37 protein-coding genes and 5 pseudogenes are annotated in these 43,836 nt (G+C 56.8%); 19 read left to right on the top strand and 23 right to left on the bottom strand.

The annotated features are described in order from the left end of the window. The first annotated feature begins 242 nt into the window (after positions 1-242). From ACOZK9_RS25530 to ACOZK9_RS25540, 3 genes and pseudogenes are all read left to right on the top strand, one after another. Positions 243-782 carry a sigma-70 family RNA polymerase sigma factor gene (locus tag ACOZK9_RS25530; RefSeq protein WP_152746066.1) on the top strand — a complete coding sequence of 180 codons (540 nt, stop codon included), beginning with the start codon at positions 243-245 and terminating at the stop codon, positions 780-782. After that, a complete protein-coding gene (locus ACOZK9_RS25535) occupies positions 782-1,726 on the top strand; it encodes a FecR family protein (protein WP_421556845.1) in 945 nt (314 codons plus the stop codon). Before ACOZK9_RS25530 ends, ACOZK9_RS25535 begins: the two co-directional genes overlap by 1 nt. A 28-nt stretch (positions 1,727-1,754) precedes the next feature. Beyond that, positions 1,755-1,958 (top strand): annotated as a pseudogene (locus ACOZK9_RS25540) (carbohydrate ABC transporter substrate-binding protein); the annotation flags it as partial. Here ACOZK9_RS25540 and ACOZK9_RS25545 read toward each other — a convergent pair. Further along, the gene (locus ACOZK9_RS25545) at positions 1,955-2,836 is read right to left on the bottom strand and encodes an AraC family transcriptional regulator (protein ID WP_172979766.1); all 882 of its coding nucleotides are present in this window, start codon (positions 2,834-2,836) and stop codon (positions 1,955-1,957) included. The pseudogene ACOZK9_RS25540 and the gene ACOZK9_RS25545 overlap by 4 nt on opposite strands. A 138-nt stretch (positions 2,837-2,974) precedes the next feature. Between ACOZK9_RS25545 and ACOZK9_RS25550 the strand changes: the two are divergent. From ACOZK9_RS25550 to ACOZK9_RS25560, 3 pseudogenes are all read left to right on the top strand, one after another. After that, positions 2,975-3,717, top strand: a pseudogene (locus ACOZK9_RS25550) (SDR family NAD(P)-dependent oxidoreductase). A gap of 64 nt (positions 3,718-3,781) precedes the next feature. Next, positions 3,782-3,862: pseudogene (locus tag ACOZK9_RS25555) on the top strand (VOC family protein); the annotation flags it as partial. After that, positions 3,859-4,783: pseudogene (locus ACOZK9_RS25560) on the top strand (saccharopine dehydrogenase family protein). The pseudogenes ACOZK9_RS25555 and ACOZK9_RS25560, both read left to right, overlap by 4 nt. Here the strand turns inward: ACOZK9_RS25560 and ACOZK9_RS25565 are convergent. Next, a complete protein-coding gene (locus ACOZK9_RS25565) occupies positions 4,770-5,672 on the bottom strand; it encodes an AraC family transcriptional regulator (RefSeq protein WP_152749700.1) in 903 nt (300 codons plus the stop codon). The pseudogene ACOZK9_RS25560 and the gene ACOZK9_RS25565 sit on opposite strands and share 14 nt — an antisense overlap. 145 nt (positions 5,673-5,817) lie before the next feature. Here ACOZK9_RS25565 and ACOZK9_RS25570 point away from each other — a divergent pair, with 145 nt between their 5' ends. Continuing rightward, complete coding sequence (locus ACOZK9_RS25570) at positions 5,818-6,567, top strand: glucose 1-dehydrogenase (protein ID WP_152749698.1); 750 nt, start codon at positions 5,818-5,820, stop codon at positions 6,565-6,567. A 109-nt stretch (positions 6,568-6,676) separates the two neighbouring features. Here ACOZK9_RS25570 and ACOZK9_RS25575 read toward each other — a convergent pair whose 3' ends face one another. Next, positions 6,677-7,105 (bottom strand): hypothetical protein, encoded by a 429-nt coding sequence (locus tag ACOZK9_RS25575; protein WP_058413471.1) that lies wholly within the window; start codon positions 7,103-7,105, stop codon positions 6,677-6,679. Positions 7,106-7,271: 166 nt separating this feature from the next. On the opposite strand from ACOZK9_RS25575, the pseudogene ACOZK9_RS25580 reads away from it, so the two are divergent. Next, positions 7,272-8,285: pseudogene (locus ACOZK9_RS25580) on the top strand (ABC transporter substrate-binding protein). Positions 8,286-8,512: 227 nt separating this feature from the next. Here ACOZK9_RS25580 and ACOZK9_RS25585 read toward each other — a convergent pair. Beyond that, complete coding sequence (locus tag ACOZK9_RS25585) at positions 8,513-9,301, bottom strand: AraC family transcriptional regulator (RefSeq protein WP_058413446.1); 789 nt, start codon at positions 9,299-9,301, stop codon at positions 8,513-8,515. Between the two features lie 85 nt (positions 9,302-9,386). Here ACOZK9_RS25585 and ACOZK9_RS25590 point away from each other — a divergent pair, with 85 nt between their 5' ends. From ACOZK9_RS25590 to ACOZK9_RS25600, 3 genes are all read left to right on the top strand, one after another. Further along, positions 9,387-10,385, top strand: coding sequence for a bile acid:sodium symporter family protein (locus ACOZK9_RS25590; protein WP_152751868.1), 999 nt, complete (start codon positions 9,387-9,389; stop codon positions 10,383-10,385). Between the two features lie 86 nt (positions 10,386-10,471). Next, complete coding sequence (locus tag ACOZK9_RS25595) at positions 10,472-10,834, top strand: type 1 fimbrial protein (RefSeq protein ID WP_152751866.1); 363 nt, start codon at positions 10,472-10,474, stop codon at positions 10,832-10,834. A gap of 111 nt (positions 10,835-10,945) precedes the next feature. Then, positions 10,946-12,133, top strand: coding sequence for a sugar transporter (locus ACOZK9_RS25600; RefSeq protein WP_058413443.1), 1,188 nt, complete (start codon positions 10,946-10,948; stop codon positions 12,131-12,133). Positions 12,134-13,091: 958 nt separating this feature from the next. On the opposite strand, the gene ACOZK9_RS25605 is transcribed toward ACOZK9_RS25600, so the two are convergent. Beyond that, on the bottom strand, positions 13,092-14,036 hold the full coding sequence (locus ACOZK9_RS25605) for an aliphatic sulfonate ABC transporter substrate-binding protein (protein ID WP_421556846.1): 945 nt from the start codon (positions 14,034-14,036) through the stop codon (positions 13,092-13,094). Between the two features lie 277 nt (positions 14,037-14,313). On the opposite strand from ACOZK9_RS25605, the gene ACOZK9_RS25610 reads away from it, so the two are divergent. Next, positions 14,314-15,666 carry a Fic family protein gene (locus tag ACOZK9_RS25610; RefSeq protein ID WP_122249897.1) on the top strand — a complete coding sequence of 451 codons (1,353 nt, stop codon included), beginning with the start codon at positions 14,314-14,316 and terminating at the stop codon, positions 15,664-15,666. A gap of 62 nt (positions 15,667-15,728) precedes the next feature. On the opposite strand, the gene ACOZK9_RS25615 is transcribed toward ACOZK9_RS25610, so the two are convergent. The 6 genes from ACOZK9_RS25615 to ACOZK9_RS25640 form a co-directional block, all read right to left on the bottom strand. Continuing rightward, a complete protein-coding gene (locus ACOZK9_RS25615) occupies positions 15,729-16,676 on the bottom strand; it encodes a D-isomer specific 2-hydroxyacid dehydrogenase family protein (protein WP_421556847.1) in 948 nt (315 codons plus the stop codon). Beyond that, positions 16,673-17,851 carry an acyl-CoA dehydrogenase family protein gene (locus ACOZK9_RS25620; RefSeq protein ID WP_122249899.1) on the bottom strand — a complete coding sequence of 393 codons (1,179 nt, stop codon included), beginning with the start codon at positions 17,849-17,851 and terminating at the stop codon, positions 16,673-16,675. The genes ACOZK9_RS25615 and ACOZK9_RS25620 overlap by 4 nt, the downstream gene beginning before the upstream one ends. Continuing rightward, positions 17,848-19,197: an LLM class flavin-dependent oxidoreductase gene (locus ACOZK9_RS25625; RefSeq protein ID WP_421556848.1), complete on the bottom strand. Its 1,350-nt coding sequence runs from the start codon at positions 19,195-19,197 to the stop codon at positions 17,848-17,850. The genes ACOZK9_RS25620 and ACOZK9_RS25625 overlap by 4 nt, the downstream gene beginning before the upstream one ends. Before the next feature lie 30 nt (positions 19,198-19,227). After that, positions 19,228-20,202: an ABC transporter substrate-binding protein gene (locus ACOZK9_RS25630; protein ID WP_421556849.1), complete on the bottom strand. Its 975-nt coding sequence runs from the start codon at positions 20,200-20,202 to the stop codon at positions 19,228-19,230. Positions 20,203-20,602: 400 nt separating this feature from the next. Then, entirely contained in the window at positions 20,603-22,186 is a 1,584-nt protein-coding gene (locus tag ACOZK9_RS25635; protein WP_421556850.1) for a rhodanese-related sulfurtransferase, read from the bottom strand. Beyond that, entirely contained in the window at positions 22,183-22,794 is a 612-nt protein-coding gene (locus tag ACOZK9_RS25640) for a cysteine dioxygenase family protein (RefSeq protein ID WP_152746428.1), read from the bottom strand. Before ACOZK9_RS25640 ends, ACOZK9_RS25635 begins: the two co-directional genes overlap by 4 nt. A gap of 226 nt (positions 22,795-23,020) precedes the next feature. Here ACOZK9_RS25640 and ACOZK9_RS25645 point away from each other — a divergent pair, with 226 nt between their 5' ends. Then, entirely contained in the window at positions 23,021-23,926 is a 906-nt protein-coding gene (locus tag ACOZK9_RS25645) for a LysR family transcriptional regulator (RefSeq protein WP_152746429.1), read from the top strand. Positions 23,927-24,047: 121 nt separating this feature from the next. Next, positions 24,048-24,842, top strand: a complete 795-nt coding sequence (locus tag ACOZK9_RS25650) for a class II aldolase/adducin family protein (protein WP_122249904.1) — start codon at positions 24,048-24,050, stop codon at positions 24,840-24,842. 205 nt (positions 24,843-25,047) lie between these two features. Here the strand turns inward: ACOZK9_RS25650 and ACOZK9_RS25655 are convergent, their stop codons facing one another. The 8 genes from ACOZK9_RS25655 to ACOZK9_RS25690 all read right to left on the bottom strand — a co-directional run bounded on the left by ACOZK9_RS25655 (position 25,048) and on the right by ACOZK9_RS25690 (position 35,171). Beyond that, positions 25,048-26,130, bottom strand: coding sequence for an LLM class flavin-dependent oxidoreductase (locus ACOZK9_RS25655; protein WP_421556851.1), 1,083 nt, complete (start codon positions 26,128-26,130; stop codon positions 25,048-25,050). Between the two features lie 309 nt (positions 26,131-26,439). Further along, complete coding sequence (locus ACOZK9_RS25660) at positions 26,440-27,342, bottom strand: DMT family transporter (protein ID WP_421556852.1); 903 nt, start codon at positions 27,340-27,342, stop codon at positions 26,440-26,442. Positions 27,343-27,369: 27 nt separating this feature from the next. Continuing rightward, positions 27,370-28,278 carry a D-alanine--D-alanine ligase family protein gene (locus ACOZK9_RS25665; RefSeq protein ID WP_421556853.1) on the bottom strand — a complete coding sequence of 303 codons (909 nt, stop codon included), beginning with the start codon at positions 28,276-28,278 and terminating at the stop codon, positions 27,370-27,372. A gap of 27 nt (positions 28,279-28,305) precedes the next feature. Next, on the bottom strand, positions 28,306-29,439 hold the full coding sequence (locus ACOZK9_RS25670; protein ID WP_421556854.1) for a cysteine desulfurase family protein: 1,134 nt from the start codon (positions 29,437-29,439) through the stop codon (positions 28,306-28,308). 48 nt (positions 29,440-29,487) lie between these two features. Beyond that, positions 29,488-30,360 (bottom strand): hypothetical protein, encoded by an 873-nt coding sequence (locus tag ACOZK9_RS25675; protein ID WP_421556855.1) that lies wholly within the window; start codon positions 30,358-30,360, stop codon positions 29,488-29,490. Positions 30,361-30,440: 80 nt separating this feature from the next. Beyond that, entirely contained in the window at positions 30,441-32,003 is a 1,563-nt protein-coding gene (locus tag ACOZK9_RS25680) for a B12-binding domain/radical SAM domain-containing protein (protein ID WP_421556856.1), read from the bottom strand. Continuing rightward, positions 32,000-33,244, bottom strand: coding sequence for a PLP-dependent transferase (locus ACOZK9_RS25685; protein WP_421556857.1), 1,245 nt, complete (start codon positions 33,242-33,244; stop codon positions 32,000-32,002). The genes ACOZK9_RS25680 and ACOZK9_RS25685 overlap by 4 nt, the downstream gene beginning before the upstream one ends. A 514-nt stretch (positions 33,245-33,758) precedes the next feature. Further along, on the bottom strand, positions 33,759-35,171 hold the full coding sequence (locus ACOZK9_RS25690) for an aminotransferase-like domain-containing protein (RefSeq protein WP_058413432.1): 1,413 nt from the start codon (positions 35,169-35,171) through the stop codon (positions 33,759-33,761). A gap of 157 nt (positions 35,172-35,328) precedes the next feature. Here ACOZK9_RS25690 and ACOZK9_RS25695 point away from each other — a divergent pair, with 157 nt between their 5' ends. The 5 genes from ACOZK9_RS25695 (at position 35,329) to ACOZK9_RS25715 (ending at position 39,504) form a co-directional block, all read left to right on the top strand. Next, positions 35,329-35,493: a rubredoxin gene (locus tag ACOZK9_RS25695; RefSeq protein ID WP_421556858.1), complete on the top strand. Its 165-nt coding sequence runs from the start codon at positions 35,329-35,331 to the stop codon at positions 35,491-35,493. 27 nt (positions 35,494-35,520) lie between these two features. Next, on the top strand, positions 35,521-36,390 hold the full coding sequence (locus ACOZK9_RS25700) for a sugar phosphate isomerase/epimerase family protein (RefSeq protein ID WP_058413431.1): 870 nt from the start codon (positions 35,521-35,523) through the stop codon (positions 36,388-36,390). Between the two features lie 68 nt (positions 36,391-36,458). Beyond that, positions 36,459-37,091 (top strand): LysE family translocator, encoded by a 633-nt coding sequence (locus ACOZK9_RS25705; RefSeq protein WP_058413430.1) that lies wholly within the window; start codon positions 36,459-36,461, stop codon positions 37,089-37,091. Between the two features lie 77 nt (positions 37,092-37,168). Further along, positions 37,169-38,227 carry a diguanylate cyclase gene (locus ACOZK9_RS25710; RefSeq protein ID WP_122249907.1) on the top strand — a complete coding sequence of 353 codons (1,059 nt, stop codon included), beginning with the start codon at positions 37,169-37,171 and terminating at the stop codon, positions 38,225-38,227. Positions 38,228-38,274: 47 nt separating this feature from the next. Next, positions 38,275-39,504: a M20/M25/M40 family metallo-hydrolase gene (locus ACOZK9_RS25715; protein ID WP_421556859.1), complete on the top strand. Its 1,230-nt coding sequence runs from the start codon at positions 38,275-38,277 to the stop codon at positions 39,502-39,504. A 90-nt stretch (positions 39,505-39,594) separates the two neighbouring features. Here ACOZK9_RS25715 and ACOZK9_RS25720 read toward each other — a convergent pair whose 3' ends face one another. The 4 genes from ACOZK9_RS25720 to ACOZK9_RS25735 all read right to left on the bottom strand — a co-directional run. After that, a complete protein-coding gene (locus ACOZK9_RS25720) occupies positions 39,595-40,014 on the bottom strand; it encodes a hypothetical protein (RefSeq protein ID WP_152746438.1) in 420 nt (139 codons plus the stop codon). A 750-nt stretch (positions 40,015-40,764) separates the two neighbouring features. Next, on the bottom strand, positions 40,765-41,121 hold the full coding sequence (locus ACOZK9_RS25725) for a hypothetical protein (protein WP_421556860.1): 357 nt from the start codon (positions 41,119-41,121) through the stop codon (positions 40,765-40,767). Between the two features lie 239 nt (positions 41,122-41,360). Then, positions 41,361-41,708, bottom strand: a complete 348-nt coding sequence (locus ACOZK9_RS25730; protein WP_421556861.1) for a hypothetical protein — start codon at positions 41,706-41,708, stop codon at positions 41,361-41,363. A gap of 2 nt (positions 41,709-41,710) precedes the next feature. Beyond that, positions 41,711-43,836: RHS repeat-associated core domain-containing protein (locus ACOZK9_RS25735; RefSeq protein ID WP_421556862.1), on the bottom strand; the 2,126-nt coding region annotated here is incomplete at its 5' end.

Raw genomic sequence — 43,836 nt, forward strand, 5'->3', positions numbered from 1 at the left:
TCAGGCCCTGGTCATCATCGCCCGCAAGCTGGCTCGCATCGCGTTTTCTCTCATGAAAAACCTGAGCGAATACCAGTCGAAAGCGGTTTTGGAGGCTTCCCCAAAACCATAGAATCTCCCACAGTTGGCCGGGAGCGGCCAGTGGTAAGGGCGCAAGCCATCCTGGCCCCCTTGCTCCGGCATCATTTTACTGGCATTGTTTGCGCAATTGGTAACTCTTCCCATTTGAGAATTTTTTGCGCATGCATGACATTCCGGCCGCGCTGGGCGATGGCGCCCGTCAGCAGACCCTTACGGCAATGTACAGCGAGCACCACGGCTGGTTGTACGGCTGGCTGCGCAAAAAACTCGGTTGTTCGCAGCACGCCGCCGACCTCGCGCATGACGCGTTTATCCGCGTGTTGATGCTCGCCGAGCCGCACAATATCAAGGAACCCCGCGCCTTTCTCGCCACCACCGCCGGGCGTTTGCTGATTGATGGGGCGCGGCGGCGGCGCATCGAAAAAGCCTACATGCAAGCCCTGGTGATCCAGTGCGAAGACGCCGGCATGCCCGACCCGGCGGCGATTCATGTGGCGCTGCAAGCCTTGGAGCGCATCGCCGAGATGCTCGCCGGCCTGCCCGCAAAAAACCGTGAAGCGTTCTTGTTGAGTCGGCTCGATGGGCTGACCTACAGCGAAATCGCCCTGCGCCTGGACGTGTCGGCCAGCACCGTCAAAAACTACATCTCCACGGCGCTGGTGCATTGCTACCACAGCCTGCATGCGGCGGACCCGCTGTGATGAACTCGGAACACATCATCCAGCAAGCGGCGAATTGGCTGACGCAACTGCAAGACGAAAACGTCAGCGACGCCGACCGCCAGGCCTACACCACGTGGTACCACGCCGACCCGCGCCATGCCGTGGCGATCGAACGCATGCGTTGCCTGTGGGGCGACTTCGAGACCTTGCCCGCGCAACCGGCGCGTATCGCGTTGAATCACGCGTTCGCCGCGCCGCGCACTCGGGGTGCTCAGGTACTCGGTGTGCTTGGCGGTGTGCTTGGCGTCGTGCTGTGTGGTTGGTTGGGTGTGCAACAGTTGCCGGTGTGGATGGCCGACCAGCGCACTGGCGTCGGTGAGCGCCGGCACATCGCCCTCGAAGACGGCAGCCAGTTGCAGCTCAACAGCAACTCGGCCGTCGACGTGAAGTTCGACGGCCACCAACGTGTGATCGAACTGCTGCAAGGCGAGTTGTGGGTCGACGTGGCCAAGGACGCGCAACGGCCCTTCGTGGTGCGCACCGACCAAGGCACGGCCACCGCGCTGGGCACGCGTTATCTGGTAAAGCGGGCGGCGGACGGCAGCACCGTGGTCACGGTCATCGAATCCACTGTGGCGGTTAAAGGCCAGGCCGCGCAGGGCGTCAATGTCGTCGCGGGCCGGCGTTCTGTCCTCGACCATGGCCGCGCCCAAGCGCCGCAAGCGATTGGCAACGCCGACCCGGACGCGTGGACGCGCGGCCTGCTCAAGGTCAACGACCAGCCATTGAGCGAGGTGCTGCAAACCCTGGCCAGCTACCGCCACGGGCTGCTGCGTTTCGATGCGCAGGCCTTGCAAAACCTGCGGGTGTCCGGCGTGTTCAAGCTCGACGACACGGCGGCAGCGCTCTCGGCACTCGCCGATAACCTGCCGATTCAAGTCGAGTACTTCACCGATTTGCTGGTGGTGGTCAAGCCGCGCTAGCTCAACGTGGGGGCTGGCGCAGGCGTTCACCGAGCTGATGGCCAATGAAGGCAACCACTTCACCTCGCCGACGTTGGACATCAAGGACTTTATCGGTATTTCCTTTACCACTGCGCCCGACGGCAAGGTTTACCAATTGCCCGACCAGCAGTTCGCCAACCTCTACGGGTGGCGCGCCGACTGGTTTGAGCGCCCGGAGCTGAAAGCCAGGTTCAAGGAAAAATACGGTTATTTGTTTGCCCTCAAAATCCGTGCCGTGTCCCGTGCCGGCGGCAACCCGAACACCCGCGCATAATCGCGGCTGAACTGGGTCGCGCTTTCATACCCCACCTCAAACGCCGCACTGGTCACGCTGCTCGCACTGGCCAGCATCAACGTGCGCGCCTTGAGCAAGCGCACGCGTTTCTGGTATTGCAGCGGGCTCAACGTGGTCACGGCCTTAAAATGCCGATGAAACGCCGACACACTCATCGCCGCTTCCTGCGCCAGTGCATCCACCCGAATCGACTCGGCAAAATCCCGGCGAATCCACTGGATGGCCCGGCTGACCCGCGCCATGGCGGTGTCCGGCGCAGCGATGTCGCGCAGCATCCAGCCGTGTGGGCCTTGCAGCACGTGGTAAAGAATTTCGCGTTCATAGGCAGGGGCCAGGGCGGCAATCGCCATTGGGTCGCCCATCAGGCGCAGCATGCGCACCCACGCATCCATCAGCGCGGGCGTGACGGCAGCGACTGAAAACCCGGCCTCCTGCGCGCAATGGCCGCCCGGCGTCGGCAGGTCATTGAGCAAGGTGGTCAGCACCGTCGGGTCCAGCGTCAGGCTCACGGCCAGGTACGGTTCACCCGTACTCGCCGGGTTCACCACGCCCACGGCAGGCAGCTCGATAGACATCACAAAATACGTCGCCGGGTCGTAATGCAGGGTGCGGTCACCCACGGTCATGCACTTGCTGCCTTGCAGGATCAGGTTGATCATCGGCTCGTACACGGCCGCCAGCATGTGTTCCGGGATCGCGCCCTGGACCATCGCCACACGAGGGATGCCGGTCTCGGTGCGGCGGTTTTCGGCCTTGGCGGCCAAGGTACGCAGTTCGATCAATTGATTATTCATGGCGGCCATGCTGTTCCTTCCCGACAGCGGCGCGCAAGTAAAAAGCACAAACAGGCAGGATTGCGGCAGGAACGGCTGCGTCGGCGGGGAGGGCGCTGGTTACTCTGGTCACTCAACTTTTCGACAGTGGAGCAGGCCATGAGCGTTATCGTGATTACCGGAGGCAGCCGAGGCATCGGCGCCAGTACCGCCGAGTTGTGTGCTCGCCAGGGCCACGGCGTGATCCTCACCTACAATCACCACCCTGAGGCCGCGCAGGCCGTGGTACAGCGCATCGAGTCAGCCGGCGGAAAGCTGTCGCCGTGGCGTTGGACGTGGCGAATGTCAGCACGTTCGCGGCATTTCGTGAGACGGTGCTGCTCACGCTGCAGGCTACCTGGGGCGTGAAGACCCTGAGCGGGCTGGTCAACAACGCCGGCTACGGGCTGTTCAACCCACTCGAATCGGTGACCGAAGCGCAGTTCGACGGCCTGTTCAACGTGCACCTCAAAGGCCCGTTTTTCCTCACTCAAACCCTGCTGCCGCTGCTGGAAGAACACGCCGGCATCGTCAACCTCACCAGCGCCACAACGCGTGTGGCAACCGCGGGCGTCGCGCCTTACGCCGCGTTCAAGGGTGGCCTGGACGTGCTCACGCGCTACATGGCCAAGGAATTCGGTGAACGGCGTATCCGCGCCAATGCAGTGTCGCCGGGTGCCATTCGCACTGAACTGGGCGGCGGCTTGAACGACGAGTTTGAAGCGCTGCTTGCAGGGCAAACCGCCCTCGGCCGTGTAGGCGAACCGCAAGACGTAGCGCGGGTAATCGCGCTGCTGCTGTCGGAACAAGGCCGCTGGATCAACGCCCAAACCGTTGAAGTCGCCGGCGGCTACTCCATCTGAATCGCGAGGCCACAGCATGCTGGATCACCTGTTTATCTCGGTCAGCAACATCGAGCGTTCCATTCACTACTACGCGGCCAACGTCCTCGACCCCGACGGCTACAGCCTTGAATTTGTGTACAAGAACTGGCAGCACAGCGCATGAAAACACTGATGATTTACGGCGCAACCGGCTACACCGGGCGCATGGCGGCTGAACATGCCAAACAGCTCGGCCTGGAGGTGGTGATTGCCGGGCGCAACGAAGCGCGCCTGGCCTCCCTTGCCGCCACGTTGAACGTGCCTTACCGCGTGTTTGCCGCCGACGCCAGCCAGTTGCAAGGTATCGATGTGTTACTCAACTTCGCCGGCCCATTTGCTCACACCGCCGAGGCGTTGATGCGCGCCTGCATCGCCAGCGGCACCGACTACCTGGACATTACTGCTGAAATCAACGTGTACCGCCTGGCCGAACAGCTCGGCGCCATGGCCAGCGAAAAGGGTGTGATGCTGCTGCCGGGCGTCGGTTGGGACGTGGTGCCCACCGACTGCCTGGCGATGCACGTCATCAGCCGCGTGCAACAGCCGCACGCGCTGACAATTGCCTTGCAGGTGCCCGGCGCGATGTCGCGGGGTTCGGCGATGAGTGTCGGCGAGATCATCGGCGCGGGCGTCATGGCACGCATTGACGGCGAGCTGGTCGCCACCCCGGACGCGCCGTTGCACTCCATGGATTTCGGCGACGGCCTGGCACTCCAGCGGCGTGCCGAATATTGCCATGTACGTGCACATCACCGGCGAAGCTTTCCCCGAGGGCGACTTGTCACTGCTGCCCGACGGCCCCAGCCAAGCCCAGCGTGACGCCCATCGCGCCCGCGCCGTGGCCGAAGTCACCGGCAGCGACGGCACGGTTGCGCGCTCGGTGATCGAAACCGTCAACGGCTACAACTACACCCCGCTGGCAGCCGTGGCAGCGGCGCGGCGTGTGCTCGGCGGCGAACGCCGGTCGGGTTTTGAAACCCCGGCCAAACTGTTCGGTGTGGGGTTTGCGCAGACCATTGCCGGCACGCGGATCATCGACTACTAGCCGCAAAAGTGCTCACGTGGTCGGCGGCCGGGAGCTTGAACCGCGCCGCATCCTTCGCCGGTGGCAAGCCGAACAGCCGTGCGTATTCACGGCTGAATTGCGAGGCGCTTTCATACCCCACGTTGAAGGCGACGGAGGCGGCATCGAGGGTGTCGAACAGCAGCAGCCAGCGCGCCCTGAGCAGGCGCAAGCGTTTCTGGTACTGAATCGGCGTCATCGCTGTGACGGCTTTGAAATGCCGGTAAAACGCCGCCACGCTCATGTCGGTCATGGCCGCCAACGGTTCCACACGAAAGGGTTGGGTGTAGTGCTGGCGAATCCATTCGGTGGCGCGACGTATCTGTATCAGGCGCCCGTCGGGACGCGCCATGTCCACCAGGGTTTCGCGCAGCGGGCCTTGTAATGCCCGAAACAGGATTTCCCGCTCGATCATCGGAGCCAGTACGGCGGCTTCGCTTGGCCGGTCCATTAGCCGCAGCATGCGCAGCCAGGCATCAAGCAATTCTGCGGGTGCCTGCACCGCCGTGAAGCGTTGGGCGCATGGCCGCTCAGCGGGTGCGACTTCGTCCGCCAGCACGGCAGCAATCACTGAAGCATCCAGCGTCAGGCTGACCGCCAAGTAGGGTAGGCCCGCTGCGCAGGGATGAACCTGGCCGGTGGCGGGCACCTCAACCGGCACCACGAAGTAGCTGGACGGGCCGTACGTCGACACCTGATCGCCAATCGACAATGTCTTCGAGCCTTGCAGCACCAAGTGCAGCATCGGCTGATACACCTGAGCTGCGCAGGCCTCGGCGCGCACCATCGCCACGCGCGGCAGGCCGGTGTCGGTCCACGTGTTGTCTGCGCGCATTACCAGCAGGCGCAGTTCATTCAGGTCGTTGTTCATGCGCCGACCTTGAGCCAGGCCAGCCCGTATAGCAAGCGCGCCGAGAAGAATAGGCAAGAATGCGAGAAGAACCGGCAAGCGCTATCCCGGTGCTGGCGCCAATACTGCAAACACGCGGTATTACTCAACCTCAGGAATCACACTTATGAAGCTCGACGGAAAAATTGCAGTGGTCACCGGTGCATCAAAAGGCATCGGTGCCGGCATCGCCAAAGCGCTGGCGGCGGCAGGCGCGACGGTGGTGGTCAACTACGTATCGAGTAAAACCGAGGCTGACGCGGTGGTCGCGCATATTCAGGCGCAGGGCGGAAAAGCCATCAGCGTACACGCCAACATGAGTTCGGGGAGCGACGTCACACGCTTGTTCGACACGGTCAAACAGACGTTCGGCCGCCTGGATATTCTCGTCAATAATGCCGGGCTGGCGGTGTTCCAGACCCTTGAGAACCTGACCGAGGAAGCCTTCCACATCCAGTTCAACCTCAACGTGCTGGGGTATCTGCTGGCCGCGCGCGAAGCGCTGAAGTTGTTGAAGCCGGGCGGCAGTATCATCAATATCAGCTCAATCCTCAGCACCGACCCGTACCTGGCTTCCAGCGTTTATTCCGCCACCAAGGGCGCGGTGGATACGCTGACCCTGGCCTTGGCGCGCGAGCTTGGGCCAAAAGGCATCCGGGTCAATTCCATTCTGCCGGGCCATACCAACACGCCGGCAACCGAGGGCAACTTCGCCGGTGAGTTTGGCCAATCGCTGATCGCCGGCACGCCGTTGGGGCGCTTGGGTGAGCCCGAAGACATAGCGCCGCTGGCGGTATTTTTGGCCAGCGAGGATGCCCATTGGGTCACCGGGGAGTCCATCCGGGCCTCCGGCGGCGTGCGCGGGGTGGGTTACTGAGGGGTGGAGGTGTCATTCACGGCCACGATGTGGTGACCTTCAATCGAGACTTTTTCATCCCCACCCGTCTGACAACTCGCACAGCGTGTGTTCAGCGCTGCTTCGCAGATCAGGCGGCCTGAGGCTGAAGCTGCAACTCGCCGTCAACGTCCTTGACCACCTCACTGGCCAGCAACAACGGCGCCAAACGCCGGTGCAGTGGCGGCTCGACAAACTCTTTGACGGTGTCGAGCGCCAGCACGCCGCTGAGCGGCAGTTCAGCTTTGGTGTACGACAACCAGGCTTTTTTCAAGGCCATCAACACATCGCTGCCCGCCGTGGTGGCGAAGCGGCGGTGCACCGGTTTGGCGTCGAAGTGGAAGGTGTGCTGGAACGCGTAGCCGGTTTCATCAGCGTGACTGGCGGTGCAGCGTACGCAGGTGCACGCGCCGTCGCCGAACGCGCTGCGCAGGTAGGTATTGAAGTCCACCACGGGTTTGAGTGACAGGCGCTTATCGACCTCGAACAGGTCCCCAGTCATTTTTTCGTCAGTGTTCAACGTCCATTTCCTCGCAGTCGGCGGCAATATTTCAACGCGCGGCACAATACCAGCCGAGCGCCCGTTTGGGGTGATGATTTGCATAACAATAGATCTATATATTCTTTTCCAGTCTTAAAAATCGCCGCTAGGCTCCAGCACCTTCTCGAACACGCGGCAGACCCTCATGACCTTCAAGCGTTCCTCTTTGACACTACTGGCCGCGTCGCTGGCCGCTGCGAGCGCGGTGTTCAGCGCCGGCGCGCACGCCGAAGGCAAAATCAGCATCGCCCAGCAATTCGGGATCGGCTATCTGATTCTCGACATTGTGCGCGACCAACACCTGATCGAGAAACACGGCAAAGCGCAAGGCCTGGACATCGAGGTGGAATGGAACAGCATTTAGGGCGCCACCGCGATGAACGAATCGCTGCTGGCCGGCGCCCTCGACGTAGTTTCGGCCGGTGTGCCGCCGATGCTGACGGTGTGGGACCGCACCAAAGGCAAACAGAACGTCAAGGCTATCGCCTCGCTGGGCTCGATGCCCAACTACTTGCTGACCAATAACCCGGACGTGAAGACCCTCAAGGACTTCACCGAGAAAGACCGTATTGCCGTGCCTGCCGCCGGCGTGGGCTTTCAGTCGCGCACCTTGCAGATTGAAACCGCCAAGCAGTTCGGCGACGCCAACTACAAGAAGTTCGACGACATCTCCATCAGCCTGGCCCATCCCGATGCCACGGCGGCGCTGATTGCCGGGGGTTCGGAGATCAATTCGCACTTCTCCAGCCCGCCATTCCAGTATCAGGAACTGTTGAACCCCAAGGTGCACAAGGTGCTCAGTTCCTACGACATCCTCGGCGGGCAGGCCACGTTCAACGTGCTCTACACCACGCAAAAATTCCACGACGAAAACCCCAAGACCTACAAGGCGTTTTATGACGCGCTGGCCGAGGCCGAGACGATCATCAAGGCCGACAAACCTGCGGCCGCCAAGGCGTATATCCGTGTAGAAGCGTCCAAATTGCCGTTGGACCTGGTGGAAAAAATTGTCCAAGACCCGGAAATCGACTTCACCATCGTGCCGCAGCGCACCTATATCTACGCCGATAAACTCCACGAATTGGGCGTGCTGAAAAACCAGGCCGCGAGCTGGAAGGACTACTTTTTCGAAGAGGCCCACGGCGGCAATGGTAGCTGAACCTCCGATACTGCTCTGAAAACGCACTCAGAAATGTGGGAGGGGCGTGTTCCCACAGTGACCGCATTCTCGGTTTGGAACTCGGTTTAATGTGGGAGGTGGCTTGCTGCCGATGGCTGAGTGTCAGTCACTGAATGCGCTGGCTAAATAACCGCTATCGCGAGCAAGCCCGCTCCCACAGTTGATGGCATTCTCATGATGGAACTCGGCTCAATGTGGCTATCAGGTCAGCGGAAAAACTCGCCGGGGGTGGCGTCGAACTGCTGGCGAAATGCGTTGATAAAGGCTGATGTCGACTCATAACCGCAGGCCAACGCCACATCCGTCACGCGCTCGCCTTGCTCCAGCGCGGGCAGGGCGCTGAGCAGTCGCAGGCGTTGGCGCCAGGCGCGAAAGGTCAGCCCGGTATCACTCAAAAACAATCGGCTGAGGGTTTTCTCGCTGACGGCCAGCCTGGCGCTCCACTCTGCCAACGTCGTCTGCTGCTCCGGGCGCAGGCTCAGGCTGCGATAGACCTGCCGCAGTCGCGGGTCATGCGGCAAAGGCAGCATCAAATCCACCTGCGGCGCGGCGGCGAGTTGGTCCAGTACCACCTGAGCCAAGCGCCCATCCGGGCCGTCCTCGGCGTATTCAACCGGCAGTTCACTGAAACGGCGGATCAGCTCGCGCAACAAACTGCTCACCGCCAGCACCTGGCAGCGCTCGGCCGCCCAGGCGGTGACGCTGCAATCCAGGTAAAGGCTGCGCATCTCCGTGTGCGGCGAGCTAAACACACGGTGCGGCATGCCCGCCGGAATCCACACCGCACGCTGCGGCGGGGCGACGAAGCGGCCGGCGCGGGTCTGGATTTCGAGCACCCCGGAAATCGCGTAAGACAATTGCACCCACGGGTGGCTGTGCTTGCGGGTCAGCGCGCGGTTGGGCAGCGATTCGGTGCGCCCATACACCGGCCGTGGCAGGCTGGAAAGCCCGGGCACGCTGCGGCGCACGGCTTTTTCATGTCCTTTAGGCGGCATTTACTGGCTCATTGGCGTTAGTCGGTAACTTGCGGTTACGTTAGAGTCGCGACGATGCTCTTGGCAACCCCTGGAAGATTTGTTTATGACCCGCCTGCGTTTTCTGCCTGACAACTTCACCCTGACCCTGATCGCCACGGTGATTCTCGCTTCATTGCTGCCCGCCAGCGGCCAAACCGCCGTGGCCTTCGGTTGGGTGACTAACCTTGCCATCGCGCTGCTGTTTTTTTTGCACGGCGCGAAGCTGTCGCGCCAGGCCATCGTCGCCGGTGCCGGCCACTGGCGCCTGCACCTGTTGGTGTTCAGCCTGACCTTTGTGCTGTTCCCGTTGCTCGGACTGGCGCTCAAACCGCTGCTGTCGCCGCTGATCGGCAACGACCTGTACATGGGCATGCTCTACCTGTGTGCGTTGCCCGCCACCGTGCAGTCGGCGATTGCCTTTACCTCGCTGGCGCGCGGCAATATTCCGGCGGCGATCTGCAGCGCGGCGGCTTCCAGCTTGTTCGGGATATTCCTCACGCCGTTGCTGGTGACCTTGCTGCTCAACGTGCACGGTGATGGCGGTTCCACCGTCGACGCGATCCTGAAAATCAGCGTGCAGTTGCTGCTGCCTTTTGTGGCCGGGCAAATCGCCCGCCGCTGGATCGGCGAGTGGGTAGGGCGCAATAAATCCTGGCTCAAGTTCGTCGACCAAGGCTCGATTTTGCTGGTGGTTTACGGCGCGTTCAGCGAAGCGGTCAACGAGGGCATTTGGCACCAGATTCCGCTGTGGGAGCTGGGCGGGCTGGTCGTGGCGTGCTGCGTATTGCTGGCGTTGGTGCTGGTGGCGTCTGCGCTGTTGGGCAAGGCTTTCGGCTTTAGTCAGGAAGACCGCATCACGATTTTGTTCTGCGGCTCGAAAAAAAGCCTGGCCACCGGCGTGCCCATGGCTCAGGTGTTGTTTGCCGGGGCGAGCATGGGCGTGCTGATCCTGCCGTTGATGCTGTTTCACCAGATTCAGTTGATGGTCTGCGCGGCGTTGGCGCAGCGTTATGCCAAGCGGCCCGAAAGCATTCCCGAGCTGATGGGGCAGGTTGATCCTTGATCTAGCTCAACCCTTTGCACGAATCGCCTCAAGTTAACCTGCCGCCAGACGACTTACTTATTGAGAGCCCAATAAGGAGTGGCGGCATGAACGTTAAATGTATTTCGGTATTTGCAGGTCTGTTTTGCCTATGGGCGGGCGCCTGCGCTGCGGCGCAGACAGTGGGTGGGGGCACGCTTGAGTTTCGCGGCGCCATCAATGAGCCTGGGTGTGCGACAAATGCGCGCAGTGGTGCGGTGATGGAACTGACCGGGTGTGCCGAATTCAGCCGTGGCAGCCGCTTTGATGTGCGCAACCTGGCGCCTCTGGCCAGCGTCAATGCGGCCCACGTGTTGCTGGTGGCAGACAGCGGCAGCGGGCGTTATTACGATCAGCGGTATCTGTTGGTGGACGGCGCCGGCAAGCCGATTCAGTCGGGAAACTACGTCATCACCCTGACCTCGCCCTAACCGGCGCGGCGACGATGCGGGTCAACAGCGGGCCGAGAAACCTATAGAATGCTCGGCGGCGGCGTTGTTCTGCGTGGCCATCGGATCATCGTCAGAGTACCTCGCCCGCCAATGAGCATTTCAGCTGCAACGCCTCAAGCCAACTGGCAACCGGTCATCGCCCTCGCGCTGGCCGCGTTTGTGTTCAATACCACCGAATTTGTGCCCGTCGGCCTGCTCAGCGCCATCGGCGCCAGCTTTGACATGCCCATCGCCAGCGTCGGGCTGATGCTCACCATCTATGCGTGGATCGTCTCGGTGACCTCGCTGCCGGTGATGCTGCTGACGCGTAACGTGGAGCGGCGCAAGCTATTGATCGTGCTGTTTTGCATGTTTATCGCCAGCCATATCCTCTCCAGCGTGGCCACCAGCTTTGGCATTTTGATGCTCAGCCGCATCGGCATTGCGCTGTCCCATGCGCTGTTCTGGTCGATCACTGCCTCCCTCGCCGTGCGCTTGGCGCCGGAGGGCAAACAGGTGCAGGCGCTGGGTTTGTTGGCCACCGGCACCTCGCTGGCGATGGTCTTGGGCATTCCGCTTGGCCGCCTGCTGGGTGAAGCCATGGGCTGGCGCACCACCTTCCTGGTGATTGGCGCCTTCGCTGCGGCGCTGGTGTTCTGGCTGGCGCGCACCTTGCCGCCGCTGCCAAGCCAGAACTCCGGCTCGCTGCGCAGCCTGCCGCTGCTGTTCAAACGCCCGGCGCTGGTGGCGCTTTACGTGCTCACCGCGCTGGTGGTCACCGCACAATTCACCGCCTACAGCTACATCGAACCCTTCGTCGAAGGCGTCGCCGGCATGAGCGGCGGCACGGTAACCCTGTTTCTGCTGGTGTTCGGCGGCGCAGGCATTATCGGCTCGCTGCTGTTCAGCCTGGTGCACCGCTTCAACCCGCACATCTTCGTGATCAGCGCAGTGGCCCTGCTCGCCGCCTGCCTGGCACTGATGCTGCCCTTGAGCGGCGCCGAGTCGTACCTGGTCGGACTGAGCGTGTTCTGGGGCATGGCGATCATGGGCTTCGGCCTGGCCATGCAGTCCAAAGTGCTGGTGCTGGCCCCGGACGCCACCGACGTGGCCATGGCCATGTTCTCCGGCATTTACAACATCGGCATCGGCGGCGGCGCCCTGATGGGCAGTTGGGTCGGCAGCCACTTCGGCTTCGCCTGGATCGGCGCAGCGGGTGGGTTGCTGGCGGCGGTCGCATTGATTGGCTATTGCCTGGCGATTCGCAAGTATGGGACGGGTGTGGCGTCGCACCCGTAGAGGCTCAGATCAAAATCACACGCCGAACGCGGTCAATTGTGGGAGGGGGCTTGCTCCCGATAGCTGAGTTTCAGCCGATGCATAAGCTGACTGACACACCGCCATCGGGAGCAAGCCCCCTCCCACAGTTTGAGGCTGGCAGCCTTCAGGGCTTCCAGGTGTCTACATCCTTGGCGTCCACCGCCTTGGGCAAAATAGCCCAGCCTTGAAGAATGCATCGGCAACGCCTGCACATCAAAACGGTGGGAGGGGGCTTGCTCCCGATAGCTGAGTTTCAGCCGATGCATAAGCTGACTGACTCACCGCCATCGGGAGCAAGCCCCCTCCCACAGTTTAAAGCTGGCAGGCATCAAGGCTTCCAGGTGTCTACATCCTTGGCGTCCACCGCCTTGGGCAAAATAGCCCAGCCTTGAAGAACGCATCGGCAACGCCTGCACATCAAAACGGTGGGAGGGGGCTTGCTCCCGATTGCGGTGTATCAGTTGAAAAATACTTATCTGACACACCGCCATCGGGAGCAAGCCCCCTCCCACAGTTTGAAGCTGGCAGCTTTCAGGGCTTCCAGGTGTCTACATCCTTGGCGTCCACCGCCTTGGGCAAAATAGCCCAGCCTTGAAGAACGCATCGGCAACGCCTGCACATCAAAACGGTGGGAGGGGGCTTGCTCCCGATGGCTGAGTTTCAGTCGATGCATAAGCTGACTGACACACCGCCATCGGGAGCAAGCCCCCTCCCACAGTTTGAGGCTGGCAGCCTTCAGGGCTTCCAGGTGTCTACATCCTTGGCGTCCACCGCCTTGGGCAATAGCCCGGCCTTGAAAAACGCATCGGCAACGCCTGCACATCAAAACTGTGGGAGGGGGCTTGCTCCCGATGGCTGAGTTTCAGTCGATGCATAAGCTGACTGACTCACCGCCATCGGGAGCAAGCTCCCTCCCACAGTTTGAGGCTGGCAGCCTTCAGGGCTTCCAGGTGTCTACATCCTTGGCGTCCACCGCCTTGGGCAACAGCCCAGCCTTGAAGAACGCATCGGCAATCTTCTGTTGTTCGCCCAACTGATCAATCGTCACTGGCTGCACCTGATAACTGCGGTGCGCGTTGGCGGCCTCAACCGTGGCCACGTCCAGGTTGCCCCACAGCGGGCCGAGCACTTTTGCCGCGTCCTGCGGGTGGGTTTTGACCCACTGGCCCGCCTTTTCCAGTTGCTCATATACGCGCTTCAATACGTCGGGATGCGCCTTGGCGTACGGCGTTCCGGTCAGGTAATAGCGTTTGTAACTGGCCAGCCCAACGCCATCGGCCAGTGTGCGCGTTGGCAGTTGCCGCTGCACGCTGGTGAGGAAGGGTTCCCAGGTGACCCAGGCGTCAACCTTGTTGTTCTCGAACGCCGCGCGACCGTCAGCCGGCGACAAGTAGGCGGGCTCGATGTCCGAGAACGCCAGGCCGGCTTTGGCCAGCGCAGCAATCAGCAAATAGTGAGTGCCGGCGGCCTTGGTCACGGCGATTTTCTTGCCTTTCAAATCCGCCAATTGCTGAATCGGTGAGTCCTTGCGCACCACAATGGCTTGGGCTGAAGGCGAGGGCGCCTCTTGGGCGAAGTAAGTCAGTTTGGCGTGCGCCGCCTGCGCGAAGATCGGCACGGTGTCGGCTACGTCGGCGCTGATATCCACATTGCCCACGTTCAGCGCTTCGAGCAGCGGCAGGCCACTGGGGAACTCGTGCCAGCTCACGTCGATATTGTCGGCCTTGAGGGCTTTTTCCAGGGTGCCTTGGGTTTTTAGCAGAGTGATCAGGGTTGAGGATTTCTGGTAACCGATACGCACGGTTTGCTGGGCCTCGGCACTCACGGCAACGGAAAAGGCCAGTAGCCCGATGAGCATGGCGAGGGGACGACGAATAGACATGGCGCGCTCGATCTTCAACGAAATATACCCAATCTTAAGGTTCTAAAAACCATTCAATAAATACTCTTTCGATCTGAGCTTAAGGCGCTTTTTAGCTCTCTGCCTCCGTTGCTCTGGCGCACCCGGTCGTGATTGGCGAGCTTCTCGCAAGCGCTATGCGTCAGCTGTGAGGGGCGGTTCAGGCGCCGCATCAGTGCGGTACCTGTTTTCTTGGGCCTTGACACTCTGAAGCTCACGCGTAAGGATCAACTCAATTTTTAAAAATTGAGTTTCAGCGATGGCTAAAATCCACAAGCCCACCGATTTCGGTGTGCTGCTAAAACAGCATGGCTTAAAGATTTTTGAGCTGGCAAGCACCTATAAAGCTGTTGATGACAAAGGCAGATATCTGCATTGGGATGAATTCAGAAGACACCCCGCGCCGGGTGTCAATAAAGAGGCCGCGTGGGCTGCGACCAAAATGTCTCGGTCCTATGGAAGTAAGACCCTTGAACTCCGAAGTGAGTGTGACAATCCGTTTTTATTGTACATGACCGATTTTTGTAGTGCGGTTATTCACGGCATTGAGTTAGTGGCGTCAAGATTGGGTGTAGAGGCCGAATCCTCTAACAAGCAGCGTGATGATAATAAGTATCTGGTCGACTCCTTGATGATGGAAGAGGCGATATCCAGTGCGCAGTTAGAAGGGGCTGCAACGACGCGTGAGATTGCAAAGGATATGTTAGCTAAGGAGCGCGCGCCTCAAAATGATGACGAGCGCATGATTCTTAATAATTATCAGCTTATGAAAAGCGCCAAGTACAATAAGGGTGAGCGTCTTTCTATCGATCTGATCTGTGAGTTTCATAGCATAGCGACGGCGGGGATAAACGAAGAAAATGTTCATCCGGGTCAGGTCAGAGACGCTGATGATATTTTTGTTGGCGGGGCAGGTGATGAAGTTATTCACCAGCCTCCCCAAGCCGCGTTGCTGCCGGCGCGACTGGAAGCGCTATGCCTTTTTGCCAATGACAGGCACGATGGGCAGGATGGGCGGGCCTTTATACATCCGGTGGTAAAGGCGATTATTTTGCATTTCATGATTGGCTACGAGCATCCTTTCAGGGATGGTAACGGTCGGACCGCGCGCTGCTTGTTTTATTGGTTTATGCTCAAAAGCGGTTATTGGTCTTTTGAATATATTTCAATAAGTACTCTACTAAAACAAGCCCCTGTGCAGTACGCGCGCTCGTATGTTTATACTGAGACTGATTCGTTTGATTTGACTTATTTCGTGATTTATCAGTTGCGGATTATCGAGCGCGCAATTAATGAGTTCATGGATTATTTCGAATATAAAAGAGAAGAAGCTGAGGCGTTGGTGGTGTGGCTGGACGCCTTGCGTCTAAAAGATAATTTTAATTATCGGCAAGCTCACTTCTTGAAAAAAGTGCTCGCCCATCCAGGGCGCATTTTCACGCCCAAGGAACTCACCCACGACTATGATATTTCGGAGAATACCGCGCGTAAGGACTTGGAGAAATTGGTCGGTATGAAGGCGTTAATCAAAGTCCAGGAAGGCAAAGGCTTCTTGTATTTGGCCAGAGACGATGCTGAGGCCAACTTGAAAAATTTGGCTTCTGCAGGTTAGACGGCGTTCAAACCGGTTTATCTGTGGCGAGCGGGCTGTTGCGGCAAGCCCGCTCTCCTCAGTTACCGGTTGGCAATGTTTTGCAGCTCCGAGCCGCTTACATAGCGCTGCAGATTCGCCACAAACGTATCGGCAATCTCTTGCCGGCTGTTGGTGGAAATCGCCGAGGTGTGCGGTGACAAGCGCACGCGTGGATGGCTGTACAACGGGTGCCCGTCCGGCAACGGTTCCGGTTCGGTCACGTCGAGCGACGCCAGGCCGACCTGGCCCCTGTCCAGCGCTTCCAGCAGCGCCGCCTGATCAAGCAAACCACCGCGCGCGATGTTAATCAGGTGCAGCCCCGGCTTGGCGCTGCCGAGCACGTCACGGTTGATGATATGCCGCGTGGCCTCGGTCAGCGGCGCCGCGAGTACCAGGTGGTCGGCGCGGGCAAACAGGTCGTGGATGTCCCGCGCGGCCTCCACGCCGGCCACCTCAACCGGCGTTTGGCTGTGGCGCAGCGCGACCACATGAATGCCCAGCGCCTGGGCCTTTTGCGCCAGGCGTTGGCCAATTGCGCCAAAGCCGAGAATCCCCAGCGTGGTGCCCTTGAGCGGCCTTAGCGCAGTGAAGTTCCACTCGGCGTTATTCACCCAGATGTCCGGCAGGTGCTTGGCTGCGGCAAAGATCGCCGCCAGCGCGAACTCGGCCAAGTTGTCGGCGGCGCTGCCACGCGAGGTGGTGACCGGCGGGCCGTTGAACAGCCATTGCGGGTAAAAGTCGATGCCCGAAGACACCAGGTGCACCCACTGCGCGCCATACGGCCAGCCGGGCGGTGGCGTGTGCGGTGCGCTGTAGCCACGCACATTGATCGGGCGCAGCAGCAGAATATTCGCCTGCGGCGGCAGGTCGCTCGGTACGCCAACCGGCACGCCGATCACCTGCGCTTCGGGATACAGCGGCGCCAGGCGTGCGCGAATGACCTGGTTGTAATCTTCGTCCAACTGGCTGGCGATAATCACCTGGCTCATGTGCGTTCCTTTTGACGTTGGGCGAACAGCGCTTTGCCGACGCCCTGCAACACCGCATCGTTCTGTGGGGTGTGCACGCGACTGCAGAGCACGTCGCGGTAATGCCGTTGCAGCGGGCTGTGGCGCGACAGGCCGGGGTTGCCCGAGGCCTCGATGGCCAACTCGACGGCGCGGATCGCATTGCCGGTCACCAGGTACTTCAACTGCGCGGCGTTGGCGACCGGTGTGTGGCCGTCGGCAGCCGCGTCGAGCAGGCTGCGGTTGGCAAACAGCAGCGTGTCGATATGGCCGACGATCTCCTGAAAGCGGGGCAAGGTCGACAGCGCGGCGCCGAGGTTCGAGGGCGTGCGTTCTTCCAGCCAGTTCACCAGCCAATCGCGCGCGGCCTGTGCCACGGCGTCATACACCGAGGACAACAACACCGACATCCACAGCAAACCATCGCCATCCAGCTCCGGTTGCGGTGCGCTCCACGGGCTGACGCTGACCGCGTGGTCCAGCGGCACCAGCACGTTGTCGAACACCACTTCATGGCTGCACGTGGCGCGCATGCCCAAGTGGTCCCAGGTGTCGATGATGCTCACGCCGGGGCTGTTTTTCGGCACCAGCCAGGCACCTACCAGCGGGTCCTCATCGTTGCTGCGCGCCCACACGCTGAACCAGCTCAGGCCATGGCTGCCAGTGGAATAAATTTTGCGCCCGCTGATGCGCCAGCCCTCGGCGGTGCGCACTGCGGTGGTCGCCGGCAAGCCGCCGCGGGCCGGTGTGCCGAGGTCGGGTTCGACGCGCAGGGCGTTGATCAGCGCGCCGTTGCGCACCGCGTCTTCGGCCACTTGCACGCGCAGGTGCTGCGGCCAGGTTTTGCTGTCTTGCAGACGCGTGTGTTGCAGGTACTGCATCACCAGAATCAGCGCAGTGGAAGGCTCGCCCTTGGCAATCGCGCTGATGGCCTTGCGCGCCCTTGGCAAGCTGGCACCGCCGCCGCCGAGGGCCTTGGGCACGGTGAGCGCGACCAGGCCGTGGTCATGCAGCCGCTTGAAGTTTTCGTGGGGGAAGGCGCCGCTCTCGTCATACACGTGAGCGGTGGCGGCCAGCTCACCACTGAGGCGTTCCAGCAACGCTTCGAAGTTGGCGACTTCGACCGAGCGCAAGGAGGGTTGCGAGGATAGGCTCATGCCAACGCCTCCACCTGTTCTTCGACCTCGGCGGCGACGCTGTAACGGTTGGCCGGCACTTGCAGTTCAAGGTTATCGCGCAGGGTGTGGCCGCTGTACTCGCTGCGAAACAGCCCGCGTTGCTGCAACACTGGCACCACCCATTCGGTGAAGTACTGCAAGCCGTCCGGCAACACCGAGTTGATGATGAAGCCATCGCTGGCGCCGGTCTCGAACCAGGCCTGCAGCGTATCGGCGACTTGCTCGGGAGTACCGACAAAATCACGCTTGGGCCGCGAAAAACGCAGCGCCACTTCGCGCAGCGTCAGGCCTTCGTCACGGGCCAATTGCTTGATGCGGTCAGAGCCGCCTTTTTGGCTGTTGGAGCCGAGGTCGCCGAGCTCCGGGAACGCCTCATCCAGCGGATATTGGCTGAAATCATGGTCATTGAAGGGCCGGCCGAGGGCGACAATCGCGTCTTCGATGGTCACCAGGTCCACGGCCTGCTGATAGCGGCTTTCCACTTCGGCGGCGTCACGCCCGACAATCGGGCGAATACCCGGCAGGATCGACAGGCTGTCGGCGTCACGGCCAAAGCCTTGGGCGCGGCGTTTCAGGTCTTGGGTGTAGGCCAGGCCTTCTTCAATGCTCTCGACGTGCACAAAGATTGCGTCGGCGTTTTGCGCGGCAAAGTTACGCCCGTCTTCGGAAGTGCCGGCCTGAAAAATCACCGGCTGGCCCTGGCGTGAGCGCGCGATATTCAAGGGGCCTTTTACCGAGAAAAACTCGCCTTTGTGGTTCAGCGCATGCAGCTTGCCCGGGGCGAAAAACTCGCCGCTGTGCTTGTTGTAGGTAAAGGCGTCGTCTTCCCAGGAGTCCCACAGGCCTTTAACGGTGTCGACGTGTTCCTTGGCGATGCGGTAGCGCACGACATGCGGTGGGTGCTCGGCCTTGCTGAAGTTATCGGCGGTGCCGCTCAGCCACGACGTGACCACGTTCCAGCCAGCGCGGCCGCCGCTGATATGGTCCAGCGACGCGAACTGGCGCGCCACCTGGTAGGGCTCGGTGTAGCTGACGGTCACGGTGGCGACCAAGCCGATATGGGTGGTCAACGCGGCCAGCGCCGAGAGGATAGTCAGCGGCTCGAACCGGTTGAGGTAGTGCGGGCTGGACTTGGCGTGGATATGCAGGCTGTCGGCAATGAAAACGAAGTCGAACTTGGCCGCCTCGGCCAGTTCAGTCTGCTGCTTGTAGAACGCAAAATCAGTACTGGCATTCGGCAGCGCCTGTGGGTGGCGCCATTCGCCCCAGCCGTGGCCGACTCCGTGGACCATGGCACCGAGTTTCAATTGACGTGGCTTGCTCATGTTCTGCTCCTTGTGGCGCGATGCTTTTTATCAGCGCGATGCTTGGGAAAGTGGCACACGCTTGGCGTTGAAACTCTTGTCGAAGCCCTGCGACACGTCGATGTGTTGGGTAATCAGGCCTTCTTTTTGATAAGTGTCGGCAGTGGCTTGCAGGCCGCTGATCACGCTGTCGTCGATCATCACCGGGGTCAGGTGTGTGGCCTTGGCCACCTCGACGTGCACCGCCAACGGCAGGCGGGTGATCTTCGCCTGAGCGGCGGCGTACTCATTGGGGTGGGTGTTGGCCCAGGCGTAAGCGCGGTCGACGCGGGCGACAAAGTCGTCCAGTTGCGGGCGCTTATCGGCGATGGCCTGGCGGGTGGCCGCGAGGTACAGGTGGTTGCTCAACAGTTGGTTGCCGCTGATCAGCACGCGGGCCTGGCTTTGCGAGGTGACCACGGTGGTGTAGGGGTCCCAGGTGGCCCACGCGTCGACGGTGCCGTTATCCAGTACCAGGCGTGATTCGCTGGGCAGCAGGAAAATGAACTGTACGTCCTGGGTGGTCAGGCCGGCGCTGGCCAGCGCCTTGATCGCCAGGTAATGGCCGATCGAGCCGCGCCCGGTGACAATTTTTTTGCCCTTGAGGTCGGCCACCGTCTGGATCGGCGAGCCTTTGGGCACCAGCAGCGCGGTGGTGTTGCGCCCCTCGGCGTGGATGATGCTGACCACCTTGAGCGCAGCGCCAGCACCGAGGGCGAACACGTACGGCGCATCGCCGAGCGCGCCGACATCCACGGCGCCGGCATTCAAAGCTTCGCCCAGTGGCGAGGCGGAGGGGAACTCCGACCACTGGATTTGATAGGGCAGGTTTTTGGTTTCGCCGGAGACTTCCAGCAGCGCCTTGATCGTGGATTTCTGGTTGGCCACCCGCAGCGGCTGCAGGTCGGCGGCATGGGCCGTGGTGATCAGGCTGAGGGCGAGCGTGGTGCCCAGGAGCAGGCGTTTGAAGGGAGTGGTAAAGACCATGAGATGCGGGCTCCAGGCAGATCAATAAAGGGGTTTGCTACCTCCGCCTGGAGAAGGGGTCGGTGAGGGGTTAACGTTATGCCTATAAAAACTGGCTGTGAAGTTCTTTTTGGTTATATGTTAATTATTAAAATAATTGATTATGTAAGGTTTGATTATTTGTTTTATGCATTTGGTGGGCGGTAGCTTTCTGTGGCGAACGGGATCTCTGTGGCGAGCGGGCTTGCTCGCGTTGGGCTGCGAAGCAGCCCCAAAACCAGGCGCTGAGGAGTGCCTGAAACACTGCAATCCTCATTAAAGGGGCTACTTCGCAGCCCAGCGCGAGCAAGCCCGCTCGCCACACAAGCCCGCTCGCCACACAAAACCGCTCATCCCAACAAGAGGGCTTGCCACTTAAGCCTCAAATCACATAGAAACCATGCGTGCCGTCGCGGGCCAATTGGGCGACCAGGCCATATTCCCAATCCAGGTAAGCCTGCATAGCCTCCTTGGGGCTGTCGGTGCCTTCGTAAGGTCGGCGGTAGCGATCAATACGCGGCGAAGCCAAATGCGTTTCGCCTTCTTCGAGCGGCAACTGCGCATTGATCCAGCCAGCCGTGCCGTCTTGCAGCAGAAAAACTTGCTTGCCGGTAATGGCTTCGACGTCGGCCACCGCCCAGCGCGCCAGTTGGCTGCTGCCGCAGGTGAGTACATAACGCTGGGCAGACGGCACGTTGGCCAACGCCTCGGGCAGTTGCGCGCGCAAGGCCCACCAGGCGCCGGGGATGTGGCGTTTGACGTAATTGGCGCTGGCGGTGAAATCCAGCACCACGGTGTCGCCATGTTCCAGCCATTCGGCGAGGGTCTGCGGGCTGATCAATTCGGCCTGCGGTGGCGCGGGAACAGGCGCCACCCAAGTGCCCTGTTGGCTGAAGTGCGCCGCGTCCAGGCCATCCAGTACCTGCACGTCCCAGCCCAGTTGGGCCAGCCAGGACGCCGACATGTTGGCGCGCACGCCGTCATCATCCACCAGCACCAACCGCGCGCCGCGCACGCTGGCGACGTGGTCGGTTTCCTGCACCAACTGGCCGCCCGGCGTTGAGCGCGCGCCCGGCACGTGGCCGGCTTCGAATTCTTCCGGGGTGCGCACGTCGAACAGGTAGGTGGTGCGGCCCGGTTCCGACTGCCAGCGTTGCAGGTCGGCGAGGCTGGCACGGCCGACGCCGGCGGTGTCGGCCACGCGGCGTGCAGCCTCAGCGGCGAGCTGGCGATGTTCTTCAGCGGTCGGCGCAAAGCGGCGCGATTGGCCATGCGCGAGCTTCTGCCCGGCCAGGGTCCAGCCGATGGTGCCGTTGCGCAAGGCCGACACCGGGTTGGCCACGCCCGCGTTGATCAGCGACTGGGTGCCGATAATGCTGCGGGTACGCCCTGCACAGTTGACGATGATTCGGGTGGCCGGGTCGGGCGCCAGTTCACGCGCGCGCAACACCAACTCGGCACCGGGCACGCTGATGCCGGTGGGAATGCTCATGGTCTGGTATTCGTCGAAGCGGCGGGCGTCGAGCACCACCACATCGGCTTGGCTGTCGAGCAACGCTTGCACGTCTTCGGCGGCCAGGGACGGCGTATGGCGCTCGCTCTCGACCAGTTCACCAAAGGCTTTGCTTGGCACGTTCACATCGATAAACAGCTCGCCACCGGCGCGGCGCCACCCTTCAAGGCCACCGTCGAGCAGGCCTACGTGGGTGTAGCCCAGCGCAACCAGGCGCTCGGCGGCGCGACTGGCCAGCCCTTCACCGTTGTCGTAAACGGTGATGTGGGTATCGCGGCGCGGAATGCGCGAATACACCTCCAGTTCGAGCTTGGACAGCGGGATATTCGCAGCGAACAGCGGGTGAGCCTCGGCAAACGGCGCTTCCTCACGCACGTCCACCAATGCGACTTCTTCATGGGCCAACAGGGCCTGGCGAATCTGGGCGAAGCTGCGGTTCGATACGCGGGTCATAGGGCAGGGCTCTTTTCTTTGGACAAATCCCAGATGTTCGGGAGGTAGGCGTTGGAATAACCGGAGATAAACAGTTTTTCGCTGCCGTCGGGCTGGTACACCGCGCGGCGCACGGCACCGATATTGGCGCCATACACATGAATGCTGATGGACACCTGGTCGCTGTGCGCATTGCTGACCTGATGGATGTCGCCGACCTTGGGCGACACCGCCTCGACTTGGCCGGGCACCAACTGAATCGGTTGGCCTTCGGCGACGAGGCTGCCGCCCGGTGCGCGTTCAAAACCTTGCGAAAGCTCCGCGCCGCGCAACATGCCAATCAGCCCCCACACCCGATGGTCATGAATCGGCGTGCGTTGCCCCGGCCCCCAGACAAAACTGACGACGCTGAAGCGCTGGCGCGAGTCGGCATGCAGCAAAAATTGCTGGTAGCGCTCGGGGTCGGGTTGCGCGTATTCGTCGGGCAGCCAGTCATCGTGGCTCACCAGTTGCGCCAATAGCTTGCCGCCACGGTGCAACAGGTCGCCTTCGCGTGGGTTGCCGTCGATCAATTCCGCCAGGGCGCCTATAAAGGCTCTGAGTCGTTCGGGGTGTCGGGCCTGAGTCATGGCAATTCCATCAGATAACGTAACGGGTGTGGATTGATCGGTTTATCTAAGCATAATGTTTATATTTAATATGCTATTTTTTAATGATTAGCTTATAGCCGAAGGTAATTTAGAACCGCGCTGAATAGCGTTAGACGTTATCGATCACAGCGCGGGCTATTCAGATAGCGTTGCGACAACTATGCTTGGCGCACATCTTAATGACTGTTCTCTATGCGCGGCCAAAATGAAAATTGATGATATCGATGCCTTTGTCGAAGTGATTCGTTGCCAGTCCATCAGCCATGCCGCTGAGTCGTTGCAACTGACCCAGCCGGCCATTACCCGCCGCGTGCAGAACTTTGAGCAGGCATTGGGTGTGGAGCTGTTCGACCGCAACACCAAGCCGCTCAAGCCCACGCTGATCGGCACCCGGGTTTATGAGCAATGCCGGTTGATCCTGCGCGAGATGGATGCGCTGCGTGAACTGGTGGCCACCGATGCGCCGCCCACCGGCTTGTTGCGCCTGGGTGTGCCGCAGACCATTGGCGACGTGGTGCTGCTGGATGCGCTCAAGCACCTGCGCACGCAATACCCCGACCTGCGTGCCCAGGTCGCCACGGGCTGGGGCAGCCAATTGGTCGGCAAGATCGAACGCGGCGAGCTGGATGCGGCCGCGGCGCTATTCCCGGCGGGCAAGATCTTCCCGGACAACATCGTTGGCGAGTCCATCGGCAAGATGGAATTGGTGGTGGTGTGCGCCAAGGCGCAACTGCCGAAGAAGCCCTGCAAGCTCGCGGATGTGTACCAGAACGGCTGGGTTCTGAACCCGGATGGTTGCGGTTTTCGCGCGGGTTTGCAGCGCACCTTGTCCGACCAGGGCCTGGTCCTGCGGGTTAACCTGGAAACCTTCGGTACCGAGCTGCAGTTGGGGCTGGTGGCCGACGGCTTGGGCTTGGGCCTGGTGCCCCGTCCTTTATTGGAGCGCAGCGCGCATCGCGAACAATTGGCGGTCATGCCGCTCAAGGACTTCAAGCCGGTGATGGACCTGTGGCTGATCTACCCGCATTTTCTCGGCAACCTGCAAGGGCCGGTGGATGCATTTGGCAAGTGGGTGACGGACGCCCTGCAGAAGGTTCGTAGCGCGGCCTGATTTGGGGAAGGTCAGTATGAAAAAAAATAATAATTAGCTTAGATTAAAATGTGCTTTTTATTATTTTTGGCCATCCCCTAGGCTGACTGGAAGTCCTTAAGGCCATCCAGGAAGTTTTGCCATGAGCAGCGTCACCTCCCTATCCAGCGTGTCCAGCAACGTCCGTCAGCGTGTCACTCCACAAGAGTGGGAGGTGCGCGTCAAACTGGCCGCCGCCTATCGACTGGCGGCCTTGTACAAGTGGACTGACCACATCTACACGCACTTCTCCGCCCGTGTGCCGGGGCCGGACGAGCATTTTCTGATCAACGCCTTTGGGCTATTGTTTGATGAAATCAGCGCCTCCAATCTGGTCAAGGTCGACCTCGACGGCACTATCGTCGACGACCCTACCGGCCTGGGCATCAATTACGCAGGCTACGTGATCCACAGCGCCATTCATGCGGCCCGCCACGACTTGCAAGCGGTGCTGCACACGCACACCCGTGACGGTATTGCGGTGTCGGCGCAGAAGGAAGGTTTGTTGCCGATCTCTCAGCATTCGATTGGTTTTTCCGGGCGCGTGGCGTACCACGGTTATGAAGGCGTGGCGCTGGACCTGGACGAGCGTGAGCGGCTGGTCGCGGACTTGGGCGACAAGAGCGTGATGATCTTGCGTAACCATGGTTTGTTGACGGCGGGGGTGAGTGTGGAGCATGCGTTTCAGCAACTGCAGGGGCTGGAGCGTGCGTGCAACATTCAGATTGCGGCGCAGGCGGCGGGGAATGCGGAATTGGTGTTCCCGCCAGCCGAGGTTGTGGCCAAGGTCGAGAAGCAGGCTGAGGTGTTTAAAGCAGGTGATGGGCCAGGGGTCGCGCGGCATTGGAATGCGTTGATCAGGCAGTTGGAGCGCACCGATACAGACTACAAAAACTGACCCTGAGCCCGTAGCAGATCCAAAGGTGAAAGGAGCCTTGTGTGGGGGCCTTGTAAGAGGGGCTTTGTGTGGGGGAGGGCTGTTGTGAGATTGGCCTTTTGTGGGAGGGGGCTTGCTCCCGATTGCAGTGTGTCAGGCGCCACCTGTATGCCTGATGTACCGCTATCGGGAGCAAGCCCCCTCCCACATGGGTTTCAAGGTGTGGTTAAGCGACTTTTTTGGCCTGCTCGCGTTCTGCAACCAGTTGTCGCGTAAGCGGGATCAGTCGCTTGCCGTAATCAATCGCATCATTGAGCGGGTCAAAGCCGCGAATCAGGAAGGTGGTAATCCCCAAGTCGTAGTAATCCAACAATGCCTCTGCGACCTGCTCGGCGGTGCCCACCAACGCAGTTGAATTGCCTTGCGCCCCGAGCAACCCGGCGATTCCGGTCCACAAGCGCTTATCCAGCCGCGACCCTTGCGCCGCTGCCGCCAGTAACCGGCGCGAGCCTTCGTTCGGCGGTTCACGCTTTACAAAGCCATTCTTCTCGGCCAACTGCGTGGCCTGCTGCAAAATGCTCTCGGCGCGTGCCCAGGCCAGTTCTTCGGTCTCGGCGAGGATCGGCCGCAACGACAAACTGAAACGAATCGTACGCCCATGCTTGGCCGCTTCAGCGCGCACTTGGGTGACGACTTCGCGCACCTGTTCGTAGGTTTCACCCCACAGCGCATACACGTCGGCATGCTTGCCCGCCACCGCAATCGCCGCCGCTGAAGAGCCGCCGAAGTACAGCGGAATATGCGGCTGTTGCGGTGACTTCACGGTCGAGTGCGCGCCTTCGACTTGGTAGTAGGTGCCAGAGAAATCGAAGGGCTGCTCACGGGTCCATTCCTGGCGGACCACGCTGAGGTATTCGTCGGTGCGTGCGTAGCGTTCGTCCTTGCCGATGTAGCTGCCGTCGGCGCGCAGCTCGCGGTCATCGCCGCCGGTGATGATGTGCACCGCAGTGCGCCCGCCGTTGAATACATCCAGCGTGCTGAACTGGCGTGCAGCCAGCGTGGGCTGGGCGAAACCCGGGCGGTGGGCAATCAGAAACTGCAGCTTTTGGGTCACGCTGGCGGCGTGCGAGGCAATCAGCGTGCTGTCCGGGCTATTGGAATGGAAGGCCACCAGGGCGCGGTCGAAGCCGGCCTCTTCGTGGGCGCGGGCCACGGTTTCAACGTAGTCCGGTTGCAGGGTCGGGCCGCTGCGCGGGTGTATCTCGGAAGCGTGGTGGCCACCAATGTAGCCGATGAATTCAATGCTCATGGTCTGTCCTTGTCGAGTACGTGATTAACACCTCCGCCAGGCAAGGGGTCGGTTATTCACGTCAAAACTAGGGGCTGCGGCCGGGTCTGTAAAATGCCGATTGGTTCTATCCTAATTATTAAAATGTAGAATCATAAAACCTCATTAATATCAGCAATGTGTATTTTGTCGTTGCCGCGCCATCGCAGATCGGCAGCACCTTGAGGGCGATGATCGAATCTGGGAGGGCGGGTGAGCACTCGGTTGCAACGGGTGATGATCTGTGTGTGCAGCGCAAATTCTTTCCTCACCGGGTCGAGGTAGAAACGTTCACCGATCCCCTGATTTTTTCCCAACTTGAGTTCCGATGATGACCATGATCAACCCCAAAACAATGAAGACAGACGCCACCACAAGAATAAGGTCTAAACGCTCTCCCGCTCGGACCTCCTGGATGATAAGCACAGACACCGGAACAAATAATGAGGCCATGCTTGAACGAATCAAGTCCACACGTGAAACGATATAAAACCACAACGTAAAGCCTACTACGGAGGCGCCTAAACTTACGTAGATTAATGCAAAAAGACCTTCAAATCCCACCTCAAAAACAATTTGACCGTCGACATAAAAAGCCAAGGCAATCAGTCCAATTGAACCAAATGTCATCTGCCATGCGGTGATGCAAATCATATCCTTTCGAGCAAGTCGGGATTTCAATATCACACTAGAGACAGACCAGGATAGCGATGATCCAATCAACAGAAGAACACCAATTCCACTGCCGTAAAAAAAGCTGGGAATCGATATTAAAAGTATGCCTAAGCAGGCAAAAGCCAAGCCAAAAAATTTAAAGATTGAAAGTCGTTCGCTTAAAAAATACCAACCTAATAGGCTAGTCCAAACAGGCGTTGAATATATTAAAATCGCTGCCTTGGACAATCCGACCTCGATCATTCCGTAGGAGGCAAGAGAAAACATCATCGTTGTTTGGAAAATGCCGACCAGTAAAATAAAAAACCATTCCTGCAGTGTGTATCGGGCATGGCGAGCCCCCAAAAATATCAGTAAATGCATCACTAAAGCAGCTATCAAAAAGCGAAGTGCAGAAAAAGAGAACGGAGTAGATTTATCCAGGCCGCTCATTGTGAAAAACCAACCGATCACCCAAATGAACACCAATAAGCATAGCGATAGATTTATAAGCGCATTAGCTTGGCTGAGACGTTTCATCAGAGCACCTCGATGAAAAAAAATCACTTAAACGCGGATGTGCGAGCTGCCGATTATTTTGCGGATCATTTCATCATAATGTATGCCTGCCAGAAGGCATGCTTTTACGAAAACACTCTGAGTGTTCAGGCCTGGCAATGTGTTTATTTCAAGCAGGTAAGGAGTGTCGTCTCTTATAATAAAATCAAACCTCGCATAACGCTCCAGCTTTAGAGTTGCGCGCATCGTGTTTACATTTGCTCGGATCAAGTCAGATACGTGTGCAGATAGACTGTTGGCAACGTCATATAGTGTATCTTTTGATTTAAACTTGGCGTCAAAATTAAAAATGTCTTGGGAGTGGCGTATAGATAAAAAGGGTAATATCTGTCCGTCAAGAATTGCGACAGTTATTTCTCGGCCATAAATGAATTCTTCAAATAGCAATCGATCATTAAACTGGCAAGCTTCTAAAACGGCACGTTTAAATTGATCTTCGTCACTGACCAAATTTACACCTATGCTACAGCCCTGTGAGTCCGGTTTCACAATGAACCGGTTACCTAGCAAACGCTGCAGGTTGAAAAAGTTATCAGTTGCTCCAATAACGCCTTTGGGCACTGTAATAGCATTGGCTGAGGCCACACACCTCGTTAGGAATTTACTCATGCAAACAGTACTTGTTTCGCGATTAGCACCATTATAGGGAACCCCCGACAAATCCAATATGCTCTGAACAATACCGTTTTCTCCGTCGCCGCCGTGCATAGCATTAAATACATAATCCACTTCCTTCAAGGGAAGCGCCGCTAGATCAAAAGATGATCTTATGGTTTGAGATCGATAGTTGATGCCCATTCTAGAAAAGGCTGCTTCTACGCACGTTGCTGTTCTGAGTGAAACGTCTTTTTCGGATGAGTTTCCGCCTTTAATTATAAAAAAATTTGAACGTTTCATAGTCGATTTCCTGCCTCAAGCAAGGCGTTAAAGTTTTAGTACTTCGGCGGCAATCATTTCAGCCGCTGCTTTAATCTCGTGTTCTTTTAGGGTCGGGCTTATAGATACCCTAATCGAACAATTTGCTTGTTCGTCACTTAGACCTATGCCTCTTAAGACATAGGAAGCTTGCAGATTGCTAGAGTTGCATGCTGAGCCTGATGCAATACAAACTTCTTTCAATGCGCTTATTAGTGTCTCAGACCTTGCTGTGTGAAAACGCACGTTTAGTATATGAGGGAGGATGTGCTCAGAGTGTGTATTGAGTTCAAATTTTACCCCGTAGGCGCGGAGCGCAGACAGGAATAATGCTTTCAGAGTATCTACCCGAGTCCACTCCGATAATAAGTTGGCTTTAGCTCTTAATTCGCACGCTATGCCGAATCCAACAGCAAGCGGGGTTGGTGTGGTTCCACTTCGCAAGCTATTAAGTTCTCCACCAAAAAAAAGTGGTCGTAATTTTGCACGGGTTTTTTGATTCAAATATAAACCTCCAACCCCTTTTGGTCCGCCGATTTTATGGGCAGAAAAAGAGGCGCAATCTATACGCGATTTTCTCAGATCGAATTGAATTTTTCCAAGCGACTGGACGATATCGAGATGAAAAATTAGATCCCTTGAAGCAATAATTTCCGTTAGCATTTCCAAGTCTTGAATTATTCCGATCTCGGAATTTACATGGCAGACACTTAATAATTTCGTATTGATATCGATGGCTGCTTCTAAAGAGTGCCTGCAAATTCTGCCATTAGTATCGTATTTCACGTAACGGACTTCTACACCTCTGCGGGCGAGTTCGCGGGCGGCCTCAATAATAGACTTATGATCAATCGGTAAAAAAACTGCATTTGAGGGAGCGGTCTCACCGTATGCAAAAGCGCCTAACACTACAATGTTATTGCTTTCAGTAGCACCTGATGTAAATAATATGTCAGAGGGGTCTGCATGTAAAAGGTTTGCTATTTTATCACGTGAACTATTGACAGCGTGGTGGGCGATCCTACCCATTACATGAGGAGAAGATGAGTTACCATAATCATCTGTGTAGTACGGCTGCATACCATCAATAACCTCGTTTTCACATCTTGTCGTAGCCGCAAAATCCAAATATATAGTTTTCATAATAGGCCTCGTCGGCGGAGGGTAAACGAGCATAATTTTTATTATTTTTTATGATATAAAAACTGACACGCTCACCATGTTTTTATAAATAGAGTCGGCGCTCAGTTCGCCGCTACCGCCCGGATCAGCAACGACAATTTTCATCCCTGACAGCTCATAGAGTTTCAGCGCAATTTGTATACCCACCCTAACCGGGGAGTGGCATTCATTAGGTGCGAATAAGAGAATCAACCTATGACCATAACCATATATTTCACGTAACATTTCGGTTATTTCGCCTGCGCAGCCAGTCACACCGCAGCTTATAAGTGGGCTGCAATTTCCTTGCTTATCAATAAATGAGATTTCGCTTTTCTTTGAGTTTCCGCCAATATATTGCCTTTCTAGCTTTCCTTGCTTCACTAGCTTCGTAGCGCTTTTTTGAAATCTATACTTGAGCCAGGTTTCTGGAAACGCTAGGTTGTTCTTGCGACTAGGTAGTATGTCATTTTCTGAAAAAATCCCCTGTCGTTTTATTGATTTTTTGTAGGAGTCAGGAATGTTTTTAAAGTTATGATAAAATATTTTGCGGTGTTCGCTAGCAGAGCCAAACTCTGGAACATACTGCCAATCATTTATCAAGATCAAGAATTTAACTTTTTTATGACTATTCGTTAAATGATACTTGGCTATTTCAAGTGCAAGGTCCCAAGTATATAAAGGGAAGATTCCTACTCGATTGCTGACTTTTTCCCGCATATGTCCACTTGGTAAATCCTGAAATATGCCAGGTATCAATAAATTTGAATCGGGATCATAGAAGAGCATAAAGTGTCCTCCCATAATTACCAAGTCTTGAGCATTAGAAGTTGACAGTTGCTCATGCAATAAATTCAGCATTTCTATTTCCGAGGAAACAAACGTTTGATATTCGCCTAGCATAATGTTTCTCCGAGTTAATCTTTGAGGTGTATTTTTATAGTTATAATGTCCATTGAAGATATGCGTTGCTTTGCAATTTTTTATTGGATTTTTTTTGTGCTCGGTAGTGTACGAGATTGATGGAGTAGTTCTAATACTTCCTGGTATTTTGGTTTTGCTACTTTTGGGACGTTATATTCTGTAGACGCTTCTCCGAAGAAGTGAAAGAGTTCCAGCATGTGCTTGCCTAAAACAGGCCATTCGAGATAGGTGTAATTCGCACCATTATCGAAGCCTTTCAATGGGTGCTGAACAGCCCAGTTCATGGACGTGACTATTGGCATGTCAAGGTTTCTATTCACTTTTTCAATGAGGTCAATCAGCCTTAGCCGTGATGAGTGTGTTTCACCAAGTCCAAATAGCAATGCGAAACCGACCTTTAGGTGACATGCGTTTAGTAACTCGCAGGCTGATTCAATTCGGCTAGCCCATGAGGAGAGCTTTCTTGATACGTCCTTGTTCATTCCGCCAATAGCAAAAGGCTCGAGTGTTTCAACCCCTAAAAATACGTAGCTCAGCCCGACAGAGGACAATCGCATCAACTCCTTTGGCCGGGAGAGGATCTGATCAACTGTGAGTTGTGCGCCAAATGTTACGGGTAAACTATTACGTTCCATTAAGCTACAAAAAGTACTTATATTGGATTTTTTTCCCAGTAAGAGAGTTGAGTCTTCAATAAAAGCAGACGCCCGGATTTCGCCGTACTCTAAAAAAACCGAGTTCACTGCTTCACTGAGTTGCCTGTACAGACTGAAAGGGGCTCCCATTATGTTTTCAGGCTGACCTGTCACACTTAACCGTTCGCTACAAAAGTCGCAGTCAAATACGCAGCCTGGACCGGTATCGCTGAAAACATGTGCTGTGTGGAGGCCTTCAAAGACAGAAAACTTCGAAGACGTTCCAAATAGTTTCGTTATGCTGGGCAAGGTTGATTTATCAATGCGCCCTTGTTTGCTGGATAACGTCAGTATGTATTCATGCCCGCTTATTATTCCCGCTACCCAGTTGCCCGATGCATCAGCGATGCCTGATAGCAAGCGATGTCTGTCATGCGCGCCTTCAAATTTTTTTCTGGCGAGCGATTCACCCAGTTTAAAAATCACCTCTTCAGCTTCTCCTCCTACCACCAGGTCGAATACGTCACTTATTTCTCCCGCTGACACAAGCTGGAGTGGTGAAGATTTGTGATGGAGTACGTTATTGTTTTTATTCTTATACATGGCTTCCGAGACATGTCGACCACCGAGAACAATGATGCATCGCGCGCCCATCCTTGCTCTAATATGCTCCGCGCACTCTAGAGCTCCACGCATGCAAATTGACATTGCTCCGATTAGAACTAGGTTTGGATCCTCCAGCGCTAACAGAGTGTCCAGTGTCGCAACGTCATCGAGCGAGTACATCAATAGGCATGATTGCCTCCGTTTTAACGGCCCGGATGCCCAGTTGCTATTCCCCCAGGCGCCTTTACCTTCCTCCGCGGCTGCGGCTGAAGTGCGCAGAGCATTAAATAAACTTACGGGGTCTGAGCTGTTAATGGCGGTTGAAGACTTTTTCCCGGAAAAGTGTTCAGGCGCTGCTATTGCTATTGCTCGGATGCTCATACAATCGAACCGTCGGATGGGCCGATTGATAAAAGTGTACTGTTTAGATCTTTGGCTAGATCCTGCCAATCTTCCAGGCCTATATATATTCTTATGCAAGACGCAGCAGAGAACGAATTATTTGAGCGGAGTCTCCATTGACGTGGGTCAAAAATGTAGTACGAGGATGAATTGCCTCCCCACCCGTACGCCGGCCTGAACAAAACAGACTTGTCCATACCACTGGCCAGCTCTTTAGTTGATACATCCGGAAAGCAAATAGTAAATACAGAGCACGCGCCGCAGAAATATTTTTTCCACGTAGTGTGGCTTGGATGAGACGTTAGTGATGGGTGTAAGAATTTAGTCTTTGGATGGCTGGTTTCAATGTCTGACAATAGTAGTCTGGTGGATGCGTCTTGTACCACTGCCCTGATTTTTAATGTACTTAAACAGATCGATACTCGCTCTGCGCGCTCAGGTGATACATTCAGCCCGAGTACAGCAGAGTTTTTTCGAAATTTCAGCTCAAGCTGTTTGTCGTGAGTTACTATAGCACCGAGCGAAACCCCGGCGGCGCCTCCATAGCATTTACTTAGAGAAAGCACCACTACGTCGGCTCCCCAGCCAATTGGCCGAAAGAAAACTGACGAAGACCATGTATTATCGAACACGCAGGTGATGCGTGCCTGTTTTGATACTTTGAAGACTTTCTCAATATCCGGGATCTCATAATCAAAACCGCCGGGGGCCTCTAGCAATACGCAAAATGTTGAGTCCGCCACGAGCTCGTTAATAGAGACTTCTGATATTGTTCTGACGCCGAGGCGCTTTATTCTAAAACCTAAGTAGCTAGATAGCGTTGTCAATAGTTGGAGTGTTGAGTAGGTTAAGGAATCGGAGACTAGCAATGTGCCTCCCCTTCGAGATAACGTGAAAATCACGAGAAATATCGAGCTCTGGCCCGAGGGTGTTAAAAGGGCACCATCGCCCCCTTCCAATGTGGCAACGGAATTAGCAACTGCCTCGACGGTCGGTGTGCTGATCGCGCCATATTGAAAACTGGTGTCTATTTTCTGGCTTTGCTGCGCGAGTAATTGCTGCCCTATACCTACTGTGTCTTTTGAACTGTTTAGAAGTACGTTGGTTGCTGAAACGATAGGCGCTGTTGGGAGACTAATCCCGCCGATACTATACTCGGAAACTCTCGCGAAAATTGTGTCGCTCAAGAGCTGGTGCGCATTGTTTTCTAAACTGTGCATGAGTCAATACTCCAAAAATAAAGCGAGTTCCGGCGTATTGTTTTTCTGTAAGTCAGGGTTTCATCGTCATAATTTTTAGTGCTGTAAATTTTAACGTTCATGCACGTGTCCTTATTTAGGAGATTGCAAAAATTTCAGCGGTACAACTCACGATGAAATTAAATCTATGCCTGTCTTTAAAAATAAATAAGTCAGCCGATTCTGATAAACAGGTAGTCTAATTCTGATGCTTGACCAACACGCTTGCTGCCGTAAAGCGTCGACTCAGTTGAGGCGAACCAGTCCAAGACCCTTGGCCATGTGATGGAGCAAATGTTTGTACAGCTTGGTGGTGGTATGGAGAGTTCTGTATTGATCAGCGTGTTATCGCGCTGGCGAAAGACATCAATGGATCGGGCGTTTGGGGAACGGGAGGGCTAAGTACAGAGCCGAATCCGCGCCCATAAGCCTTCAGTTTGTTTGTCTGGGATCATCGGTAACACTATGCGTAGGTCGCTGGTCAACCACCGCAGGCTCAAGCGCCGCGCACCGCTTTGAGCAGCAGCGCTTCAAAGACCCGCTGCACCCGTGGCTCATCACTGTGCGCCACATTAAAGCGCATCGAGTTGAGGTGGGCAGGGTCGTAGCCGAACAGTGCGCCCGGCGCCAGCACCATGCTGCGTTTAAGCGCTTCTTGGGCGAGCAGTTCGCCGTTCACCTTGGCGGGCAGTCGCGCCCAGATGAACATCCCGCCTTCATAGGCCATCGGCAGTTCGCAGCCGCAACGCTTAAGCCATTGCTCAACGCGGCCTCCAGCTTCCATCAAGCGTTGCACCATGCGCTTGCGGTGTTTGGCGTAGCTGCCTTCGCTGAGCATGCGGTACACGAGTTGCTCGAACAGCTCCGAGGTCACGCCGCCGCTCATCAATTTCATGTTGGTCAGGTTGGCCGCCAGTTGCGGCGCGGCCACCACGTAGCTGACGCGGGTGTTGGCGCTGAGGATTTTCGAGAAGCCCGAGAGGTAGGTCACCTGGTCCAGACCGGCGAGGGCGGCCAGGCGTGGCGGCGGGTTGGGGTGCAGGTCGCCGTAGAGGTCATCCTCGACGATATGGCAGTGGTATTGCCGGGTTAGTTGCAGCAGGCGAAACGCTTGGCTGGGGCTGAAAGAGTGGCCGGTGGGGTTATGCAGCACGCTGGTGGTCAGGTACAGGCTGGGGCGGTGCTCGGCCAGCAACTCCTCAAGCGCGGTAAAGTCGAAGCCGTCGGGGCGGCGTTGCACAGTCACGACCTTGACGCCGTGCAAGGCAAGGTTGGCGTGGAAGTTGAAGTAGCACGGTGCGTCCAGCAGCACGGTGTCGCCGGGGCGCGCGAGCAGGCGCATGAGCATGTCCAGGCCTTGCACGGTGTTGGGTGTGGTGATGATTTGTTCCACCGGCACCGACAAGCCGTCAGCGTGAAGTTTTTGTTGCAGGGCCTGACGCAACGGCAGTAACCCGGCCGGTGTGCCCAGCCCGGCGATACGCAACGACGGCGCGCGCACCACGCTGCGCAGGGTTTGGCGAATCGCTTCGGCATTCAGCCATTCCTCCGGCAAATGCCCGCCACCGGGGCGCAGGTCGCCGACAGCATTGACCAATGGGCGGCGCAATACGCTGAGCAGGTCTTGGGGCAGCAGGTCGACCCACGTGACGGGCGCCGGGCGGGCAGTGTCCATCGCCACAAAGTAGCCGCGGCCTTGGCTGGAGGTCAGCAGGTTGCGACCGCGCAAGCGGTCCAGCGCTTCGTTGAGGGTGAATTTGCTGACGCCCAGGGTTTCGGTCAATTCGCGCACCGAGGGCAACTTGCTGCCGGGTGCCCATTCGCCGCTCTCGATGGCCTGGCTGAACGCCTCGACGATCTGCTGAACCTTGGGCGTGCCCTCTACAAAATCAACGCCGGATACAAACATAAACCTTCCTTGTCTTTGCCGGTGATTTTACCGGTGAAGTTAGGCCGGATTAAGCATCACTTTACCTGCCTTGTGCAATGTCGCTCACCTAGACTGCGCGCCATCTCGCCAGGAATTGGCGAATTTCTTACAGGCGAGCAATGGATTTCGCATTCTCATGAAGACTTATATGTGCGCACCCTGCGGTTTTATGTACGTGGAAGAATTGGGCATTCCTGAAGATGGAATCCCGGCAGGCACCCCCTGGGAGGAGGTGCCTGAAGATTGGACATGTCCGGATTGCGGCGTGACCAAGGCCGACTTCATGGCCGTTGAACTTTAAAGCGTCATCAACGAAAGGAATCGATTAATGGAAAGCAAGCTGATCAATGCCACCGTGCCGTTCTGTACCGGTGTGGCCCATCAGAAATACCTGGGCGCCGAATTGGGCCTGCGAACCGCCGTTGAAGGGAGTTGCACCCACTGGTACATCGACGGCAGCCTGTTCGGCGAAATGGTCGACGACTGGACCGAGGCGCGCATCGTCAGCCTGCAGGAGCAGATCGCGGCCACCGGCGTAAAGCCGGTATTCCACGGCAACTTCAAGGCGCCGCTTGGCAGTGACGTCGAGGCTTTCCGTGCAGCAGCCGTGCAGTACGTGAAGAAAGAAATCGACATCGCCAGCCGTCTGGGCGCGCCGTTGATCATCCACGGTGGCTGCATCGTCGAGCCAAAAATGGTGCTGATGGCGAAGAAGGTAGCCCTGGAGCATTACCTCAAGTCGGTACAGGAACTGGCGAGTTACGCCGAGGCCAAGGGCACCGATATTTACTTGGAGAACCTGTCCAATTACGTCAACTATCGGCCGTTTCACTACATCTTCACGCATGAGGCGGAATACGCCTTTGTGTTCGAGCGCCTGCAGGCGCACAGCAATGTGTATTTCTTCCTCGATGCGGGCCACGCCAATATCGAAAACGGCCTGCCGGCCGAGGTGGTGCGCAAGTATCACCACCTGATCAAGGGCATCTCCTTCAGCAACAACAATGGCGTGCAAGACCAGCATTTCGGTATTCACGACGGCAACTGCGACTACGCCGACGTGATGCAGGCCATCGTCGAAACCAACTGGAAAGGCTTGGTGGCGTTCGAAACCCGTAATCAAACCGCCAAGGCGGCGCTGGCTGACCTGGCGCTGATGTACCGCGAATCCCTGACGACCGAAATCGCGGTCGCCTGATGGGGCCGGGGCGGGCGCTTGCGTGCTCCGCCCCGTTGTTGTTTCTTAAAACCCAAGGTCTCGGACACATGACAAGTGCGTTAACGCTTTCTTCGTTCCTCTACTTTCTGCTGTTTTGCGCCACCATGACCTTCAGCCCCGGCCCGATGACCCTGCTCCTGCTGAGCCTGGGCTTGAAAGACGGCCTGCGCAGCTCGATTCCCGCGCAGATCGGCGCCAGTGTGTCGTACCTGATTTCGATCCTGATCTTTGCCGTGGGCTTTTCGGAATTGATCAAGGGCAACCTCGCTATCACTCAGGCCATCCAGTTTGTCGGTGTGGCCTACATTCTCTACCTCGCTTACAAGCAGTGGACCAGCAGCGGCGTGGCGATCAACAAGGCCGGCGCCGCAGAGGGCTCGCGCAGCCTGTTCGGCAAGGGCTTGTTGACCGGGTTTTCCAACCCCAAGACCATCATTATGTTCAGCGCGGTATTCCCGCAGTTTGCCGGGGCAGGGGAGCACAGCTCATCGGCGGATATTGCCATCCTCGGCGTGACCTTTCTGCTGCTGCAGTTCGCCAGCGGTTGCCTGTACTGCTATTTCGGCCAGCGCATCAAGCACGTGCTGGAAAACCCCAAGCGCCGGGTGTTGATGCAGCGCATCACGGCGGTGCTGTTGCTGGGTGTGGCATTGATGTTGGCGCGGGGCTTTTCGCACTGAGCAGGCTTATGAGTGGTAGTGGCGATTCGCCGCTGCCCTGATAGACTCCAGGCATTCATCCAGGATTACACCCGACTATGTCAGCCGCCGGAGGAAATGGACTTCCGCTCGCTTCACGGTTGTATAAATCGCGCACCTTTGGGCTAACGCTCGGCTTTGTGTGTGTGGCATTTGGCATGTACCCCTTGAACCCGCCGTGGTGGATGTGGGCGTTGATGCTGACCAACGCCTTTATCTGGCCGCACCTCGCCTATCAAGTGTCACGCCGCGCGAGTAATTCACTGCGCAGCGAACGCCGTAATTTGATGTTCGATTCTTTTTGCGGCGGTTTCTGGGTCGGCGCCATGTACTTCAACCCATTGCCCAGCGTGACCACGTTGTCGATGATGAGCATGAACAACGTCGCCATCGGCGGGCCGCGCTTTATGCTCGCCGGTTGGGTGGCGCATGCCTTGGGCATCGGCGTTTCCCTGCTGTTGTTCACTCCGGCGTTTGTCGCCGTCACCAGCCAGGCCCAGCTCTACGCCTGCCTGCCGATCCTGATGCTGTACCCCTTGGTTCTGGGCTGGATCTGCTACCGCCAGGCCGAAACCCTGGCCCGGCACAAGCGCGAGCTATTGGCGTTGAGCCGCACCGACAGCCTGTCCGGCTTGCTCAATCACGGTGCCTGGAAAGACCACTTGGAAGTCGAGTTCCAACGCTGCCGCCGCGAACAGCAGGGCGCGGCCATCGCACTGATCGACATCGACCATTTCAAAGTGATCAACGACACCTACGGCCATGTGGCCGGCGATAGGGTGCTGCGCCAACTCAGTAAAGTGCTGCGCCAGAACCTGCGCGCCACTGACTTGGCGGGGCGCTACGGTGGCGATGAGTTTTGCGTGATCCTGCCGGGCATGCCGCTCAACAGCGCCACCGAAGTGATGGACGCCCTGCGTGATCGCTTCAATGCTTTGGCGTATGCTCAAGACCCTTCGTTGCGCGCCAGTTTGAGCATCGGCCTGGCGCCGTATCAACCCGCGCATGCCGACGCCACGAGCTGGCTAAACGACGCAGACCTTGCGTTATATGAAGCCAAAAGCAGTGGGCGTAACCGGGTCAGTTCAGCGCATGGCAGTTGGTTGCGGTCGGTTTAGTGGGGTAGGGTGTCGCAGCACCTCCCAACAAAATCAAGGATCGGTCCATGCTCTTCACCTTCTCCCGTACGCTCTTGGCCGCCACCCTGGCCTTGTCCTTTGCCGTGCCGGCCTACAGCGCCGAACCGCATAAGCAAATCCAGGCTGACGCCGAACAGTACAAGGCCCCCGCGCTGAAACTGCTTGAACGCCTGGTGAATATCGATTCGGGTTCCGGCTACGCGCCGGGCTTGACGCAAGTGCGCGACATCGCGGTGGATGAGTTAAAACAGCTGGGTTTCAGCATCGAGCAAGTGCCGGACGCGGCGGCCAACAGCAATCATGTGATCGCCACCCTCAAAGGCACCGGCAAGGCCAAAATCCTGCTGATGGCGCACATGGACACCGTGTTCAAGGAAGGCTCCGCCGCCGAGCGCCCGTTCCATATCAAGGACGGCCGCGCCTATGGCCCCGGTGTGATGGATGACAAGGGCGGCATAGTCGCCGGCATCTACGCGCTCAAAGTCCTGAAAAGCCAAGGCTTCAAGGACTACGCACAAATCACCTTCCTGCTCGACGCCAGCGAAGAAACCGGCTCCGAAGCGGCCTCTGAACTGATCCGCAAAACCGCCAAAGGCCACGACGTCACCTTGAACCTTGAGTCCGGCCGCCCAGCCGACGGCCTGGTGGTATGGCGCAAAGGCAGCGCCACCGCCGTGGTCGAAGTCAAAGGCAAAGCCGCCCACGCCGGCGTCGCCCCGGAACTCGGGCGCAATGCCGCGATGGAAGCCGCGCACCAGATTCTGCAACTGGGCAAACTCGGCGACGAAGAGAAAAAAACCACCATCAACTTTACCGTGCTAAAGGCCGGCGACCGCGTCAACGTCATCCCCGACCAAGCCACCGCCAAAGCCGACGTTCGCGCCGCGTTGCCGGAAGAGTTTGACCGTATCGAAAAAGACCTGACACGCGTATCGGCCAACAAGTTGATCCCCGACACCGAAGTAAAAACCAGCCTGCTACGCGGCTTGCCCCCCATGCCGCAGACGCCGGAGTCGGACAAACTGGTCGCGATTGCCCAAGGGATCTACGGCGAGTTGGGGCGTAAGTTGACCATTGAAGGCAGTGGCGGGGCCGCGGATGCAAGCCTGTCGGCCGGGGTCGGCACGCCGACGCTGGATGGCTTCGGGATTGTCGGCGGCAATATACACACCCCAGAGGAATACGCCGAAGTGGAGAGTGTGGCACCGCGTATCTACCTGCTCAGCCGAATGATCATGGAGCTGTCCAAACGCTGATCACACCCTTACGACTGACGCGCTCCCTGGGGCGAGCGCGTTGTTGTACCAAGAGGGCTGTTGTGAGTATTCATTGAGGAAAGTGCTTTTTTACCATGTCGATGAGTCTTCAAGACCAGCTTTTTGAAGGTCGTCTTTCCACCCCTCGTTGGCGAGCTGGTAAATGTCGGCAAAGAAACCACGAGGATTTGCTATTTGTGTTTCGTCCCAAGCCATTGTTGAATATTCCTCCGGATCGTCCTCAAAGTAAGACTGAAAATTGAAATTTTCGGTACTTAATGCGAGTGCTAAGCTCTCCATTAGTTTATATCTGTGGCGATAGGAAAGCCTGTTGTACGGATCCAGGCAATATTTAAGTATGAGATTTTCTCTGTCTTTGTTGTCGTTGGGGTTGTAGAGAGCAAACTCTACCCCCTTCGTTTCTTCTCTGTCGTAAATATCAAAGACGCCCACGAAATAATACAGGTTGGCATCGAAAATTATGTGCGTGGATGATGGGTGAAAAAGCATTTTAACGCCTTGGTGAGAGTGGGGCTGAAAGTTAGCCTGTTTGTTGCGGGATTTAACTTATCGCAGCTTTTTACTAGGTTGCGTGGTCTTCGATACTGGATTTTTTAAGGTCGTCTTTCCAAGTTTTCTGAGCGAATCGGTAAACATTTTTTAAAAAACTTTAGGACTTTCCAGTTCGTACCATTCTGTCCTTGGTCATCCTGTCGCCTCTTCATTGTCTATGTCGAATAAACTCTGGAAGTCATAATTGTCGTCTACCAAGCTGTTTTTTAGGGCTTGAGTCAGAACGTACTTATGTCTGTAGGATGAGTAATCCAAATTCAATTTTTGCATGGAGCTACTTTAAGTTTTCATTTGGCTGCTGGGATTACCGTGCCTGTATTTTTTAGATTTTCGAGAAGCGTCTCCATAAACCGTCTTTGGTCGATGATAAGTTCGGAAAAGTAAGTGGCCATCCTTTTGAATGCATCGTCAAAGCCATCGTTACTTGATAAATAGTATTCGATGGAAAGAATTAACCAATCTTGATCGAGTTTTGTGAAAGATAAGAATTTTGGTTTTTTCAGCTCGTCAAATAACTCGATTAATTCGTCTTTATGCGCTCCCTTTCCAAATCGTCGGTGTTCTCAATGTCGCAAGTGAAGAGTGATTCCCGGATGATTGACATTTCAGGTGATTTTTTGATGTTTGCAGCTCCTTGTAAGCAGCGTCAAGGTTGCCATTTCAGGCGTCAAGCATCGGACTTATCAATCAACACTCTTCGAGCTCGATTTGATAACGGGTGAGGCAATCAAGCAGCACTTTCATAAACTGCCTTTTGTCTAAGATTTCGTCATCGAAATAAGTATCAAAAAGGTAAAATACGCAGTCGAAATTTTCGTCTGTTTTTAAAAAATGTTGAAGTGTGTCGATGTACCAATTACGCTGTTTGAGTTTGTATGAGGTATATTCAGGCTTGGTTAGCTTTTCAAACAGTTCTGACAGTTCTTTATCGTCGTTTATGTTCTTGGAGACTATGAGGCGCTCTCTTTCAAGGTCGTCGTAGTTTTCAATGCTGTAAGTGAAAAGCAGGCTTCTTAGTATTGATAGGTCTGGAAGATTTTTCATTTTAGGATCCGTTGAATGCAATGTCAAAAAATACGCCGGGCGACCGGATTTACCCTTTCGATAATACGGCTCATCAAGACGGTCAAGCTTTCACAAGGCATCCTGATCAGAAAGCCAGCGCGGCTGATTTGCTTGCATTTGCCGCCATTCTTTGCATCGGCGAAGGGCGCATTTTCGAAAGGACTCAACCGCTCTTTAAGGGTTAGGGCTGTTTCATAAATCTGGTTACACCTTTCCTGTTATTGTGTGTTTTTGTAATGCTTTAGGCGATTTACGAGAACTCTCATGAAATTTATTTGGTCGGCTACAGGGTCGTCAAAATAAGTCGCCATTGACGTGAATACACTGTCGAAGCTGTCCTTGGTAAATAGATAATGTTCAATCGACTCAATAAACCAATCTTGCTCAGGTTTTGTATAAGATAAGAATTCCGGTTTAGTCAGCTCGTCAAAAAGCTCCGCGAGCTCCTTGTCATCATTTACGTCCTTAGACGCAATAAAGGTTTCTCTTTCAAGATCGTCTGTGTTTTCAATATTGTACGTGAACAATAATCCTTGAATTATTGATAGACTAGGCTTTCTTTTCATGTTCATCGCTCCGTGTAAGCAGTTATAGGTTTGCCATCTGCATTTAGTATGACTCTGGCTTTATGTTGTTGGCTATATTCCCTTCCCGCGCCGGAGTACCCTTCGCCAACAATTTTCCCCATGTCCATTGGCTCCAGCGATGCGGTGCGACCGTTCCTTCTGAAGATAAGCTGTGCTCTATATATCGCGTTCAGTTGATCTCTGTGGGTGAGGTAATGAGTTGCAGCAGGTGGGTACTTAGGTTCGCCGTTTCTGTTTATTGACGTATAACGCTCGACAATTCCTGTGGTTGGGTTTTTCGCTGTAGTCAGTCTCTCAAGCTGAGACGCGAGTGTGGTCTGTGCGCCGTGTTTTTCCAGAAAATGGGCGCCTGGAATTTCTGCTTCAAGCTCACTCAGGCGTCGATAGATATTTGCCTCTGCAAGCTCATCAATTTTTGCCTGTCGCTCCGCACGTGTCAGTCGCGGTAGCGCCGGTTCCCCATGGTTAACACTTTCCGCCGGGCTTTGTACGGTAGCGCTTGGCTTACACCCATCCGCCCCTGGACACGTGTTCAATCCCAGCGGATCAACCCACCCCGTAGGGTTGGGCACATACTGATACGCGTTGATCCCGCCCGCCAGCTTCACCGGGTCCGGCGTCAGGTAGCGGCCGCTGTCTGGATTGTAGTAGCGATGGCGGTTGTAGTGCAGCCCGCTTTCTTGATCGAAGTATTGGCCCTGAAAACGCAGCGGGTTGTCGACTTTTTCCATGTCCAGGCGAGCGACTTGGCCGTAGGCGCGGTAATGCGCGGACCAGACAATTTCGCCGTCAGGCGCGGTGAGTTCTTGCGGTGTGCCGAGGTGGTCGAGTTGATAGTGGAAGGCTTTGGTTTCACTCGGACCAAAGCCTTCCAGCAGCGCCAACGGCCGGAAGCTGTCCGGCTCGTAGATATAACTGCGATGACGGTCGGCGTGATGCTCGGCAATCAGCTTGTCGCCTTGCCAAAAAAACTCTGTGGTCTTTTCGTCCACGGTTTTGCTGATGCGCCGCCCAAACGGGTCGTAGCGGTAGCGGGCGGTTTGCCCGTTGGGTTGGGTGATGCCAATCAGCCGGTGCTGGCAGTCGTAGCGATATTCGGTGACGAGTTGATGGCCTTTACCGCGCCTTTCGCGGATCAGGTTGCCGAAGGCGTCGTAGTCGTAATGGTGGTCGCCCTGGATCATCAGGCGGTTGCCGGCAACGATGTCGGGGCCGGGGCGGTCTTGCATCAGCAGGTTGCCCGCTGGGTCGTGACCGAAACGTTCTTTTACGTCTTGTGAGTGATTGGCGTGGGTCAGGCGGGCGAGGGGGTCGTAGTGGTAGTCGTGTTGGCCCTTGCGGGTGTCTAGAATTCGGCTGAGGTTGCCGCTGTTGTCGTAGTCGTATTGGCGCTGGTAGAGGGGGTGTTCCTGTTGGCTGACCGCGTGGGCGTGCAGGCGGTTTTGCTCGTCGTAGTGGTAGTGGCTGAGCAGTTGGCCTTGCTGGCGTTGGCGCTCGCGGCCAGCACTGAACAGGTGCGAGGTCAGCAACCCGCCGTTTAATTCGACGGTGGCGAGTTGACCGCCTTTGTCGTGATTGAACACGAGGCGGTTGTTGTCTGGCAGACGCAAGTGTTGCAACTGACCGCACGCATCGTAGCCGTAGCGCAGAGTGCCCCAACCTTGGTGTTCGGCGGTGAGGCGGTTTTGCGCATCGTATTCGTAGGCCAGCGCCCAATGGTTGTCGTCGACGCTGAGGAGATTGCCTTGGCGGTCGTAGGAATAGTCGACAATGCTGCCGTCGGGCAGGGTTTTTCGTACAAGGCGCCCGGCGTGGTCGCGTTCGTAACAGGTGATTAGCTGACTGCTATCGTCGCCATGCTCGGTTTTTTCCAGCAGGTTGCCGTTAAGGTCATACACGTAGGCCGTGCGCTGGCCGTCAAAGCCGGTTTCCTGTTGGATCAGGCCATTGGGGTGGTATTGCAACCCATAAACTTCGCCGACTTCGTTTTCAATGTCTGTCAGCAACAACCGCACGTTGTCGTAGCGGTATTTGACTTGGGTGCCGTCGGCGTTAATGCGGCGGCTGATCAGGTGCAGGCCGTCGCCGTATTCGTAGCGGGTAACGT

The organism is Pseudomonas kitaguniensis, assembly GCF_049199985.1.
In the GTDB taxonomy this organism is placed as follows: domain Bacteria; phylum Pseudomonadota; class Gammaproteobacteria; order Pseudomonadales; family Pseudomonadaceae; genus Aquipseudomonas; species Aquipseudomonas kitaguniensis.

What these genes read in the sequence shown, in the direction of transcription:
- ACOZK9_RS25530 (WP_152746066.1), top strand. Translation starts at nt 243, where the DNA reads ATGCATGACATTCCGGCCGCGCTGGGCGATGGCGCCCGTCAGCAGACC.
- ACOZK9_RS25535 (WP_421556845.1), top strand. Translation starts at nt 782, where the DNA reads ATGAACTCGGAACACATCATCCAGCAAGCGGCGAATTGGCTGACGCAA.
- ACOZK9_RS25545 (WP_172979766.1), bottom strand. Translation starts at nt 2,836, where the DNA reads ATGAATAATCAATTGATCGAACTGCGTACCTTGGCCGCCAAGGCCGAA.
- ACOZK9_RS25565 (WP_152749700.1), bottom strand. Translation starts at nt 5,672, where the DNA reads ATGAACAACGACCTGAATGAACTGCGCCTGCTGGTAATGCGCGCAGAC.
- ACOZK9_RS25570 (WP_152749698.1), top strand. Translation starts at nt 5,818, where the DNA reads ATGAAGCTCGACGGAAAAATTGCAGTGGTCACCGGTGCATCAAAAGGC.
- ACOZK9_RS25585 (WP_058413446.1), bottom strand. Translation starts at nt 9,301, where the DNA reads ATGCCGCCTAAAGGACATGAAAAAGCCGTGCGCCGCAGCGTGCCCGGG.
- ACOZK9_RS25590 (WP_152751868.1), top strand. Translation starts at nt 9,387, where the DNA reads ATGACCCGCCTGCGTTTTCTGCCTGACAACTTCACCCTGACCCTGATC.
- ACOZK9_RS25595 (WP_152751866.1), top strand. Translation starts at nt 10,472, where the DNA reads ATGAACGTTAAATGTATTTCGGTATTTGCAGGTCTGTTTTGCCTATGG.
- ACOZK9_RS25600 (WP_058413443.1), top strand. Translation starts at nt 10,946, where the DNA reads ATGAGCATTTCAGCTGCAACGCCTCAAGCCAACTGGCAACCGGTCATC.
- ACOZK9_RS25605 (WP_421556846.1), bottom strand. Translation starts at nt 14,036, where the DNA reads ATGTCTATTCGTCGTCCCCTCGCCATGCTCATCGGGCTACTGGCCTTT.
- ACOZK9_RS25610 (WP_122249897.1), top strand. Translation starts at nt 14,314, where the DNA reads ATGGCTAAAATCCACAAGCCCACCGATTTCGGTGTGCTGCTAAAACAG.
- ACOZK9_RS25615 (WP_421556847.1), bottom strand. Translation starts at nt 16,676, where the DNA reads ATGAGCCAGGTGATTATCGCCAGCCAGTTGGACGAAGATTACAACCAG.
- ACOZK9_RS25620 (WP_122249899.1), bottom strand. Translation starts at nt 17,851, where the DNA reads ATGAGCCTATCCTCGCAACCCTCCTTGCGCTCGGTCGAAGTCGCCAAC.
- ACOZK9_RS25625 (WP_421556848.1), bottom strand. Translation starts at nt 19,197, where the DNA reads ATGAGCAAGCCACGTCAATTGAAACTCGGTGCCATGGTCCACGGAGTC.
- ACOZK9_RS25630 (WP_421556849.1), bottom strand. Translation starts at nt 20,202, where the DNA reads ATGGTCTTTACCACTCCCTTCAAACGCCTGCTCCTGGGCACCACGCTC.
- ACOZK9_RS25635 (WP_421556850.1), bottom strand. Translation starts at nt 22,186, where the DNA reads ATGACCCGCGTATCGAACCGCAGCTTCGCCCAGATTCGCCAGGCCCTG.
- ACOZK9_RS25640 (WP_152746428.1), bottom strand. Translation starts at nt 22,794, where the DNA reads ATGACTCAGGCCCGACACCCCGAACGACTCAGAGCCTTTATAGGCGCC.
- ACOZK9_RS25645 (WP_152746429.1), top strand. Translation starts at nt 23,021, where the DNA reads ATGAAAATTGATGATATCGATGCCTTTGTCGAAGTGATTCGTTGCCAG.
- ACOZK9_RS25650 (WP_122249904.1), top strand. Translation starts at nt 24,048, where the DNA reads ATGAGCAGCGTCACCTCCCTATCCAGCGTGTCCAGCAACGTCCGTCAG.
- ACOZK9_RS25655 (WP_421556851.1), bottom strand. Translation starts at nt 26,130, where the DNA reads ATGAGCATTGAATTCATCGGCTACATTGGTGGCCACCACGCTTCCGAG.
- ACOZK9_RS25660 (WP_421556852.1), bottom strand. Translation starts at nt 27,342, where the DNA reads ATGAAACGTCTCAGCCAAGCTAATGCGCTTATAAATCTATCGCTATGC.
- ACOZK9_RS25665 (WP_421556853.1), bottom strand. Translation starts at nt 28,278, where the DNA reads ATGAAACGTTCAAATTTTTTTATAATTAAAGGCGGAAACTCATCCGAA.
- ACOZK9_RS25670 (WP_421556854.1), bottom strand. Translation starts at nt 29,439, where the DNA reads ATGAAAACTATATATTTGGATTTTGCGGCTACGACAAGATGTGAAAAC.
- ACOZK9_RS25675 (WP_421556855.1), bottom strand. Translation starts at nt 30,360, where the DNA reads ATGCTAGGCGAATATCAAACGTTTGTTTCCTCGGAAATAGAAATGCTG.
- ACOZK9_RS25680 (WP_421556856.1), bottom strand. Translation starts at nt 32,003, where the DNA reads ATGAGCATCCGAGCAATAGCAATAGCAGCGCCTGAACACTTTTCCGGG.
- ACOZK9_RS25685 (WP_421556857.1), bottom strand. Translation starts at nt 33,244, where the DNA reads ATGCACAGTTTAGAAAACAATGCGCACCAGCTCTTGAGCGACACAATT.
- ACOZK9_RS25690 (WP_058413432.1), bottom strand. Translation starts at nt 35,171, where the DNA reads ATGTTTGTATCCGGCGTTGATTTTGTAGAGGGCACGCCCAAGGTTCAG.
- ACOZK9_RS25695 (WP_421556858.1), top strand. Translation starts at nt 35,329, where the DNA reads ATGAAGACTTATATGTGCGCACCCTGCGGTTTTATGTACGTGGAAGAA.
- ACOZK9_RS25700 (WP_058413431.1), top strand. Translation starts at nt 35,521, where the DNA reads ATGGAAAGCAAGCTGATCAATGCCACCGTGCCGTTCTGTACCGGTGTG.
- ACOZK9_RS25705 (WP_058413430.1), top strand. Translation starts at nt 36,459, where the DNA reads ATGACAAGTGCGTTAACGCTTTCTTCGTTCCTCTACTTTCTGCTGTTT.
- ACOZK9_RS25710 (WP_122249907.1), top strand. Translation starts at nt 37,169, where the DNA reads ATGTCAGCCGCCGGAGGAAATGGACTTCCGCTCGCTTCACGGTTGTAT.
- ACOZK9_RS25715 (WP_421556859.1), top strand. Translation starts at nt 38,275, where the DNA reads ATGCTCTTCACCTTCTCCCGTACGCTCTTGGCCGCCACCCTGGCCTTG.
- ACOZK9_RS25720 (WP_152746438.1), bottom strand. Translation starts at nt 40,014, where the DNA reads ATGCTTTTTCACCCATCATCCACGCACATAATTTTCGATGCCAACCTG.
- ACOZK9_RS25725 (WP_421556860.1), bottom strand. Translation starts at nt 41,121, where the DNA reads ATGAAAAATCTTCCAGACCTATCAATACTAAGAAGCCTGCTTTTCACT.
- ACOZK9_RS25730 (WP_421556861.1), bottom strand. Translation starts at nt 41,708, where the DNA reads ATGAAAAGAAAGCCTAGTCTATCAATAATTCAAGGATTATTGTTCACG.